Here is a 57671-nt window from a genome sequence, read left to right as displayed (position 1 = left end):
TGGCTTTGATCTCGGCCATGTCGCTGGAACTCAGCGGTCGCAGCGAGCGATAGCGCCAGCCTGGCTGATTGGCAATGAAGATGATCCCGCGCGCATCGCTGACCAGCAGCGTGTCGCTGCCCTGGCTCCATTCACGTTCCAGTTCGGGGAATTCCAGCTTGACCACCATCGCCCCGAGAAACTCGTCCTTGTCGCCCAGCACCGCGCTGGACAGGAAGTAACCGGGAATCCCGCTGGTCACGCCCACCGCATAAAAACGCCCGGTGCCCTGGGTGCGGGTCTGACTGAAATAGGGGCGGAAGCCGTAGTTGTGGCCGACGTAACTACTCGGCAGGCGCCAGTTGCTCGCGGCCACGGCGAGCCCCGTGCGATCGAGCAATTCAAGGGTCGAGGACTGCGCCGCACCGTTGATCTTTTCCAGCTTCAGATTCAGTGCTGCCTGCTCTTCGGCATCCACTGAACCTGCCAGCGCCGAGCGCAATTGCGGATCCAGCGCCAGCACGGCGGGCAAGGCGCGATAGCGGTCGATCAGGGTGTGCAACGAGTTGGCGTACAGCGCCAATTGCTGATTGGCACGCGCCGCATCTTCCTCCAGCGCCTGACGTTCGGCGTGGCGGATGGCAAGGGTCGCGGCAACGGCCGCCCCGGCGACGATCAGCAGGGAATACAACGACAGACGCAAGGTACGGGAAGTCGGCAGCATGCTGGGCAGATGGGTGGCAGGTCGGGCGGGCACGATAACATGGGCGGGGATGGCGGCCCATGAGTGCGCAGGTAATCGTGCCGTGACCTGGGGATTTCTTCAGTTACGCAAGGGAATCCATTGGGATTGAATTTTGGCGTGTGCCTATTTTGAAGAAACCTTTGAATTGTGCCCACCAGGAATAATCAGCTTGAGCGATGTCACCGGCTGCAGAAGCGGGGTCGTCAAGTGAGCCACTGATCGAGGATCTGGCTCCCTGACTTTCAGTATCCACAGGTTCGACCACGTCAGCAGTTCCACCGAGCATGGTTTTTTCAAAGTCTACGAACCGTTCGAGAAACGCTGTCACCGATTCACCTGCCGGCGTCCCGGTGGTGAATCGTAGTCGGTCAACCGCTGGCCAGTTTTCCATGGCAGCCGTCATTTCGTTCATGGCATTTTTCTCAACAGTGGCAAGCTGATTTTGTACGTCGATTGGAACAATACCTTGCGCCATCTCTGCAAGTCGTCTTTCCTCAACCGCCAGTTTGTGCGCGTACTGAGCCGCTGCCCGCAGAGCATTGCTTTTGAAGAATCTGTATCGAACATAAGCGTAGGCGTAGCCACCTGCAGAACTGCCGAGCAAGCCGAAGGCCGGGCCAATATAGGCAGACATATTCTCAATGGACACGGCTTCGCTCACGGCTACACCAATTGAAGTTCCTAATGTTCCGCCGAGGACGCCCCCTCTGGTCATTGCGCCAATGCCACTTTTTTTGGTCAGAAACTGCTTGAAGGTCGTGTTGTTTCGTTGCTCAGGTGTCATTGCATTGTCGTTATCTTCAAATTCTTCTAGAAACCGATTCGTCTCAGATTTAAACCCGGTAGCGATCGCCATCCATCCAGGGGATTTGGTCAACGCGCGCCCATCAAGGTCGATGTAGGTCAGCGGATTATTCGCCACCATCACATACAGATTCAGCCCATCCACATCCCCCGCCGGATCCGCGCTCACCCAGCGCTGCAACCAGGGTGCGTAATACCGCGCACCGTAGTAATACAGGCCGCTGACATCCATCTCCTTGCCTGAATAACGAATGGTTTTGTAATCCCCTGCGCTTTTGGAATGGGGCAGCCAAATCGCGGTGCCGCCGAACGGATAGTAGGTTTCCTGACTGAGCACTCGCGCCTGTTCATCAAGTTCGGTCGCGCTGGAACCCAAGTGATCGCCGAGGCTGTAACGCAGTTGATTGTTCGCGACGTCCGGCGGTGGCGCGCTACGCCAATGCAGGCAACGCACGTTGTCGGGCAGGATGATGACGTGCAGCTCTTCGCCGCTGTCGCGGGTGCGGATTTCCAGCCCCGGCAAGTAACGCACCTGTTGAAAATGTGATGCGCCGACGCTGTGGGTTTCATTGCGTTTGGAGACGCGTTCGCCCAGGCTGTAGAAGTACGTTTCCTGATCATCTGCTAAAGCATTATTGCGCTTGAGCAGGGTGATCTGGCGCAGTTGGTCCAGCGCGTTCCAGGCCAGTTGCGGGCCGTGGCGCAAGTTGAGCAGGTTGCCATGGGCATCGAAAGCAGTGGCGAAATCCGGTGGCGGATCGTCGGCTTGCCAAGGCAGCGCACGGTTGCTCGATGGCGCGACTTGCATCTGTCGCGTGTAGCCGCCCGTGGCGCGTTCGTGCACCTGTTTGATCAGGTTGCCGGCCACATCGTATTCAAAGTGCTGCGTGTAATTGCGCAGGTTGTTCGGATCACTGGGCGAGGGTCTGCCCGGAATCTCAGAGGCCGGGGCGGCGTCATGGCCGCTGGCCGTGAGCAACCGATCAAGCGAGTCATAGCTGAACGCTCGGTGGCCATCAATGTACTGGTTGGCGAAATACACCGGTGTAAATGTGGAATCGTCGATACGCAGTACGTTGCCGACAGCATCGTAGGAATATGCAAAGTTCTGCAGTAGCGGTTGCCCGGCAACGCCGGCTTGAGCGCTTAGCAGCCAATCATTGGCAGGATCGTAAAGCCATTGGCTGACGACGTTATTGGCCGCCAGCCGCTCGATGATCTGGCCGTGAGCGTTGTATTGCGCACCTTGCAAGATGCTTTGAGGTTCACTGCCCTGACGCTGTAAAGAAATCCGCGCGACCTGGCCGGCCACATCGTAAGAAGAAGTCTGTCGATGACCACCCGCGTCGGTTTGCGTCAGCAACTGATTTAGCGAGCCGAACGATTGCCGGCTGGTGTGAGATTGCGAATCTGCAAAGGTGCGGGTTTGTTCAAGCGGCTGACCGAGCAAGGCAAAGCTCTGGAAGGTCAGCAAGCCTGAGGTGTCTTTCAATGTGGTCATCTGGCCGCACAGATTGTGGCCTCTGTCGGCGGAGGCATCGGCGTAGTTGCGCGTTTCCAGGTGGCCAGAGTCGGCGGTTGCCTCACTCAATACGCGCAGTTGCTCATCAAAGCAGGTTTGCCAGTGGTTACCGCGCCCGTCCCAACGCTCCAGCGCTTGTCCGGCCATGCCCGGCAGGTTCAGTCGCCAACCGGCGTCGACGCTGTCGATCATCAGCGGGTGAGCGGACAGCGAGTAAACGGTCGCGACATTGGCAGGCGTGCTGGCGTCGAACAGGCGCGGATCTCGTTGTTCCACCCGATGACCGGCAGGATTATATTGCTGGCGAGTCACCAGCGGCTGCGCTTCAACCGACTCTGCGCTGCGCAAATAGCGCACCTCGCGCACCGTCAACTGACGGCTGTCCCGCACCTTCAGAGCAGGTGTCTGCCAATGGATCGAGCTACATTTTGTTCTCATGCGTCCACCAGTTGTACAGACGCGAGTGGACCTTGTTTTGCGGGTGGGCTTGCGCTCTTAAATAGCGGTTGTCGGTAGTGTTCATTTGCCTGTAGGCGGCAAGGCCTGCCAGGCCCTGGCTGATATTTGCCTGCACGGCTTGGGTTTGCTGGCGTAAGGATGCGAGGCTGATAGAGCCTTTGCCTATCCCGGACGATGCAAGGACATCAGTCCCGAGCGCTGTAAACGCCGCTTCGTAGTTGTCGGCATGTTCCCCGACAGCCTGTTGCCAATCGGTGTACATCGCTTCGATTTTGTTCATCTTGACCGGATCGAGGCCAACTTTAATGTCCTCGACTTCAATCGCACGCTGAAAGGTACTCAACGTAGCGGGAATGATTGAGAGCCAGGAGCTCATGACTCGATTCATCATGAAGTCAGGGTTGAGCACAGCGTTGAGTGCCGGGTTGATCACTTGCTCCGTAAAGTCGCTTACGCTTGTGATGTCTTTGGCCTGTTCCTTGATGCCCAATTTGCTGTTGATTTTGGCCACTGACATGGTTGACGTTTGCGGAATCAGGGGGCCGAGCGTGAGCCCTGTTTTACTCGCTGCAAAGTTTGCCAGCGGATCCAGTACTTCGTTGACCATGTCCCCGGCGAAGTTGCCGGCGATCAAGCCGCCAGTTCCCAGATAGGGCACGCCAGGCACACTGGGCGCTAATGAATCGAGCACTTGCGATGAGTAAAACCCGGCCACAGTTCCCGCGGCACCTTTGATCACCTCTACTCCCGTATTGGCCAACAAGTTTCGGACAAGGTGCTTTTGGTTGATAACGTTATGCATCACGCGATTGGTGTGATCGGCAAACTCGCCTACAGCAGAGATGAAGGCCGAAGACAGCCTGATATCCGCTTGCGCTTTACTGCCCCCGCCTGCATCCACATAGCGCAACGGATTGTTGCCCACGAACGCATACAGATTCAGCCCGTCCACTGCGCCCAACGGGTCGGCGCTGACCCAACGCTGTACCCACGGCGCGTAGTAGCGCGCACCGTAGTAATACAGACCGCTGACATCCATTTCCTTGCCCGAGTAACGAATGAATTTGTAGGCGACTTCGATCAGTGAGCGTGCCGTCATCCAGGCCGTGGCACCGAACGGGTAATAGCCTTCGTGGCTGATGGTCTGGCCCAGTTGATCCAGCTCCAACAGACACGAGCCCAAGTGATCTTCGAGGGTGTAGCGCAGTTGATTCTGAGGAATACCGGAGGGCGGTGAAGCTGCCCAATGCAGGCACCGTGCGTTGCCGACGCTGATCACGTGCAACTCTTCGCCATTGTCTTTGCGGCGGATTTCCAGCCCTGGCAGGTAACGCACTTCGTGGAAGTGTTTATTCGAATCGAAGTCGTGACGCTTGTAGACGCGCCCCCCTTGGCTATAGCGATAGTGCTCTTGATCATCGGGATCGTTATCGCGCTTCACCAGCGTGACGTCGGTCAGTTGATCGCGTGCGCTCCATGTCATTGGATGACTAGGTTGCAGCGTCAGCAGGTTGCCGTGGCGGTCGAACAGTGTGTCAAAGTCAGGCTGCGGATCGAGTTCATTGCTACGTACGGCGCGATTGCTGTTCGGGTCGATCGACATCCGTTGCGTCAGGTTGGCGTCAGCGCGCACATGGCGCAGTTCGATCAGGTTGCCGCCGCTGTCGTACGCATAGGTCTGCAAATAATTGCGCCGGTCAGCAGGGTTACCCGGTTCGGGTCGGCCCGGATGATCAGTGGGCGCGGCATCGTCGTAACCACTGGCACTGCTCAACCGGTACAGCGAGTCGTAACTGAACTCGCGGTGGCCATCAATCCGCTGGTTGGCGAAGTAACTGGGCGTAAAGACGTGGTCGAGGATTCGGGTGAGGTTGCCGACGCGATCGTATGCATACTCAAAGTCTTGCAGCGTTGCCGACTGCTGCGATGTCGCCGATTGCCGATGCAGGCGTCCGTTGGCCGAATCGTAGTGCCAGCGGCTGGTTACACCGTTGCCCGTTTGCTGCAGGATGATTTGCCCGGCAGCGTTGTACTGCGCCTCGATCAGCACAGGCTGCCAATCGGTTGCAGCATCGATTTTTAACGCTACGTGGCTGAGCTGGCCGGACAGATCGTAATGCGATTGTTGCCGGTGGCCACCGGCATCGGTTTGCTCCAGCACAGGCCCTAGAGGGCCGAACGTGCGAGCGCTGGAAAACGCCTGAGCATCGTGAAAGGTGCGCGTATCGTGCAGCGTCGAGCCCGCCAGTCCGTAGCTGTGCATCGCCAGACCGCCGGACTGATCCATGTGGCTGAGAAGACGGCCCCGCAAGTTCTGACCGGCATCGGCCAAGCCGTCGGCATAACTAAAGGTTTCAACATTCGGCTGGGCGTTTTCTTCTACAGCGACAACGCGCAACTGCTCATCGTATGTCGTGCGCCAAAGACTGCCGCGTTCATCGCGGCGTTCAAGGATTTCCCCGGCCAGCCCCGGCAGGTTCAAGCGCCAGCCAGCGTCGACGCTATCGACTTTCAGTGGCGCACCGGCCAACCCGTAAACACTAGTGAGATTGGGATGCGGCAGACGCGCATCCCATTGCTCGATGATCCGTCCGGCAACGTCGTGTTGCTGACGGCTGACCAGGGCGACAGGCGTTTCCTCGGCAACCGTGCGCAGGTAGGCGATCTGCCGAACCGGCCAGCCACAGCCATTGTTCACCGTCAGTGACGGTGTGCGCAGATGGACGTCACTGGCCATCAGTGCAGCGTCCGCGAGGGTTTTGCAGGCGCCGGTTCTGCGGTGTCATTGGCGTCTTCGCTGGTTTTATACCAAGGGTGATAAGTCTCGCGAGAGAAGTCACCGGTGGCATTGATCACTTTGATCAGCCGCCCAAGCTCGTCATAAAACAGTTGATCGTAAAAGCCGTATTCGCGCAGGGAGTGGTCGTTGACGTAACCGTGGACGTTGGCAAAAAACGCGCGGTATTGGCGGATCGGCAGCCCTTTGTTGTTGTAGTCGATGCGTTCGCTGATGCGCCAGCGCGGATCAGCCAACGCTTCAAGCAGTTGACCGTTTTCGATGACCAGCGAGCCGTCAGCCGCCACGACATACGCCAGACCGGGATCGACCCGTTGTTGAGTCTGCAAGGGCCGCCCGAAGCCGTCGATACAGGCTTTGACGATATGGATCTGCGCCGCCGTTGTGTCATCGGGGTAACGGTCGGCGCTGAGCATCACGCTGTGCACCGGATCGCGCGCGGCCGCAGCAACGGCGGCACTCAGCAGTTGTTGTGCGGGTGTCAGAACCTGCGAGCGAGCAAGCTGCAGACGCGCATTGGCACGTATATGGCCGCTGGGCAAAACATGGCGCTGGCCAATCCATTCGAGCAGTTGTTCGGTGCTGACATCAGGCAAGACATTGCCCATCCAGCTGAACAGATTCTTGCGCAATGTACTGGCGGCTTTTTGCACCGCTTCGGCCGGGTGTTCGATGGCCGCTGCCGGGTCTGGATCTGTCGGCAGCTGATACTCGCTTAGCGGCTTGAACCCCGCCGGCACACTGTTTTCAGTGCCGTAGAAACTCACCGTCAGCGGTTGACCCGAGGGCAGGTAAATCACTTCTTCGATGTTGTCGTTGGCATCGGTAATCTGCTCAGGGAGCTGATGCAAATAATCGTATCGAGCGTGGGTCGTGCAGCCATCAGGCAACACCACCCGAGTGACCGCCAAACGGTAAGCGTCGTATTCGGCCGTGGTCACGCCGTGGCTGGGCGTTTCGTTGAACGCCTGGACTTTGTAAAAACCTTCCGGCCCGGCATAACGGGCGAAGTTGTAGCGCGACGACCAGAGATTGCGAGCGCTGTCGTCTTCGGGCGTTTGCTTGAACAAAAACGGCATCGGGGTGTAACCGATGCGGGTCAGTTGCGCGCGAATATCGAAGTTCGCCAATTCGCTGTAAGCGTCCAGCGCGGTCTTGTCCATTTGCGCCAGTTCGAGAGGGCCCGGCAACGCTGCAAATTCGGCTTCACCGTCCGGCAGGGGAGACTGGTCGAGGGTCTTGAGATAACGCTGCACCGATTGTGTGGTCAGCACGCGTTCGGTCTGCCAATGCAGTGAGCCCTGATGTTCGATCAGGTGTTCGTACGACACTTGAGCGGGCGACAGGCCTTCGGGCAGAGAACCTTTAGGCAGTACCAAGGCATTACCGCGCTGCTGAAAAGTCAGGCCCAGCCGCCATTGTTGTGGATTCTGATTCAGGTCGATAAACCGCGCCCGGCTCTCTTTCAGGTAGTAAGACTGTTGCGCGGGATCATGAGCGTCGCGCCACCATTGCTGATGATCCGGATCGGTAAAGGGCGGCGGCGAGGCTTCAGTCAGGCGCCGGGCGTAGCTGACTGTCACGTCATGGGTTGGCAATCCGTACGCATTCCGGCACAGCGTAATGTCGTGAGTGCACAGTGGGTCGTCGATAAACCGGTCGTAGGCATAGTTGATCTGTTCCAGCGCCATCGGCAGCAATACCCGCGCCGCATCGTGTGCGCCTTTGGGGCGAACTTCGCGAATCAGATAGCGGGTTTCCTGCACCGCGAAGGGCGCAGCGACAGCCGGATCAGCGTCGGCAGCGTAGGTCTCGATGCGGGCAATGGAACCGGCCAGTGCTCTGGCTATTTCGTCGTGAGCATCTTCGGGTGGCGTCACCACGACATCGCATTCATCGCTGGGGTGATACTGGCTGAACACAGTGCTGCCCAGCGCAACGGCATCGGCGTCACGCTTGAAATAGCCCTCGCGTGAGCGATCCATTGATTGTCCGGTATGAAACCAGCTGCACACCCGCACTGGCGCAGTGAAGCTGGCGTCATCAGCCGGGCTGGCGCTCTCACTGTCGGTTTGTTCTACGAAGCCGAAGCCGCGAAACATGCGTTCCTTGCCATCGTAAAAACCTTCGGCGTACCGGAACAACTGGGTGGTGCAATTGCCGGTGATTTCATCCAGTTGGCTTTGCCGGCTGACCACCTGAATCGGGAACGGCAGGTAACAAGCCGGCGTCTGTGTCGGCTGCTCGGCAAGCCGTCGGGTTTTCTCGCCCAGCCATTCCTGCGCGCTGCTGCGGTAACTTACGCTCGCGCTACAGCCCATATTGTTATTGCTGGCTGTCAGCAGATAAGGTTTGGCCGAAACAAAGTCATAGCGCCAGTGCTGCGGTTTGCTGTGCGCTACGGTGAGGATCAGGCTCTCGCAGCCAAGACCTTGCAGATCGGCGACGGTGACCTGGCACAAAGGGTCATAACGCACGTCGTGCGGCCACGGCACGTGGATCGGCGTTTGCTCGAAACCGTTGCCGGCGCGGTTCAGGTAAATGTCGAAGCCTTCACTGTTCAGATAGAGCAGGGCGGGGGCGCCGGAACCGTCCAGATCGGCGATGCGCACCCGATCGGTATCGAACTGCCCGTAGGTGAAGGGCAGGCTGGAGATGACGCGGCCATGGGCAAATGTGCCGTGCCCGAGATTGGGCCAGCACTTGATTTGATCGTGACTGATGCTGAACAACTCCGGCATGTCGGTGCCGCGCAAGTTGCCCAGCATCACCAGTTGGCTGCGCGAAGGACCGAACAACGGTAACCGGTCGGGCGTGTGATCCACTTCCTCGGCTTTGGCGAAACCTTCCTCGCGGCGATTGGCATACAGGCGCACCGAGTGCGGCCCGATCAAGGCAATCGAGCTGAGGCCATCGCCGGACAGATCACCGAGTTGTGCGAGGGTGTGCAAATACTCCGCCGGGAAGGTGCGGAACGCGGTGAACGCCGTCCAGCGCCGATCGGCATTCAACGTGTTGTAACCGCTGATGCCTTGTTCAACCGTGATCCAGTCGAGCCGGCCGTCTCCGGTCTGATCGGTGAGGATCTGCCGCGCGTTCGGCTGGCTGTTGGCGACGGGGATTTTTTCCAGCAGTGTCCACGGTGTGTAGCCAATCGCATCCGGGCCGCTGCTTTCTCGGACAGGCTCACGGTAGTACCAGGCATTGTTGTATGAGCAGAGAAAACCGACAGCGCCTTCACCGTACAAATCCACGCAGCGATACGTCCCGGTATCGATCCCCGGCATGGCCTCGGATTCAAACAGGCGCGAAGGGCTTTTGTTGATGACGAACGGTGAGTAGTCAAACTCCACCGGAGGTGTGTTTTCCACGTAAGCGCTGCTGTCATACGCTTGGTAGTGCGCGGCCGACAGCAGGCTGTAGCCGCCGGTTTGCGGGTTGTTGCAGTACTCCAGCAGCAGCCGCCGAACCAGCACCGGGTCGGGCCCCGTTTCCAGCGGAAAATGATGGAACATCAATACCTGCTGGCACAGCCGCTGAGTGCCGACCTCAAAGCCTTGGCCGTAAGTGGAGAACGTGTCCTTGCGCAGCAGCCAGGGCTTGTCGCCGACGTAGGCAGGTTTGTCCGAGTAGACCGTGCTGCGCTCGCCATAGTCGAACAGCAGATGAAAATGCCAACTCATGTCCGCAGGGTTGGCGTTACTCCAGGCGTACAAGTCCGCGTTGGCCTCGGCATTGCCATACCAGACGCGTTGCAGGTATCGCTGGGCGCTGGGGTCATAGTCGCTGCCGGGGGCTTTTTCATCGGCCTTGTATTCGTAGCAGATGTGTTCGCCACGTGAATTCAGGCTTTCGCAGATTAGCCACGCGCTCACGCGCTGTGGATCATCCGGATCTGCAATGCGTGAAGACGGGGTCTTGCCGTACACCTGCAGCGAGCCATCGGCACTGTGGATCAGCCAGAACGCCGAGTGATCCGTGGCTGGCTTCCAGTATTCGCGCAGGGCAAAGTCGCTTTCGACCTCAGGCCAATAGCGCACCACCTCATGCAGGCCGATATCCACACCGTTGTACTGACTTTCCTGGCGCGATTTGATCGATCCATCGCTCTCAAACTCAGGTCTGCACACCTCGCCGTCATGGCCGACGATTTCGTCGAGATCGGTGTAGCGCGGCACGCCTTTGTGGGTACGGCGACTGATCTGCGCCAGGCCCACTCCCCAGCCAATCCCGAACGAACCATTGCCGGTCTGGCTGCTGTAAGACAGTGACAGTTGCGGATCCCAGCCACGTCCGGCAGAAGAGGGGATCGGCAACACAAAAGAAGCTGCGCCCGTCGGGCCGACCACGCCCCAGTCCTTGCCAATGGTGGCAATCGACGCGCTTCTGGAGATTGACGGGGTGACGATGCTGAGGTCTTGATCGGCCATGGTTCCATCCACTGCGCGAATGCGGGGCAGGTGGAGTGACGCTATCAAGAAGTGCAGGCGGCGTAACCTGTCAGATCTGACAGGTGCGCAAGATCATTTTGTATGCTTGTCCGGGGTTTTTATCGCGATGGTCACGCCCACAAAAAAGGCCGGTTCATCCTCGCAGATGAATCGGCCTTTTTCAGTACTGCAAAAACTTACTGCACTTCTACCGCCAGGCTTTCGCTGATCTTCTGTTGCCAGATCGCTGGGCCGGTGATGTGTACCGACTCACCTTTGCTGTCTACCGCAACGGTGACCGGCATGTCTTTGACTTCGAACTCGTAGATCGCTTCCATGCCCAGTTCGGCGAAGGCCAGCACTTGCGACTTCTTGATCGCCTGAGCAACCAGATAAGCAGCGCCGCCAACGGCCATCAAGTACACAGCTTTGTTGTCCTTGATCGCTTCGATGGCGGTCGGGCCGCGCTCGGATTTGCCGATCATGCCCAACAGACCGGTTTGCTCCAGGATCTGCCGGGTGAACTTGTCCATCCGCGTCGCGGTGGTCGGGCCAGCCGGGCCAACCACTTCGTCACCGACCGGATCAACCGGGCCAACGTAGTAGATGAAGCGACCTTTGAGGTCGACCGGCAGTGTTTCACCCTTGTTGAGCATCTCGACCATGCGCTTGTGCGCGGCGTCGCGCCCGGTGAGCATTTTGCCGTTGAGCAGGACGGTTTCGCCCGGCTTCCAGCTCTGCACGTCTTCCGGGGTCAGGGTGTCGAGGTTGACGCGGCGAGCCGACGGGCCGGCTTCCCAGACGATTTCCGGGTAAGCGTCCAGCGGTGGCGCTTCCAGCGAGGCTGGACCTGTACCGTCGAGCACGAAGTGCGCGTGACGGGTGGCAGCGCAGTTCGGGATCATGCACACCGGCAGCGAGGCGGCGTGGGTCGGGTAGTCCATGATTTTCACGTCGAGCACGGTGGTCAGGCCACCGAGGCCCTGGGCGCCGATGCCCAACTGGTTGACCTTCTCGAACAGCTCCAGACGCATTTCTTCGATGCGGTTCTGTGGGCCACGGGCTTTGAGCTCGTGGATGTCGATGGATTCCATCAACACTTCTTTGGCCATCACCGCAGCTTTCTCGGCGGTGCCGCCGATGCCAATACCGAGCATGCCCGGTGGGCACCAGCCGGCGCCCATGGTCGGAACGGTCTTCAGCACCCAGTCAACGATCGAGTCGGACGGGTTGAGCATGGCCATTTTCGACTTGTTCTCGGAACCGCCGCCCTTGGCCGCCACGTCCACTTCCACGGTATTACCCGGGACGATGGAGTAGTGAATCACGGCAGGGGTGTTGTCCTTGGTGTTTTTCCGAGCGCCCGCCGGGTCGGCGAGGATCGAGGCGCGCAGGACGTTTTCCGGCAGGTTGTAGGCGCGACGCACGCCCTCGTTGATCATGTCGTCCAGGCCCATGGTGGCGCCATCCCAACGCACGTCCATGCCGACGCGCACGAACACGGTGACGATACCGGTGTCCTGGCAGATCGGGCGGTGGCCGGTGGCGCACATGCGCGAGTTGATCAGGATCTGCGCCATCGAGTCACGGGCCGCTGGCGATTCTTCGCGCAGGTAGGCTTCGTGCATCGCCTGGATGAAATCCACGGGGTGGTAGTAGGAAATGAATTGCAGGGCGTCGGCAACGCTCTGAATCAGGTCGTCTTGCTTGATCACGGTCATGAGTCGCGCTCCTCTAAAAGACGGGAACATTTTAATAGGGCAGCTTTGAGCTTCGAGCTTTGAGCGACAAGTTACGACAGTACGCGGACTGCCTGCGCTTGCGGCCTGGAGCTTGCAACTTGAAGCTGGCCCTTTGGGCCGGGCACGCCGGGGCTGCTGGCGCGACGCTAAAAAGGCGCGGCAGTATACCGCGCATCAAAGGGGCATACACGCGCCGGCAGTCATTCGTTGGTCGCATACCGCACACTGACTGCCACCACCATACCCCTGTGGCGAGGGGATTTATCCCCGCTCGACTGCGCAGCAGTCGCTAAACCTGAACACTTGATTTAACTGGAACACCGCAGGGGGCCGCTTCGCAGCCCAACGGGGATAAATCCCCTCGCCACAGGGGGTCTCGCCGGGACGTAGATGCGAGGTCGGCAGGTCAGGCATTTGACGTCAATTTTCGGGCCCGAAAATCGGTGGTCATTTATCGACTACCCCTCTAAAGTGGCAGCCGGTCTGTAGAGTAGGACACTCAGTCAGCCTCCTATCGCACGGTGAGTCAACGATTGACCCATAACGCCATACAACGTCTTTTGCTCAAACGTTTTGCCCTTGCTGCAGCCACCTATGGATTGGCTCTGCTGCTACTGTGGCTGGCGTTTTTTACCGGGCATTACCAACAATCCCTCAATACTGTGGCCGTCGGCAGCGCCCTCGTGGTGATCAGTCAGGCAACCCTGTTCGTCTTGTTCTGGACCGGGCGCAACCAGCGCTTCGACGATCCGAGCATGACCGAAGTGCAGGTGCTGCTCGGCCTCGGCTGGCAAACCTGGCTGATCGCCCATCTGGATGAGGCGCGTGGCGCCTTTCTGGTTTTTTACGTGCTGATCCTGCTGTTCGGGCTGTTCCATCTCAGTCGACGCGCGTTCATTCGAACAGCGCTGCTGGTGTTCTTCAGTTTCTGCGCCATCACCTTGTGGGACGGTTACAACTTCCGCTTGGCCGAGCCCGCCCTGGCCGCGTTGCAAGTGTGCATTCTGGCGATGGTGCTGGCGTGGCTGGTGCTCTACGCACGCTTCGTTCAGGTCTCGCGACAACGCCAGCGTCAGCGCCGGTTTGCCTTGCAGGCGCACCAGGACACCCTGCGCGGGATGATGCGGCAGCTGGAAGATCTGGTCGCCACCGATGAGCTGACCGGGTTGTTCAACCGTCGTCACTTCCTGCGTCTGGCCTCGCGCGAGCTGAGTGAAATGGACGAAGACGTGGCGCACGGCCTGGCGCTGATCGACCTCGATCACTTCAAACGCATCAACGACATCCACGGCCATGCCGCCGGCGATCAAGTGTTGCAGGCGTTCGCCGGCGTTGCTCAAGCGTGCTTGCGCGACGGTGATGTGCTGGCGCGCTACGGGGGTGAAGAGTTTGTGGTGTTGCTGCCCAACTGCGATGCCGAACAGTTGACCGCGTGCTGCGAACGTCTGCGCGTTGCGTTCGCCGATGTCGAACTGGTGGGCCTGAATGTGCGCAACCTGAGTCTTTCGGTCGGTATGACGTTGTTGGAAATGGGCGATGATTTGGACGACGCGTTGCATCGCGCCGATCAAGCGCTCTATCGGGCCAAGCGCGACGGGCGTAATCGCTGTGCGGCGGCGTGGGAGAACGTCGATGCCTGAACTTCGCGTCGGTGAACGGCAGTGGTCGGTGGCGTCGGGTAGCAATCTGCTCGATGCCCTCAATCAGAATGGCGTTGCCGTGCCTTACAGCTGCCGCGCCGGCAGCTGCCATGCGTGTCTGGTGCAATGCGTACAAGGTTTGCCTACTGACAGTCGCCCGGATGCCTTGAGTGCCGAACAACGGCAAGAGGGCTGGCGACTGGCCTGCCAATGTCAGGTGACTGAAGACTTGCAGGTGCACACCTTTGACCCGATTGCCGACGGTCGCCCGGCGGTGGTCGAAGCGCTGGACTGGCTCAGCGACAGCGTGCTGCGTCTGCGCCTGACCCCGCAACGTCCATTGCGCTACAGCGCCGGGCAGCATCTGGTGCTGTGGATCAATCACATCGCCCGGCCGTATTCGCTGGCGAGCTTGCCGGAAGAAGACCGTTTTCTCGAATTCCACCTTGATTGCCGCCAGCCCGGCGAATTCAGCGACGCCGCCCGGCGTTTGCAGATTGGCGATGCGATCCGCCTCGGCGAACTGCGCGGCGGCGCTTTGCATTACGACGCCGACTGGCATGACCGGCCGCTTTGGCTGCTCGCGGCAGGCACTGGTTTAGGCCCGCTGTTCGGCGTGCTGCGTGAAGCGTTGCGCCAGGATCACCAAGGCGCAATCCGTGTCATTCACCTGGCCCATGACGATCGCGAACACTATCTGGCCAAACCCCTTGCGGCGCTTGCTGCCCAGCGTGAAAACCTCAGTGTCGAACTGTGGACGGCGGCCGAGTCAGCCGCCGCTTTGGCGCAACTGCGCCTTGTCTCCAGACAAACCCTGGCTTTAGTCTGCGGCTCGACTGCCAGTGTCGACGCCTTCGCCCGGCGCCTGTACCTGGCCGGACTGCCGCGCAATCAACTGCTGGCCGATGTGTTCCTGTCCCGCGGTTGAGCGCTAATGCTTATCGGGTTTCATAGGTTCTTTGTGGCCAAGTCTTTATGGTCAGGGGATTTTTTGTGGCAAGGGGATTTATGTGGCAAGGAGATTTTGTGGCCTGGGGAATATGTGGCGAGGGGATTTATCCCCGTTTGAGTGCGTAGCGCTCACAAGATTTTGGGGCCGCTGCGCAGCCCAGCGGGGATAAATCCCCTCGCCACATATTCCCCAGGCCACAAAAGCCCCCCTGGCCACAGAAAGTCCCCTAGCCACAGAAAGCACTATCCCCGCTTGAACTTCGCAAGCCCGACTATCGCCGAGACCCACCATGACCGAAGCCATCCTGCTGGAACGTGAACGCGGTTTGCTCACCCTGCGCCTCAACCGCCCGGACAAAAAAAACGCCCTCACTCGCGCGATGTACAGCCGCCTCGCCGAGGCCCTGAAGCATGCCGACAGCGACCCCGAAATCAACGCCGTGCTGATCACCGGCAGCGCCGAGTGCTTCACCGCCGGCAACGACATCGCCGACTTCATCCAGCAACCACCCAGCGACCTCGACAGCCCGGTGTTTCACTTCATGCTCAACCTGCTCGAATGCCGCAAACCGGTAATCGCCGCAGTGGCCGGCGCGGCGGTGGGCATCGGCACCACGTTGCTGCTGCATTGCGATCTGGTCTACGTGGCCCGCGATGCACGGTTGCGCATGCCATTCGTCAACCTCGGTTTGTGCCCGGAGTTCGGCTCCAGCCTGATCCTCCCGCGCTTGCTCGGGCAAGCCAAAGCGTCGGAATTGCTGTTGCTGGGCGAAGGCTTTACCGGTGAACAAGCGGCGCAATGGGGCATTGCCACCGAGGCGCTGGGCAATGGCGATGCGGCGTTGAGCAAAGCGCGGGAAATGGCGCTACGTTTCGATGATTTGCCGGCAGATGCGGTACGCATCAGCAAGCAACTGATGAAGGCGCCGGATCGTGAGTTGATCCGCAAAGTGATCGAAGAGGAGGGCGTGTTGTTCACCCAGCGCCTGAGGTCGCCAGAGGCATTGGCGGCGTTGACCGGGTTTATCAAACGGCATTGATTTTTGGGTGGCCGGATTGGCCCCATCGCGAGCAGGCTCACTCCTACAGTTGGAATGCGCTCCCCTGTGGGAGCGGGCTTGCTCGCGAATGCGTCGCCACCGTCAACACATCAATCAGCCCAGATAGCGACTCACAGCCGATCGCATGGCTTTTTTGCCAGCGATCAAAACCTGCCTGAGATCCCCGGTCGTAACGCTATTTGTGTAATTCAAAATACCCTCAGTCGGTGTTGCGGTGAGCCCATCGATACCGAACGTCGAATCCATTTTGCCTTGGGCGGTTATACGACCCGCCAGCGCCAGACCCCGAGTATTCAACTCACCCGCGACGACGATGGTCTGTTCACTGTCGAGTTCGGCACTGTTCAACTGCAAACTGACAAATGGCCGCTCGACGATAAGCGCCTGACCGGCATTGAAGTCCGGGTCGGGATGACCGTTCGGTGAAAGCCTGTTCACATAGCCTTTTACCGTTGACCCGGTGGTGGTAAACGAGCCGGCTACAGCAGGTTTGTCATCCGGTTGCAGGAGCAGTGAATTGAGTCTCAAGATCCCGCCAGTCAGGTTGAACAGGGTAAAACCATTTGTTCCAAACAACGGATTGATCGTTCCCGTCGCATCGAAATCAGCCACAAATCCTCGATTGCCGGAATTGCCGGCTACCAGAAAATGGCCGTTATCCCGGATGATCAATCCGACGGAGGCGGTACTTTGCTGTTCGATCTGAAAGAAGGCATAACCGATGTTATTGAACAGTGTGTCCAGATGGCCGTTTGGCGTCAGCTGAATCAATAACCCTTGATTGTTATACGGCCAGAGGCCACGGCTGTTGAAGGCCAGCAACAGCTTGTGACTGGCAGGAATAATCGCGCCAGCAAGGGCGGCTTCACCGATGTCCCCTGAGTCGATATCGGACGAGTGAAGACCGGTCGGTGAAGGCTCTCTGAAAACAAATACACCGTTTTTTCCAAACAGTAGATCGATGGTTCCCTCGCCATTGAATCGTGCAACTGCCGGGTAGTTTTGGGTCGCCGGACTGCCCTCCTGAAGGTATCCGGTCACCAAGAGTTTATCGGCACTCAGTTCACGAATGCCGGTAGGAATCGAAGTGCCCGCGGTTCTCAAAAATCCCCAGCGCGAGTAACCGTCAAGCCCGAAGGAAGTGTCGAGTGCGCCATTCTTGTACAAGCGAAACAGTTTGAAGTCGCTGCCGTCTCGCAGCACGCCGACAATCTTGCCCTGTTGCAAGCCAGGACTTTTCAGCACGGTGATGGCTTTCACCTCGCTGCCTTCAAGCAAGGTCACGCCGTCGAGACCAAAAGTCCTGTCCAGATCGCCTGCACGGCGGGCCGGTTGCGTCGTATTGATCAACATCCTGTCGCTCCAACTCTGATCGAATACCCAAGGCGGGTGATCGAGGAAAGCCATTCAATCGGAGAAGTCGAGCAGTGCCTACTGTCAGAAATTACAGGTCATATAATTTGCCCGACGCGTGTTGACCAGAAAACAAAAAGCCCCGCCATTCACATGGCGGGGCTTTCGTTTTTCAACAACCGGTCAATCAGACCTGTGGGTCGCCCACGTGCAGGATCTTCATGCCGTTGGTGCCGCCGGTGGTGTGGTAGCTGTCGCCCTTGGTCAGGATGACCCAGTCGCCTTTTTCCACAACGCCGCGTTTAACCAGCTCGTCGATCGCCTTCTGGCTGACTTCGTGCGGTTCCAGCGAAGCCGGATCGAACGGTACGGTGTACACGCCACGGAACATCGCGGCGCGCGCCTGAGTTTCGCGGTGCGGCGAGAACGCGTAGATCGGCACCGAGGAACGGATGCGCGACATGATCAGCGGGGTGTAGCCACTTTCGGTCAGCGCGATGATCGCTTTAACGCCCGGGAAGTGGTTGGCGGTGTACATGGTCGCCAGTGCGATGCTTTCGTCGCAACGGGTGAATTCCTTGCCGATACGGTGGCTGGAAGTCTTGCCGGTCGGGTGCTTTTCAGCGCCGACGCAGATGCGCGCCATCGCTTGAACCGCTTCCAGCGGATACAGACCTGCAGCGGATTCAGCAGACAACATCACGGCGTCGGTGTAGTCGAGCACGGCGTTGGCCACGTCGGACACTTCGGCGCGAGTCGGCATCGGGTTCTGGATCATCGACTCCATCATCTGGGTCGCGACGATCACAGCCTTGTTGTGGCGGCGTGCGTGCAGAATGATTTTCTTCTGAATGCCCACCAGCTCGGCGTCGCCGATTTCCACACCGAGGTCACCGCGGGCAACCATCACCGCATCGGAAGCCTTGATCAGGCCGTCGAGGGTTTCGTCGTCTGCGACGGCTTCAGCACGTTCGATCTTCGCCACCAGCCAAGCGGTGCCGCCGGCTTCGTCGCGCAGTTGACGGGCGTATTCCATGTCGGCAGCGTCACGCGGGAAGGATACCGCGAGGTAGTCGACTTCCATTTCAGCGGCGAGCTTGATGTCGGCCTTGTCTTTTTCAGTCAGAGCCGGAGCGGTCAGGCCGCCACCGCGACGGTTGATGCCTTTGTGGTCGGACAGCGGGCCGCCGATGGTCACGGTGCAATGCAATGCGTCGTCAGTTTGGGTATCAACGCGCATGACCACACGACCGTCGTCGAGCAGCAGCTCGTCGCCTACGCCGCAGTCTTTAACCAGATCCGGGTAGTCGATGCCGACCACTTGCTGGTTGCCTTCGGTCAACGGATGGCTGGTGGAGAAGGTGAACTTGTCACCGATCTTCAGCTCGATCTTCTTGTTGGCGAATTTGGCGATACGGATTTTCGGGCCTTGCAGGTCACCCAGCAGGGCGACGAAGCGGCCGTGCTTGGCGGCAATGTCACGCACCAGTTTCGCGCGAGCCTTGTGCTCGTCGGGGGTGCCGTGGGAGAAGTTCAGACGGGCAACGTCCAGGCCAGCCAGAATCAGCTGTTCGAGAACTTCCGGCGAGTTACTGGCCGGGCCAAGGGTAGCGACGATTTTGGTACGACGGACGGACATGCAAAGACTCCTGAGTTCAAGCGCAAGCGAAGGCTACTATGCTCTTGGGGTGTAGTCATTGTTCGAATGCACTACTTTTTGTGAAGGGCTTTGTTAATAGTTTCTTTATTGAACGCCATGAACGCGACAATCGGCACAAACCGTTCTGAAGATTTTCGACGCAAGGTCGATACAGAGCACAAGACAGGAGAACCCCCATGCGATTGTTGCCCATTGCCGCCCTTGCCCTCAGCGTCCTCGCCGTCACGGGCTGCACCCGTTGGTCGATGAACCACCATTTAAACAACGCCTACAGCGCCTACGATCGTGGCAATTGCGAGCAGGTCATGCTCGAACTGTCCAAGGTCGAACGCGCCAGCCGTGCCCGCCCGTACGTGTGGCCGGAAGTGTCGATGATGCGCGGTCAGTGCCTGGAACGGCAAAGTATGTTTGTCGATGCCGCGCAGACCTATCAGTTCATCATCGCCTCGTACCCCAACAGCGAATACGCCTACCGTGCCCGCGCCCGTTTGGAGACCCTACAAAGCCTGGGTCATTACCCAACGCGCAGCGCCGCAGCCGTGGTACGTCCAACGCGTTTCTGATGACAGTTGTCATACAAAATCTGGCTGTGCGCACAGGCTGAGCTATAGTCGAATGATCCGGATTTAGAGCGCTGTCTCTGATCCGGGGCAACACCTGCGACTGGCAAGTGGTCAAGTGACGGCGACGTAGCGACCGTCACACCGGAAGCGGGGAGAGCGGGCCTGCCGAACAGGTTCGTTCCGAAGCAAAGGTGCGGCTCTGTGACGGAGCCCTGCATGGCGAACTGCGCATGTTTACCGACCGCCGGATTGAACGGCACCAACTGCCGTACTTCTTGAGAGTGTTCAACAGCGTCACCGACAAACCGATTGGCTTTCTCGGCAACGTTTCAGAAGACGGGCTGATGCTTATCAGCCAGTTACCGATGATGATCGGAGTTGATTTCGCGCTACGTCTGAAAATCCCCATGGGTGATGGTTGCCACCAGGTCATCGACTTTTCGGCGTGCTGTTTGTGGTGTCACGAGGATGCAACCCCGCAACATTACGATGCTGGTTTCAGTTTGCACCGACCGCCTGCCGAGTATGGGCAACTGGTGCGAGCGTTGAAGCAGTACTTCAGTTTTCAGCCGTTGCCGGCGTCTGCCTGATAATGGGGAAATTCAGCCTGCGGTAGCTCAGGGCAGTGCGCATAAATGTGGCTGCCGCAGACTGCAAATTCTAAGTTTTATTAGCAATCGCTCGTTCACTATCCAATGTTTTTTCAGCTAGCAACAATCCCATCTCGCTCAATTGATATATTGCCATTGCCAAATGGCGGGGCTTATCTTCCAAACTGTCCGCTAGATCCAGCAAAAGAATACTCACAGACGAAAACGTTTCATAGGTCTGGATAGCGATAGCTTCGGAATTGATTTCTGGAGAAACCATAAACATTTGCATACCTCGGTCTACGGAGTTACGGGAAGGTATATCAGGTTTTAAATAGTGGTCTAAAGCGCGTTCAGCTGCTTCGTGGAGTTTTCTTGAGTCTTGTGAAGCATACGGGGAAGTATCAGTAGGATCTATTTCAGGTGGATTTGGTGTAATTTTAAACATTGCCTTGTTTCCTTGTTTGATGACACCACACGCTTCGCGACTAAGGGAAGGGTGGCGGCTATGCGCAGGTTAGTCGACCGGTGGAAACAAGGCTTTTCCGGCGCGCCCTAGGGCGCCCTGCACATAGCCACCATCAAGTGCGGGTATGAAAACCCTACGAGATGATGTGATGCACCTTGTTAATCCACCGGGCGACTAAACCCGATCGCTGGTCGTCAGCGACATGCATCAATTTAATGGGCGGCACCTAGCGTGTAAGTCAGTCAGTTCTGATGGGAGTGTAGGGAACGGCGCCAAGCGTTGTAGTCCGAATCCCCCGGCAAGACATGCTCCGAATCATGGAGAGCTATGCTTTTTTAAATCAGTTCGGAAGTTTTAGGGAGGGTGCCAAGTAGCTGTATAGCTACTTGGTATTAAATTATTAGCGGCAGGTCTTGTTTGGGTGTGACTTGAGTGATTTTAAAAACCTTTCATGCTTCTGTTGCAATAAGCGTTGTCATTTTTTTACTCTGAGTTTGGCGAAGCCCTGTTTAATGTAGCCGGCATTTTCACCAATTATACTCAGTGCACCTCGGATGTTTTCACCAACCTCATTTAAACCCTCCTTCTCTGCGTGCAGCGTCAATTCCATGATGGCGGCCTCTAGACCCAATTGATTCTGATACATCCTTTCCAATAAATCAGACAGCGAATATTCATCTGGCATTGGTTCGACTCCGTTCGAGAAAAGACAAGCATAGCAACGGTTTTCGGGTGCAGCGCTTTGAAAATTGTTTACGTCTTTCTATTGAACAGGCTGTAGATCGGATCAGTAGTCCGTTGAAAATGCTGCGTGGGAATAAACCACCTTCAAAACGTACCAGCCTTCTTCCAGCTCAAGTAACGCGTCACCAACTCAGTCCCTAACGACTGTGGCCGCACATCCAGCGTATGAACGCCATGTGCGGTCAACCTTTCATGGCATTCATTGCGCGCATTCAGATAGTCCACGGTGCCGCAATAGGTCAACGCTTCATCCAGTGTCTGAACGGTGCTCTGCGGCACTTGATCAAGTACGCCTTCACGCAGGCTCGCCACCAACACTCGATGCTGCTGGCTCAAGCGTTTGACGGCGGTGAGCAGTTCCTCGTCGTCGTCATCGCGCAGGTTGGTGACCAGTATCACCAGCGCCCGACGCTTTTGCCGCGACAGCAGTTGGCTGACGGCCGCTTGATAGTCCGCCGTGCGCTGAGTGCTTTGCAGGTCGTAGACACTGTTGAGAACGATATTGAGCTGACCCGCACCTTTAACCGGTGCGAGGTAATGCGGCTGGGCATTGGCCAGGGTACACAAACCCACCGCATCGCCCTGACGCAGGGCCACGTAGCTGAGCAGTAAACAAGCATTCAGCGCATGGTCGAAGTGCGAGAGTTCGTCGTCCTGGCTACGCATGCGGCGGCCACAATCGAGCATGAAGATGATCTGCTGATCGCGTTCGTCCTGATATTCACGGGCAATCGGTGTGCGCTGGCGGGCGGTGGCTTTCCAGTCGATCTGGCGCAGGCTGTCGCCTTCGCGAAATTCGCGCAGTTGATGAAATTCCAGACCCTGACCACGGCGCTGCTTTTGCCGCACGCCGAGCTGACTGAGCCAGTTGTCCACGGCCAGCAGTTCACCGCCGTAGAGGCGGGCGAAGTCCGGGTAGACGCGGGTGTGATCGGTGACGTCGAGCAGGCGTTTGCCTGTCCATAAACCCAGCGGGCTGGGCAGGTTGATTTCGCAGCGTTCAAAGCTGAAATGACCGCGCTGGAGGGGGCGCAGGCGGTAGCCGACTTGGCTGATTTTGCCGGGCTGCAGTTCGACGCTGAGCGGCAGGTTTTCGAAGCTCAAGCCTTCCGGGACATGATCGAAGATGTGCAGGTGCAGTGGCTCGCTGAAGGGGTGTTCAACGTCCAGGCGGATTTCGCTCCAGCGACCAAGTGCGAGGCTGCCGGGCATGTGCCGTTTGACGCGGATGGCGGGCAGGCGTTTCAGGCGCAGGGCATCGATGGCGGCCAGGGCCAGCAGGGCGAGGAGCAAGCCCCAATTGATCGCCGGCAGGCTTGGCGGGAGGGCGATTTGCAGTGCCTGCAAGGTGCCCAGGGCGATGCCGATGGCCATGAGCAGTGTTAGCCAGATTAGTAAGAGTTTTGATGGTTTCATGGCTTGGCACCGGGCTGTCTGTTGAAAAGATCGCAGCCTTCGGCAGCTCCTGCATGAGTGATGTGTAGGAGCTGCCGGAGGCTGCGATCTTTTCTGCCCAAAACGGATTTCACAGGCGCGGCGCCGGGATCTGGTCGAGCAGTTGTTGCAATACCTGGTCGACTTGCAGGCCTTCGATGTCCAGTTCCGGAGCGATGCGTACGCGGTGGCGCAGCACGGCCAGCGCGCAGCCTTTGATGTCGTCGGGGATGACGAATTCGCCGCCGCGCAACAGGGCGCGGGCGCGGGCGCAGCGCACCAGGGCAATCGAGGCGCGAGGCCCGGCGCCGAGGGTCAGCCCCGGCCAACTGCGCGTGCTGCGCGCCAGTCGTACGGCGTAATCGAGGACTTGATCGTCCAGCGGCAAATCACTGGCAATGCGTTGCAGCGCTTGCACGTCTTTGGCTTGCAGCACGGTGCGCAACGGTTGCACATCAAGCATGTCGGCGCGGGTCGAGCGACTGACCTGACGCACCATGTTCAACTCCTGATCGGCGTCGGGGTAATCCATGCGCACCTTGAGCATGAAGCGGTCGAGTTCGGCTTCGGGCAGCGGGTAAGTGCCTTCCTGTTCAATCGGGTTTTGCGTGGCCAGCACCATGAACGGCTGAGCGATGGGCAGGGCGCGGCCTTCGAGGGTGACTTGCCTTTCTTGCATCGCTTCGAGCAGCGCCGCCTGGGTTTTCGCCGGGGCGCGGTTGATCTCGTCGGCCAGCAGCAAATTGGTGAACAGCGGGCCTTTGCGCAATTTGAACTGCTCGGTTTGCAGGTCATAGACGGCATGACCGGTGACGTCGCTGGGCATCAGATCCGGGGTGAACTGGATACGCGCGAACTCGCCACCGAAGCAGCGCGCCAATGCACGCACCAGCAAGGTTTTACCCAGCCCCGGCACACCTTCGAGCAGCACGTGGCCACCGGCGATCAGCGCGGTCAGCACGTCGTCGATTACCTGATTCTGGCCAATCAAAGCTTTTTGCAATTCGCTGCGAACCGCTTGCGCCAGTTGGCTGGCGCGCTGGCGTTGCTGGGCGGCGTGGCTGGCGCTGCCGGGCTCGGTCTGTTCACTCAAAGCTTCCGGAGCCTTGCTAACAGTTACATGTTTTTTATCTTCCATAAATCAATCGCTTACCTGATCTAACGGTTTTTTCTGACCTACTGGCCAATACGCATTACTGGTACAGATGCCCAATTGAATGAGCAGGAGATATATTCTTTATTAGACGTTGGCGGATCGAATAGTGCTGGATCATGGCCGAACCAATCTCCAACGAATAATCTCGAACCAGTGATGGTAGATGACCGGTGTCCTTCTGCATCGTACCTCCATCCTAATCCATCTCGCTGGCGTCTTTGGCCCATCGTGGGCCTGCGCGCTCCGCTTGCGCTCGATCTACATGTCAAAGATGTCTAAGCCCCACCCCAGTGAGTATGTTCATGGCTGATATCGCCGTGGCTTACCTACCTCGTGAAGCTGCGGCCACTGCTAGAGTTCAGGCTGATTCATCTTTAAGAGGGATCCACTTTGGCTTCGCTACTCGCGGGCCAAAAACGAACCGTCCCATTGAGACTGTCTCGGCGCCAAGTTCCAGTGATAAGTGGTCGAAAACCGGCGACAGCGCGCTATGCGCCTGAATAACTTCCTCCTGACCTGGTTTTTGGGCAATGACAGCTCCATAGCCGAAGCGACATGTTTGGGTGTTTACATAATGTACCCATTCCACGCTTGGTATCTCACCATGCATAAGCCCTTCCTTGCAGTATTGCTCTCGGTATTCTTTAACTCCAAATAACATCATATGTGGGCTGATGGGGAACTGGATTGCTATCGGCCCATCCGGGGAAATGGCATAGGGATTCTGGCTTTCGATTGGAATCGATGGGTCGTACCAAACCACTGGATTGTCGCTTGTGAGAAACGGCACGTTTGACGTGTTATGGATGATGGCCAAGCCAACAGTATCGAAAAGCTCGCCGATCTTCTTGATAAGACCAGGCATCGCATGAATGCTTTGATGAGGGTCGATAGACACTTCGACCTTGTCGAGAATGTCTTCAAAACCTAGGGGTGGTGGTGAGAGCTTTCCGTTCCTCACCAGCGCTTTCAACGTGTCCTTAACGGTTGCCGCCAACCCCGCCTCGAACGCATCTCGGGCCGCAGGCACACGAGCTCGCTGAAGCGCCACAAACTGGATGAAGGGCTCAATGTCGTCGTTTATGGAGTCTTTCCGAGCCAGCCTTTCAACAAGGGCTGGCCATGCGGACTCTACCTCACAGAAGATGTCTTCGAGGGTGTTATTGTCCTGACCACCTTCGGGTAGCGGTTGCGAGTAGTAATAGCGCTCGAACTGCGTTGTATCTGGTCTGGCAGGGAGTGCCCGTCCAGGGTTGTCTTTACGGTAAACGAGGACTTGGCCTCCCTGATTCGCGAACGCTTTGAGATACGCTTTGGGGACAAAGTGATGGCGTTTTTTTTGCTGAATAGAGTTCACTCCTCATCTGAATTTCAATAACAAACATGCACCGAGCTGATCATCCCGACTGCTCAATAGCATGGAATCAGAGTTCTTCGTCTTCACCACGAACCCAGTGATGATCATGAACGACCAGGGTTCCAATCATGCCATTCGTTTGCTTTCTCAGGATTTCTTCGTGCTGAGAAATTGCCAGTGCGAGCATCTGGATCGCAGACCTCGCGACTCGCAGGGCACCGAGGGCCTCAGCGATAAAATCTGAGTGGTTGAGATGTTCGATTTCAGGAGCTTGCCTCGCTCGCAAAGGATCTCCAAAGTCATGAAGCACTACGAATCGGTGCGTACCCGAATTCCGCAGATCCTTTTGTGAGCGGAGAATCCCTTCGCTGCTATCGTAGTCATCAGCCAGTTCGGCCAAGCCGTACATCGCGTACACGCCTGCACGAATCAGTACCTCTACTTTTTTTGTAAGCGCAGTACCTGTTTTCTTGTCTGCGGAATCTCTCCATACCCTCCCAAAACTTACTTTGTTGGGAGCTAATCCCAGCTCGAAATAGTGGTTTGCCATTACGGCTACTTTGTCGAGCAGGTCAAGGGCAGTTCGATGCGCAAGTATGAGCGCCGAGGTATCAGGGCCGTACAGTGCATAGTCCAGAGTGTCTGCAAATTGTCCTGTCTTTGGCCATACGCTTTCGTCACTTGCACGCCATGCTAAATCTCGTGCAAGGGCAAAATCGCTCTTCAGCATATTGAACATGGCGAACAATGGCGGCGGCATGCTGCCCACTTCTGGTTCACGCTCGAGAATTCCTGGAAGGGTAAGCCAATCGAGCTTACCCAAGGATGTATCGACGAGTTCTACCGCAGGGGCAAGCGTAAGACGTTCCTCTTCAACCCACTTGATAAATGGATTGAGGTGCTGAGAGCGCGAAGGAGGATCGCTCAGCTCACTGGCGAGCGCTTCAACCTGAGCCGCGACCCTTTCACCGGCATACTGAACAATTCGCTCCCTATTCCGAAGCGCTTGCCTGGCTAACATCACGGCTTCCATGTGCGTTAGCTCTGAGCAGTCTCCACGCCTATAAAGCCACATTAGATCCAATGCTGCGCAGAATGCGGCGACGCCGTTTGTTGGATCAACCTTTAGCGCGGAAAGGCGGGCATCATGAGCCTCGGAGAGTCGGTAGGTTTTTGCAAACAAATTAGCGAGGTTCGTCCAAGCTTGTGTGCGTAACTCCACATCGGTATCTACGTCTTGCACCACCCTCCAATAGCATCGTCGGGCTTCGGCTCTGTATGCTCGAGCGTGTTCCTGCTGATCTAACCATTTCGAATCAGCACTCCCACAGTTTGCTGATTCGACTAGCCCGTTTGCCAAGTTGTAAGTGATCTCTACCGTCGGATAGAAGTTGTGAAGTTCGCGGTACAGTTCAACGCCCTCATCAATCGCATCCTTATGACCAAGCGAGGCGCCGGCATTGACCAGAGTGGCCGCACGCAGGGACATCATATTTAAACGATCCCGCCCATCTAGAACGAGGTCACGGGCTTCTTGTATCGCAAGGTTGGGGTCGGCATCCACCAGGTAATTGAGGTGTGATGAGAGCTCCGAAAATTTGCTCAACATACAAATCATCTACCTTCGTAATGGGCGTTATAGCTGAGACCCCTTGATAGACATCTAGAGGATCTAAGTCGTCCCTGCGCCCCAAGCCCAATCACCGCCTACAACAACGAAGATCTCAGATTTGAAAAGTCGTGCTCGAAAGGCAGCTTGTACCGCGTTACGTACATCGTTCCGTACAGCCGCCACGCTGGTGCCGTTAAAGAATCCCATCGTAGAGGTGGTAGGAATGACCACATGCTGCCCTTCGTCTCCCTTGACGACCTTCGCTAGGCCGATGCGTTGAAGATCCGCATACGCATTTTCATAATCCTTGGAAGACGCGTTTTTCAGATCAAAAGTGCAATAAACCAAATAGCTCATCACTCAAACTCCTAGAAACCTCATCACCAACTAAATGGGGGCCAGCCCGATTATGTGGCTGGCTCCCTACCAGAGACCTAACGTCCAGCCTCTATCTATTGGGTGTGGCACACCGAGGAACACGTCCGGCAACCGTTCGATTGCCGGTAGGTGTTACGAGCCTGCCGAACAGCAGTCGCACAGGTCGTGTGGTAGCCAAGATCAAGGCGATTGTGAGCTGCCGGCAAATAGATGCACGTACTGGTATGCACTTCGTGGTCACCGTTGGTCTGTGCGTTGCGGTTCACATAATACTGAGCCATTTTTACTTACCCCGTTCTTTATTGGATTGGGCGAGTACCGAGGCCGCGAGGGTCTTGGTGGTGGCGTTGTACTTGTTGCTGTCGAGGACGTGGCTGGCCTTCGTCTCCATTTCCGCACCGGTTTGCTTACCACTAGAGGCCTGAGCCATTGCCGAGCCTGCCAGTTCTTTCTGAATGGCCGAGGAGCTTTCGCTACGCAAGGTTTTGGAAGCCAGGCTGGCGACCGCAGTCGAGGTTTGTTTAGGGTTTTTAGGCACGATTAGGTGCTCCCGTAACTATATGAACATCAAGTAGGCAGGAACGACCCTTGAGCGGAAACCCGAGCTGAATGGTTGACATCCAAAGTCGGTTTTTCTCTAATGCGCGTCCCACCAGTGTTTGCATTGGTTCAGGGATAGGCGGGTATGTGTGCTCGGCGACCAAACTTTGCACGCATATCCGCTGTGTTCACTGAAACCTCAGCCCCTCGCCAAAAAGCACAACATGTAGTGCTGGTGTCGAGATGACCTACAAGATAATGGGGTGAAAATGACATTGCAAGGCAACAGGCCTGTGGATAACTTGTCAGCAAATCATTGGTTGGATCCATTTAATCCCTGTATGTATGCCCAGCCCTTCTAAATCGCGGGTTACGATGGGTTGTCCATGAAACATTCTGAAACACACTCCTTTCGCATGTCCGTGTTCCCCTCTAAAACAGTCATCCTCAGCGTTTAAAAGTGACAATCCAGTGGCGTCACTTCTTCGTCAAATCTAGCTTGTTTAGCAGTCAGTTGCTGTTCCTGTACTCTGTCCACGGTCAGTGGGTGACGCAAAAAAAACATCCATTCAAAACGTGGGCGCGGGGTATTGCGGCGCTATTTACTCTGACCTATGATTCCAGCCAGGCGGTGATGGTCGCCTGGCGCCTGTTTCGCGAAGCAATAGCCCATCGTAGATACACCCTCTCGTTTTACATCGGCATGTCCCTAACTAGACGCTGCCCGGTGAACAGGCAATCGGTCACCTAAGCGTCGTAGATTTAGGAGCTATTGCCATGTCTGATTTTTCCCCGCTAAACATCTTCAAATCTCAAGCTAAACAGCTTGCTCGTGATCAGGGCCTGAAGCTTTCTGTCGCCCAAGAAGCCCTAGTGCAAAAAGCAGGCTTCGCTGATTACCATGAGTTTTCTGTAGTCGCCCAAAGGAACCCAAAGGATCCGCGCCTGATGGTGGCTGTGTTTGGGATCAAAGACTTTCCCCAAGCGATCAATGAGGATGATGTCTACGCCGACCTGGATCTAGAGTTGGAGGATCAGCTCTCCGGCGCTATTGCGGATACCAATGCAAGTGGATTCACGATTGATACTCTTGAAGTGGAAGCCGCCGACTACAGCGATACAACCGGCAAGCTTACGTTAGAAGTCTCCTTGACCTACCAAGGGCAGCAAGATCAGGAGAGGATGTATCACGGTTCGGCGTTCTATCTTAAAGCCACGGTCGAATTGCTACGCCGTGATGGTATATGGCTGCTTGCTGAGGAAGGCGTGGTCATCTCCAGCAGTGAGTCTGATGCTGATCGCGACCGTATGTCTGAATGGGAGCACTGGGCCCAAGTCGAAGAAGCTGAGCGCGGCAACCGCATAACCATGGCCCAAGCCTTGGCGAGCGAATTGGGCATATCTGTCGAAGATGCAGAGCTTCTGTCCGATGCGGAAGTCACGGCTAATGAATCGGATGAGGGGCTCGTATACAGCTACTGGATCAATCTTGAACCTGTAGCAGAGGGTAAGGTGAGAGCAGACCTCCTAGCGCGATTCGGCTCTCTGGAGTACGAGCTAGACCCAAACTTTTTCGATGATGTTGATCACGAGTTCTGAGATTGATGAGGTGGTGGCCAGCTTTACGCTGGCCATTCAAAAGGCTTCGAGATACCTAGACTTCCCAACATAGGCTGCTAGTCCATATTTCCCTCCCTTTGGCTTTAACCTGATACTCCACTAAGGCAGAAACGCAGGGTAGCGAAATGACAACAATCTACTTCGACGAATCAGGTAACACAGGACGTCAGCTGGCCGATCTCGACCAACCATTGTTTATCCTCGGCTCGTGTGACTTCAGCGCTGAAGAGTGCGAGCAGCTTCTCCACCCACTGCGCTCCAGGCAGGCGGCTGAAATCCACTTTAAAAAACTTCGAAAGTCTGGGCGAGGACAAGATCGGATCATTGAGCTATTCCAGTCCGACTTGGTGACGCCTGAGCGTTTCAAAGCACAGGTGTTTCACAAGCGGTTTATGCTGCTGACCAAGGTGATTGATGACCTACTGGAGCCCCTACTTTACTACCACTTCGACTTCAACCTCTATGAGAACGGCCAAAACATCGCTCTGAGCAACATGCTCTTCGCTTGTCTTCCCCTGGCAGTGGGGGATGCCTGCTTCGATCAATTCCTCTCCGTCTACTACGACATGTGTGGCGAAAAGAGCGAGGAAGCAATCACGGCGTTCTACGAGCATTTGGAGGTGATGAAAGAAGCTGCCGCACAGAGCACGCTGCCGATGGAATGGGAGCTCGAAGTGCTGTCCATGACCTCGGAGATTGTCCGGGATGCCCTCGAAGATTTGCCCAAGAGTACCTTCAACCCTGCGATACCGGCTTTCTTTTCGCTGTGTGTTGAGTGGGGAAGGCAGCACGCCCGGTTCGACGCGATATGCGATGACTCGGAGCCACTGGAGCGGCAGGCCGATTTTTTTACCGCAATCGCCGAGCTCGAAGAACAGGCTGAAGAGCAACAAGTGATTGGATTCGGAAACGCCCAGATTGAGTTGCCCCTGAGGCTGAATACTTTGGCCTTCAGTGCCTCACACGATTCTGATGGTATCCAACTTACCGACGTTCTCACCAGCGCGCTTTCGTACTACTACACCAAACGGCAGAAGGGCGAAACGAATGATGAGTTCTTCATGAAGCTAGACGGCCTAGGCTTTCTACATGATTTTGTCAGCGGTTGTGTCTGGCCCACGACAGATGTCACCCCAGAAGCACTTGGGAGGGGGGGGGATGAAGGTGGGCACAATCCTGCGAATGCCTTCGCTGACTTTTTAATGGAGCGAAACAGGTAAGCCTAAAGCGCCGAACGCTCAATGCGTCCGACTGAACCGTTTTCCAATGTCAGTGCTAATGCCTACCTTGGTATGTGCAGTATGAACTGAAATCTCGCTCTTCGATCTCAGTGGTTTAATCGCCCAGACCATCTGTTAGCGTGGAGCATTCAGCGCCAAATCCCTGAGCTAGGGCGCGAGTCAAATGACGCTTTCGTGCCCGTGCAGCAGCAATTGCCATTGGTCGGTGCAATCTGTCTCTCATCGTAATGTGCCCGAATGGGAACATTAAGCCTAAAAATGATGGTTAATGTGCCTTATTGGGGACATTAAATGTAACCGTCCGGGCAACACACCTTCCTGATGCCGTCGCTTAAGGCGATGGTGTCCACCTAAATTTAAGTGGACACCATTTTTAGCCTTTTTAAGCGGACGCCCATGCCACAAGAACGCCGTTCCTATTCCAAGTCCTTTAAGGCCCAGGTCATCGCCGAGTGCGCACAGGCTGACACCTCGATTGCCAATGTCGCCTTGACCCACAACCTCAATGCAAACCTTGTCCATAAATGGATACGGGTGCATGCGCAGAAAAACCTGGCACTGCAAACTGCCTTTATTCCGGTCAAGGCATTGTCTTCGACAGCGGCTCCTCAAGTTCTTCAGGCCACGATTCGAATCGAAGTGCCTCATTCAAAAGGTGTAGTCGTGGTGAGTTGGCCGGCAGAAAATGCGGCGGCATGTTCCGCTTTCCTGCGAGAGCTGCTGCGATGATTCGCATCGACACCATCTGGCTCGCCATCGAGCCCATGGACATGCGAGCCGGCACTGAAACCGCGCTGGCACGAGTTGTCGCGGTGTTCGGTGCGGCGAAGCCGCACTGTGCTTATCTGTTCGCCAACCGCCGTGCCAATCGTATGAAAGTGTTGGTGCATGATGGCGTGGGAATTTGGCTTGCTGCCCGGCGCTTGAATCAAGGACATTTCTTTTGGCCTAGCGTGCGGCACGGCTCTGAAGTCGAGCTGGATGCAGAGCAACTTCAAGCCTTGGTGCTCGGCTTACCTTGGCAACGCGTCGGTTCCGGAGGAGCCATCACGGTGCTCTAACTCGCCTGTCATGGCCTGCTTGCCAGCGCAATTGGCCCATCAGTCTATCGCCGCCCATAGCCCTCTCTGGCAAAATCGGCGGTATGACTTCTCATCCAAATCTCGATCAATTAAACCCTGAAGAACTGCGTGCTTTGGCGGCGCAGTTGATCCAGCGCGTCGAGTCGATGGACAAGCAGATCAATCATCAAAAGTCGGTCAACGAGAAGTTGGCCCACGAGATCGCGCTGCTCAAGCGCTTCAAGTTTGCCAAACGCAGCGAGCAACTTAGTCCAGATCAGGCCAGCTTGCTCGACGACTTGATCGATACTGATATTGCCGCTATCGAAGCCCAGCTTGAGGCGCTGCAACCGACACCAGTCGAAGCCAAAGTGCGCCAGCAACCTAAGCGCGCAGCGCTGCCGCTGCAATTTCCTCGCACGCTGATCCATCACGAACCGGACAACAGCCATTGCCAGTGCGGCTGTACTCTCAAGCGCATCGGCGAAGATGCCAGTGAAAAACTCGACTACACGCCCGGCGTGTTCACCGTCGAGCGTCACATCCGTGGGAAATGGGCCTGCGAGCAGTGCGAAACGCTAATCCAGGCGCCGGTACCGGCGCACGTCATCGACAAAGGCATACCGACCGCAGGTCTGTTGGCCCATGTCATGGTGGCCAAGTTCGCTGATCATTTACCGCTGTATCGTCAGGAAAAAATCTTCGGTCGCGCCGGGCTGCCCATCGCCCGTTCGACCTTGGCGCAGTGGGTGGGCAACTGCGGCGTGCAACTTCAACCGCTGGTTGATGCGCTGCGCGAAGCCGTGCTGATGCACGGCGTCGTCCACGCTGACGAAACGCCGGTACAGATGCTGACGCCTGGCGCGAAGAAAACTCATCGCGCTTACGTCTGGGCCTATGCCACCAGTCAGTTCTCCAATCTGGCGGCGGTCGTTTACGACTTCAGCCCGAGCCGTGCCGGCGAACATGCTCGAAATTTCCTCGGCCCCTGGAACGGGAAGCTGGTCTGCGATGACTTCGCTGGCTACAAGGCAGGCTTTGAACTGGGCGTTACAGAAATCGGCTGCATGGCCCATGCACGCCGAAAGTTCTTCGACTTGCACGCGACCAACAAGAGCCAGATCGCCGAAAAAGCGCTGCACTACATCACCGCCTTGTATGAAGTTGAACGAGAGGCACGCGAGCTGGAACCGAGTGTCCGGCAGCGAATACGGCAGGAAAAGGCAGCGCCGCTCATCGACGCACTTCATACCTGGATGATCGCCCAGAGGCAGCTTGTGCCAGAGGGATCGGCCATCGCCAAGGCGTTGGATTACAGCCTAAAACGCTGGATAGCGCTGACGCGCTATCTCGATGACGGTGCTGTACCCATTGATAACAACTGGTGCGAGAATCAAATCCGACCGTGGGCTCTTGGGCGCTCGAACTGGCTGTTCGCTGGCTCGCTACGTAGCGGTAAACGTGCGGCGGCGATCATGAGTTTGATCCAGTCGGCGCGGCTCAACGGGCATGATCCGTATGCTTATTTGAAGGACGTGCTCACGCGCCTGCCGTCGCAGCGGGCGAGTGAGATTGCCGATCTGCTGCCACATAATTGGGCGGCCATCTGACCGCGCATATTTCCATGCGGAAATTTGCGGCGTAACTCCAAGTAGCCTAATGCTACGCGATTTTGATTACTACCTTACCAAAGGCGCCGCTGGCCAAATGTTCGTACGCTTCGCGTGCTTGATCGAATGGATACACGTGATCGATTACCGGGCGAATCTTGTGCTCATTCAAGAATTCGTTCATTCGGTCAAATGACGAACGTGGAGCAACGGCTATGCCGCGAATCGTTGTTTGTCGGAAAATCATAGGCATCAGGTTCAGGGTAGAGGCTTGGCCTGTCAGAAAGCCGATCTGTGCGATACGTCCACCTACCTTTGTTGCAGCAATCGATTGATTGATGCCGTCACCGCCGGCCACATCCAGCAGAAGATCCACTCCCTTGCCTTCAGTGAGCTTCAGAACTTCCTCTGCCCATTCAGGGGTGGTGCGATAATTCACACCAGCAACAGCGCCCAGTTTTTTTACAGCTTCCAGATTGTCATCACGGCTGGACGTGACGATAACCTTGGCTCCCAAAGCCGTAGCAATCTGTGCTGCAAAAACAGAAACACCTCCAGATCCCTGAACCAAAACGGTTTGGCCGGTCTCGATCTGGCCATAATCGACGAGCGCATACCACGCCGTCAGAGCAGCAATTGGAAGGGTCGCTGCTTCCTCATCTGACATGTTGTCGGGGGCACCTACCGCGCTGTCTTCATGGATGATCATGTATTCCGCCAGACCACCAGGCAATGGCGATCCAAAGCAGTAGTTAGGCTCATCTGGCCCAGGCATGCCGTCCAACCAACGTGAGTAGAGGTGTGAGTTGACCCGGTCTCCGATAGCGAAGCGGCTGACACCATCGCCAACTGCAACGACAGTCCCCGCCGCATCGCTGACGGGGATCAGTGGCTTGGGCACCATGTGAGGTTCATAGATGCCGTCAACGATGGCCTTGTCCCGGAAATTGAGTGATACAGCGCCTACTTTAACCAGCAGTTCACCAGCTTGGGGCACGGGGGTTTCCGTTTCGCCCTGTACCAGATTATCCAAGCCGAAATCTTTCAGAAGCCACGCTTTCATTTTTTGTCTCCAACAATTTTGAATGTGTAGGTGAGGAAAGCTCCTCCCTTACGCTGAGGACATTGTTGAGATTTCCCGGCTATAGATAAATGTGCAGAAACGAACAGGATTGTTATCCTAATCAGCAACAATCACCCAGTTAACACGCTTCCCGAGAAGAGACTTATGGAGCTTCTACAGTCGATGCAAGTATTCGCCAAGCTAGCGGAGTTGGGGAGCTTCACCAAAGTCGCAGAGGCAATGCAGGCCGGACGCCCGCACGTCACACGCACCATTCAGGATTTGGAAGCCTCGCTGGGTGTCCGTCTGTTCCAGCGTACTACGCGTAAGGTAAAACTGACGGCTGAGGGCGAGCGGTTTTATGAACGCGTCAAAGAGATTTTAGCCACCATCGCAGAAACCACTTCCATGTTCGACCGTAGCGGATCGACGCTGCGAGGCAGGCTTCGAATTGACATCCCCACTGCATTTTCCCAGCGTAGCTTCATGGAAAACCTTAGGAGATTTAGCGAGGCATTTCCCGAAATCGAGCTTGCGCTAGGCGTGACCGACCGTACGGTAGATCTCGTCGCCGAGGGCATCGACTGTGTATTGCGAATTGGTGACCTCCCGGATTCAAGTATGGTGGCCAGAGAAATTGGCACCGCCACCATGGTGACCTGTGCGTCTCCAAGTTATCTCCAAGCCCGCAGCGCACTCATAACCCTACAAGATCTAGCAGACCACCAATGTGTAAGCTTCCTTTCCGGTCAAAATAACAGACCGCTGCCTTGGCACTTCTCGGTAGACGGCGAAGATCGTCCACACACGCCTCATGGTGGAATCACTGTTAATGAGTCGAATGCCTACGTTCAGTGCGGTGTTGCAGGCTTCGGCATTGTTCAAGCTCCTGGAATTGCCGTTGAGACATTCCTCGCAAGCGGAGAACTGGTTGAAGTGCTCAGCGCATTTCGTCCTAAGCCTCGTCTGGTATCCGTGCTTTATCCAAGCAGAACGCATCTTGCGCCTCAGGTCGACGCATTTGTGGATTGGCTGAAGGAACATTTTCCTGTGCTACACCCCAGCTGGTTCACAGCGCATTAACCTTCGCTCGTATGCTTACTCCGCACTCAGACGGGCTGGTGCAAGATGTGTTTGGCAGACGCTTACCATTAAATATGTATCTCAGAACGACGTACCAATAGCGCTCGATTCTAGGAGGGAAGTAGATTCTCTGATTCGCTGGGCGAATGGCGAGCCCAGCGCAACGTAGCTATCGACATGAATTGCCTAATCGCCAGCGCTCCCCGCTCATTTCTGGCTTTCGAGCCAGGCAGGGTCAGTGCTGCCTCTACCTTGGCACGACTCGCTTCGTACATTGCAAATGCGTTGAACTCAGAATCAAGCAGCACCAAGAGCACAGTATCGAAGGGTTGTCGTAGATCAATTGCACCCATACGGCCCTTAATCTTTTGCGGGTTCAGGATACATCGCCCCTTGATCTGGATTCTCGCGACGCCATCTTCCAGCATCTCTGTAGCGTCGTAACCTGCCTGCCTTGCAGGATGCAGTAACAGGCCGAGTCGAGTAGCAGCTTCGTACTCTGCCACCTCGCCGGTCACGCCCAGCGGCTTGCCGGTCAAGCGATAGAATCTACGCGCAAGCACCTTGGCTTCTTTCAAGATCTCTAGGATTTCATCCTGGATCATTGCAGCCTGCTGAGGTTCATGGGCATGACTGAGTTCAGTCATCTGCAAATGCCTCGAGCGCAGCGAGCAGCTTGGCTAGCTCAGTCAGGTTGGCTGCAGTCACGATGTCATATTCTCCTCGACTACTCAGCCGATATACCTCTCGAGCCTTTTTGACCCGTTCCAGTAGAGGAACAACAATGCCTGACGCTCTTTCAAGAAATTCGTTAATGTCTGCCCGTGTTTGAGGGATCTTGTAGCCTTTGGCCGCGCTTGTGATGATGACGTCCGCATCCCGAAGCTTGGCAATGCCACTGGATCGGATTCTCTGGCCGTTGACCTCTCCCAATCCGCTGTCTTTTAGATGGGCCATGATCTCCGTAGTCAGCACGTAATCCTTGGTGACGAATTCACTTTGAAATCTTAAGAACCGCAGGATACTCAATTGCAGGCGCTCATCCTCATCAGGGTGTTCACCAGCCCGCTCGCTAAAACGATCAGCCTGGCGGAGAGCTTCTTGATGTACCTGGTAGTCTGCATACCCAGATTCATCCGTCGGCGGTGGCAGAAGAGACTGGTACTTGGATGGCCACTCAAGCATTCCGAGAGTCAGGCTGCGTAGGATCTTTTTGTAGGCAAGAACTGCTTGTTCCGATGCTTTCTCTTCGTAGATCTGAGCGACTGAGCCAGCAAAAAAATCTGCAACCTGAACCAAAACGTTGTCCTTACTGGCCATCGTCTGGAAGGCATCCTTATCGCCAAATAGGTCGTCCACGAATCGTTCTGCAACGTAGCTTTTGAGGCTTTCCTGAAATTCCTGGCCACCATGCTCGTCTACGATCATCTGGAGGTCAGGGTATGCGCGGAACAAACGTTCATAGAGCAACCCGTTCACGTATTTTATGAACGAGGTCTTGATACGGAGGCCGCCGTCTTTGTGAATTCGGGACTTATCAACGACGGTGAAATAGAGCTTGAATGGCAGCTCGGCTAGCTCATTTAGGATCCGGGCGCGACGATCTGAATCCTTGGGCTTCAGATTGCTGGATTTGATCTCGCCCGTTTGGAAATGGCGCATGCGGAGTGCTTCAGCTTGGGCATAAGCAGCTTCCAGGTCTTTCTCTGCCACCAGAATGGAGCACACGATGAAGAAGCCCGAGCTTCCTCCCTTTGACGTATCAAGGTCGGAATTCCCGGACTCATCCACGAAGGCATAGGTTCTGTCCATGAGCTTGCTCCATCAACAACGTGCTGAGCGCAGTGGGTCGCCCAATGGCAAGGTGGCGAACTTAGTTCGTCGCAGTGGTAGTGCCTGGAGCGGGGCCTTCGCTGAATGTGTAGTTGATGACCACGTCATTTCGAATCAAGACGTCGAGGGTCTTCTGAGTGCCAGTAGTCGTCACCTTCATAGTGACCACGTAGCTTTGGGCATGGGCTGAGCCATTGGTGTAGGTGTAGATCCACTTTTCGTCAGTCTCGCTGACAGCACTCTTGGCGTAGGGCTCACCAAACAACGACTTCAACTCAGCAGTCGTGGTTTTACCCTTGGTGATGCTCGCCACACTGGCCGAAGGGAAGTCTCGGCCTGCGGTGTAGTGCGAAGTAGCGCAACCGCCAAGTGCGGCACATATCCCCATGACTGCGATGAGCTTTTTCATATCCTTCCTTGATCGTAGAAAGCTCCAAATCTAGCTGGCATCGAGGCCAAAAGCCATCACCAAGGTGATTAGCTACTTTCACGCACTCGCAGATAATGCCTTGCACATGTAGCAACGGGACAAGCAACTTTCTTAGTTAGCTATGATCTAGCCCTAATGGCTCTAGAACGAAAATGGCGTTAGCATTCCGCCCACTCGGCTTAAACAGCCTGTTTTTCAGATCAGGGTCGCATTGTGGAAAAGCTAAAACGCCTCGAAAGTGGAATCGAAGGGCTTGACGCTCTGCTCAAGGGCGGACTGGTAGCAGGCTCTTCATACATAATCCAAGGGCGCCCAGGGTCTGGAAAAACGATCCTAGCGAACCAGCTTGGGTTCCATCATGCGAGCAGTGGAGGCCGGGTTCTGGTCGCCACGCTGCTGGCCGAATCGCACGACCGCCTCTTTCAGTTTCTTTCTACCCTGAGCTTTTTCGACTCTTCCAAGGTTGGCGCCGAAATTCAGTTTGTCAGCGCGTTCGACACCCTGGAAAACGAAGGATTGGACGAGGTGGTGAAGCTGCTTCGCCGCGAGATAAGCCGTCAAAAAGCCACAGTGATGGTGGTAGATGGCTTGCTCAATGCGCGCTCGAAAGCCGATTCGCACATCGACACCAAGAAATTCATTTCCGAGTTGCAAGGGCACGCCGCTTTTGCTGGTTGCACGGTGCTGTTTCTTACCAGCTCCCGCCTCGACGACGGCAGCCCTGAGCACACCATGGTTGATGGCGTGATTGAGATGGGTGAAGAGCTATATGGCACTCGCTCAGTGCGTCGAATTCAGCTACGTAAAACTCGCGGCAGCGGAGCCATGACCGGTCTTCACGAGTGTGAAATTACCGACAATGGCTTGGTGGTTTATCCGCGACTCGAAAGTCTCTACAGCCACCCATCCGCTCCCGACAGCGCGGATATGACGCGTATCCCCAGTGGCATTGAATCACTGGACGATATCTTAGGGGGGGGGCTGCACAGTTCCAGTGTGACTCTCGTAATAGGCCCCTCAGGGATTGGTAAGACGACTCTGGGCCTCAAATTTCTGGCTGAGTCGACTATGGAAGCTCCTGGCCTGCATTTTGGTTTCTACGAAAGCCCACAACGGTTGCGACTCAAAGGCCAATCGCTGGGTATCGATATCAAAGGCATGGAAGACAGCGGCGCTCTGAACATTGCCTGGCAGCCTACTACTGAAGGCTTGCTGGATGGGCTGGGCGCACGACTTCTGAGTCTCGTTGAAGAAAAGGGCATCAAACGGCTGTTCATCGATAGCTTGAGTGGTATGACGCGAGTCTCCACAAACCCGGCCCGGATTACTGACTTCTTCAGTGCTCTGATGAACGAACTGCGATCCAGGGGGGTAACGGTATTTGCCTCTTGGGAGATGCGCGATCTGTTCGGTTCAGAGGTAAGCGCGCCGAACTCTGACCTATCCAGCATCGTCGACAACCTGATGCTGATGCGATTCTATGAGAATCACTCTGAACTAAGCAGGACGCTTTCCATTCTTAAAGTGAGAGACAGCTCCTACGATCCTTCGCGATTTGAGGTCGTGATCCGTGATCAAGACGTTTTCCTGAAAAAGGCTTCAAGACATGAACCTTCAGTCCCCACTGAGACATCGCCTGGTTCAAAATCTTAAGCCTTTGTGCGGGTTGAATTAAAATGACCACCATCTTGGTCGTCGACGACGAGTATTTGATCGCTGACATTCTCAGTTTCGCACTGGAGGATGAGGGGTTCATGGTGGTGACGGCCAGCAACGGTCAGAAAGGGCTTGAGGTGCTCGATAGAGAGCGGCCAGCCTTGATCATTACTGACTTTATGATGCCGGTGATGGACGGCCTAGAATTCGCTACAGCCGTCCGAGCGCTTCCATCCGCCCAGCATTTGCCGATCATCTTGATGAGCGGTGCTCAGGCCCATATCGGCATGGAAAGATCGGATCTGTTTGATGCAGTTTTGGCAAAGCCATTCAACATCGACTTGATCATTGCCGAAGTTAAAAAACTACTAGCCTCTGATTAGAAGTGCCCCACGTGCATACCCAGAGCAACCTCAATCCGGGCTCCCCTCTAGTCCGGCGGCAGCTTAGCGACTGGGATGAGCGCAATAGCTCATCTGCAACATAAGTGGCGTGACTGTGATGGTGCGACCGTCAAACGATTTAGATACGCGCAGCGTTGAAGCCACTTATAAGAGCCTTGGAGGGAGAGCGAACCTGGGCGTGGCTACATCGACTTTACCGAGACGACGTCCACATACTTGTACTTCTTCCTAGCGGCTTTCACGGCCTCTTGCTCAGCAAGCAACGAGCTCAACGTGTCAGCCTCGTGAATCAACTCGTGCATTTTTCCCTCAAATTCGTTTCCAACCCTGAGAGTGACCTTCAGCCTAGGCGTAAAAGCTTTTGCCGCTTTCTTCTTCACCTGGGGAGCTGCTGGCTTTGTAGGCAATACTTCTGGCACATGCTCCTGGACTTGAGGAGCAGACACATGCTCTTCGGGCTGAGGCGTACCGAATAGAGCACGACGCATTTCTTCTTCAGTTAATTTAGAGTTCATAGAACATCTCAAAGGGACGCATTTCGCTGGGCAAGTTCTAATAGGATTGTTGCTGACCGGTGTTCGGGGAGCCTGCGGGGACGTCAAATCCCCAATTCGATTTCAATACAAGAGCCTCGCAAGGCTCGCGAAAGCTGCGCCTTTGGCAGCAGTGTAATGAGCCCATCAACTAAGTTGCTAGCGTGACGAGCGTATAGCGTTACTGTGCCTGCATCAGGCGTTCGACCTGGCACGATGGCACCTACCCGCTGCTGGGCAATTTTCAGTATGCTCAAGACGTCCTGACTCACCTGATTGATGGACAGGTGCTCAACCAATGGTCTGGGCGGAGGCGCGGCGCGGCTCCACATTTCGATGACCGCTTGGAGGAGTCCGTCTGAGCCAAGATGCTCGAGGGCCATTTCCCATAGCTGACCTTCCTGCGCCATATCCAGGCGAGCCCTAGCCATTGCGGAGTTCTGACAATATGAGGCTCTTTCTTGATTGCGAGTTCAGCCAACTCTCAGCCACAGCGAAGCTGATATCACTCGCACTGGTAGCTGAGAATGGACGCGAATTCTACGTGGAATTGCTCGACACATGGCGAGAAGAAGACTGCAGTGATTTCGTAAAGGAAATCGTGCTTCCGCAGCTCTGGGGTGGTGACAACGCACAACCCATCATAGGGGCAAGATTTGCACTACTCGATTTCTTCGCCTCGTTCGACGAAGTCCTGGAGATTGTCACAGACGCTCCACAGTACGACTGGGAGCTTTTCTGCGAACTCGCTTATGACGATGGTAAATGGCCAAGGAACGTCCGGAATTACCCCACTGACGCAACCATTCTGGATGCCACAAGTGACGGGGTTCCGCTTCCGCATCACGCTCTTCTTGACGCCCGTATCATCGCTAGCATGTTCACCACAAGCAATCCAAAGAAAGGGCTACCCTGAGAAGGCGCATGAATCAGTAGTCTGTATGTGTCATTCAAGGGGAGCGAAGTATGAAATGGAAAGCGCGCACGACCGAGCAAGTCGCCGAGCTGATCTGTGGTGACAACACAGACGGCTATTTCCGCTACCTGACCGGCCCAAACCTGACGCGGTTTTTTAGAGATGTCGAGACAGAGTTTGTCCATGACGGCTCAACGCGCCGATTATGGGTCGCGGATGTTCTGCAGAAGATTCTGGATCTCCCAAGCTCAAATCCACTGATGCCGCCTGACGCCATGCTGCGCGTGATTCGCCTCCTGATGGATAGTGAGGATGTCTTTAACGAAAAGTCACCTCGATTGAATGCGCTCAAGGCGCTGAACGGAGCGATCAAGCGTGAGGGTTTTGAAGCATTTTTTGCAGATGACGATCAGTGTTATCTCCGTCACTCCCGCACCGGCGCGGTAGGAAATGAATCAACGAGCCCCCATCGCCCTCTTTCTCCCGTAGAAATAGAGAAGAGAAACCAACTGATCTCTTACCTTGATCAGTGCTCAGAAGATGATCTGATTGAGCATGTTCTACTACCTCTATTCAGGCAGCTCGGATTCACGCGAATTACTTCTGCCGGGCACAAGGACAAAGCCTTGGAATACGGAAAGGACATCTGGATGAAGTTCACGCTTCCTACCCAGCATGTCATCTACTTTGGCATTCAGGTGAAGAAGGGGAAACTCGACTCTTCGGGAGTGACGAAGGGAGGACAAGCCAACGTCGCCGAGATCCATAATCAGGTGCTGATGATGCTAGGCCACGAAATCTTCGACTCAGAGCTCAGTCGGCGCGTACTGGTCGGCCACGCTTTCATCGTGGCAGGGGGGGAAATCACCAAGGCCGCACCCAACTGGATTGGTGGCAAACTCGACCAGTCCAAACGCAGCCAGATCCTCTTCATGGACAGGGAGGACATCGTAAACCTCTTTGTGGTGTCGCCTATAACTCCGCCGCAAGTGCCCATACAGCCTCCCTTTCAGTTCGACGATTCGATCCCGTTCTGATTGTGAGTCTTTCAGGGAGCGGCAGGTGAAATCCTGCGTTTGGGTTTAAGCTCCCGGAACAAATACGAAAGCACCGTTAAGTGTTTTTTGATTACGTTACCTTCACAATAGTACAGGGAAGAATAGATGCTAAAGCCTATCCAAAAAGAGCCAAGCGTTAACGAAAGCGAAAGGATTCTTTCATCAATCGCCACAAACACTTTCTTTAGTTTATGGTGCTACCCCAGCCTTTTCAGGTCAGTGGGAAAAGGAAAAGAACTCACCGACCTTACAGTGTATTTTAATAACACTTTAATTCTTTTTTCTGATAAAGGGCACGTGAAGTTCCAGGCGCACAATGAAATTGATCTCGCATGGAGCCGATGGTACAGGGGAGCGGTAAAAGAGTCTGCCAAGCAACTTCACGGCGCTGAGAGCTTTGTAAGAAACCACCCTGAAAAGATCTTCCTCAATAGTAAACTGAAAGATCCATTCCCATTCGACCTGACCAATCCACACTTGAAGATTCACTTAGTCGCGATCACCCGTGGGATCGGCGAGCATGCAAAACGATTCTTCGACTCTATTCAGCCGGGCAGCCGTGGCACATTGGCATACTACTATCAGGTTCCTGAGAAATTACTTCTTGAAAAACCTTTTTTTGTAGGAGACGTAGACCAAGAAAAAACATTTGTTCACGTTCTTGATGAAAGCGGCATAACCCTTTTGCTCGAAGAATTGGCGACACCAGCAGATTTTATTCATTATCTGGAAGTGAAAGAGAAGGCCATCCGAGAGCAAAAATTATTGTTTAGTGCTGGTGAAGAGGAGACTTTGGGATATTATTTACAAGAGGACGGTGGTCACGGCTTTGGAGATATCCAAAACCCACCTGAAAATAAAGGCAATTTCTTTGCCATTTCTGAAGGCGAATGGAGGGATTACAGGCAGACGGTGATTTACGCGCTTCGCCATCAGCATAAGGTAAAAGCAAGACTTTGGAATGAAATCACAGCTCGTTTTGCTGACTGCATTACTGACGCGCGCGTCGGTGAGAGAAATGATCTACCATTTCTAACTCACTCAAACGCCGTTCAAGTCCTGGCTTCCGAGAACGTCCACTCAAGTAGTGTCCTAGCGGCTACGCTTTTCGAAAAATTTGATAGCGTGCCGAAAGGTATTCGCTCTTCTCGGTCAATGCAGTCTTTGAGTAATCCCGGTCGAATGTATGTATTCGTGTTCTTTCCATGGACTGACCAATATAAATCTTACGAAGAGTACAGGCAAGATCGAACAGCATGCATGCAGTTATATGCCCATGTGGCCCGCTATAAATTCCAAAAGGCGAAAGAGATATTGATATTAGGCGCTGATACTAAGGGCAGGCCTGGCGGATCGGAAACCATACTAGCTATTGACGCGTCAGTTGCACTTAAAAGCGAAGAGCGGGTGGCAGCGCAGAAAATAATGAAGACCTACAAGATCTTGGATAGCGTTTCGGAGAAGCGAGTAAAAGCTTCAGGTCAGCCAAAAAATATAGGCCGAAACGATCCATGCCCTTGCGGCTCTAACAGAAAATACAAAAAATGCTGTTTGACATCAGGAATGCACTGAGTATGGGACACTATTGTCGGCTTAACTTAGTCAGGAAGGGATGAGCATTAGGCACTGAGTTTCGTCACGTCCTACCTCCAAGCCTTAGCGTTCTGCCTACACTCAGCGAAGTCACCTAATTGTTTCGATAACCGCGAACTTCCTAAGGACTAAATCCGATGCCCATGACTCCTGAAGCTTTGTATGTCCAGCTCGGCCAAATCATCACCGAGATGCCAGACCTGCGAAATCATGGCTGGAACAGTCCAACGGGACAGCAGTGGCTAGGCCGGGCCTCGGCGTTGGTGGAAGCCGCTGGCGATATGGCAGATGCGATAAACTTCAAAACTACGGCCCAAGGGCTGTCTAGCAATGCTTACGTGCCAGGGCATGATTCTGCAGTGCAACGCATGACGGCAATTCTGTATCAAGCGCTTGCCCGCGCTGAAATGCGGGCTCCCGCCACGTCAAGAAATGGGTTTATACCCACAGGTGAGCCGTACACTGCCCTGAGCGCAGTAGCTCGGGCTTTCGGGGACGCGAGTCAGTCCATTTTCATCATCGATCCATATGCGGACGTAAATCTTTTGGATGAGTACGTGCTTCAGGCGCGAGAGGGAATATCGATACAAATCCTAGCTGACGCTCAGGGAGTGAAACCGGGGCTTGCGCCGGCGATGCAGCGATGGGTTGCCCAGTTCTCGACCAATCGGCCACTTGAAATCCGCCTTGCCCCAGCACGGACGTTGCATGACCGACTAATTATTGTAGATGGCGTCACTGTGTGGAGCATCGGACAATCATTCAACGCCCTCGCTGTCCGATCCCCAACCGCCTTGGTCAGGGTTGACCAGGAAACAGCAGCCTTGAAAGTCGCAGCTTACGACCAACTATGGTTTGCCGCACCAGCACTCACTTAGGTCACCAATCCTGATGGCAGCAATCTGGTCTGCAAGGGCCGGATGTGGTGCTTGATATAGTTCAAGTTCGCTGTTGATAGCTGAGCGCGTCAGCCCGAGGCCAGAAATTCCTCACCTGAGAGGAGCAAGCGCAAATCACAATGATGCAAGCATCATTGGAGCCGACCTGGCGTCCGGATATACCGATCACCCGCAATACGCATGAACTCTCGCAAGCTATGGCGCCCGACGTCCCGCCTGAACGTCGCAACGACGTACTTCGAGTTGACCGTGTTGATCACCCAAAACCTACCTTCCTTCGTAACGGACTGAATGTCCGATGTCCGAATCAGCCTTCCATCTGCAAATCGTTGGTACGGCCCAGGGCAAATGTGACCGAACACCACACCAACAGCACTGCACGCATGAATATGGACATTCACCATTTAGGCCGTGACCAGCCCTTCGTAGTCTTGACTCACTGCTTTGGCGATGCGAAGGAGATCGAAGTCCGAATAGCGCTTTTCGCGTAAATCGACCGCGACGGTATTGATGTCATCCATGGCTACACCGCATCCGACGCTGAGGATACGCCGGCGGTTGCAGCACTGCGCCGATATAGCTCCCTGATCCCAATCAAGGCATCAACATTCAGGTCGCGTTGATGGGTATTGACGTACACATCACCACTCTCGACCTGCAGGACACAGATCGGCACTTCTGCCTGGTTGAACCCCATGGACAGTGATTCCAACTTTTCCATCTTCCAGCCTGACCCTTTGTTCATCCATGCCGGGGTGACGACCTGGACGTCTTGAATGACCAAGCTCTCGTCCTGGGAGATCAGCAGCTCCACCAAGCGAGGCTCATCGTTCAGCATCTCTTCATAAGCTACGAACCGTCCCTCATGCCGGCGCTTGAGGCTCACGTGATACCAATGGGTCGCGAGGGTTCGTGACATCGCGTGAAAATGAGCGAGGCCGTCGCCGAACATTCCAACAGGGCCAGCTTGGTCTTGCATGCAAATCCGGAACATCATTTATCTCGTATGGAGCAAGCCCGCATAGCGCACCTGCGATTAACATAAGCCGAATATTGTCTTCAGTGACGCAGTCATTTCGCGTCCCTGACCCACCAGTACGTAGACCGTATTTCGCGTCTCGAACAGGCAAACGCCATCGAATGATTTGCATAGGGTCGAGCGCACCCAGCCTCCTGGCGGAAACCGTCCATGCCCGTCATAGATAACGCAGTGGGCATACATGAACATTGGCTCAAGGCCTGTTGCTCGCACTCGGGCAAGCGATTCAGCCGGTTCGTCCACGTGGAGGATGAGCCAATCCTCTACGGTGCAATACGCCTTGCCAGGGAAGCGCTCGGCCACTAATGCCTCTACCTCGGCGTGAGATAGCGACGTGCCTGCGGAGGATATCCGGCCTTCCTGGAGCAACTCATGCTCAGGACAATTACCCATAAATTGATGATCCTCACATGGCGCTAACAAAAGTTTCGGGTGCGCCGAACGCATTAATTATTCGATGATACAGCCAAAAATCCCACGACAATGACTATATACATTTGAATGGGATCGATCAAACCCTGCATACCGTCTTCTTTTTGGAGAGGACTGCCTGGATGTCTTTGCGCAAGGCATACGCAGCAACATTGCAGTGGCTAAGAATGAGGCGGGGCTTATCGCAAGCAGAGCTTCAAACCCAGACCGACCAAGCTCACATCAGCAGATTGGAAGCATCAAGTAGATCTGCCAGCGTCGACCTCAGTGCCGACCTCGCTCAGGCTCTGGGCGTAAAGCCATTGTCGTTTTTCACACTGGTGGCTGCCGCCCATGAAGGAAAGACTGCGCGCGCAGCATTGAATGAAACGCTCGCAGAATTGGAGCGACTGGGAGTTTTAGACGATGAGCTCCCAGGCGAACCTCAACAGCTCATTCCGCCAAGAAAACTTGCAGCGGACGAAAAGCTGAAGGCGATACGCAAGCTGAGGGAGAAGGGGCTTACTCAAAAGGAAGTTTCCCGACAGTTGGAATTGCCGACAAGCACTGTTGGGCGACTTTGGCACCTTGATGATTGATCAGAACGTACGCGGGCTCGTTATGACATGGGCCCGGTCTAGAACACTCGCCGGTAGCTACGCGATCAATAAGGGTGGGACACTAGATTCAGATCCCACCTAATCCGAAAAGTCAGGCCGTCATAGCCCGATTGGAGGCAACAATTTGCTCGTGAGTAAACTGACTCCCGGGAGTCATGAACGTAGCGATCAGTGCGTCGCGGTTTTGAGGCGCACGTGCCTTGTCTGCCGCTTTCAATGCCAATTTGAGTTCCGGCAAGGTCAGCTCAGTGCAGTAAGCAGGTGTACCTGGTTGCTGGCGCCACGAGTCTTCAAGGGGGCCTGAGGCAAGCGCTATAAAGCCCGTATCCTCAACAAGATCCTGCGCGATTGTTTCAGCCCTGGTATCTCCCCCAGCTACGGGAATGGCTATGCGTGCTAAAGAACCGGCTGGTTGACCTTTGTCGGCAAGGGTCGCAGCAAGGACTGCATTCCATGCCTTTACGACCGGGTGGCCGATCTGCCCGACGACCCAGACGCTCTCAGGCATCCCGTCGTCAACTTCCTTGATTGCCCCGTCGCGTCCCGGATAGTAATTGGACGTGTCAATGATGACGGTTGTCTCCGGCACATTGCTCAAGGTCTGTTTGAGATCAGGGTAGCTTGCGAAGGGGATCGAGAGGATAACTACGTCTACCTCCGACACCGCCTCTTCTTTAGTAACCGCTCTTGCGCCAATTTCATTGGCAAGGTTCTGAATGCTTTGCGGGCCCTTCGAGTTTGCTAGTTTAACTTCGTGGCCGCACGCCGCGAGCTTGCGGGCAAGGGTAGCGCCAATGTTACCTGCGCCGATAATTCCGATGTTCATAGAGATTCCTCATTTTTGGAGCTTAGGTGTGCATGACATGTGGATCAGCGCGGGGAGCTTCACGGCAAGGCGTTCCCCTTCGCTAACTCTTCTACAAGCGCATCGCGGCTCTGTGTGCTTGTGTCTAATCTGCAACTGCCAATCCGCTGATAAAGCTATGTCTTTGCTAGCCGCTTCTGGTGGAGGTACTAGGTGGTAGGCGGTCGCGCCAAGCCCTCAAGCGTGCACCGAAGCTCCTCAAGATCTTCCGTCGTGAGCTTGCACGCAGTTCTGATCTTGTCGGTGATGCTGCGAAGCTCATCCTCCATGGCACGGCTGCGCTCTGTGAGATCAATAAGCACTCGTCGTTCATCGGAGGAATCACGTGTGCGTGTAATCACTCCAGCAGCTTCAAGCCTCTTCAGTAGTGGCGTAAGCGTGCCGGTCTCCATGTCGAGGCGATCACATAAATCGCTCACAGAAAGAGGCGAACCGTTCAAAAGCTCCAGCGTGACCAGGTACTGCGAGAAGGTGAGGCCAAGCGGTTCGAGAAACGGTTTGTGTAATCGAACCATCCGGTTCGCAGCTGCGTTGAGCGCAAAGGACAGTTCTGTAGCCACGCTGCGTGATGCCGAATCCATATGTGTAGTCTACTATTGTATAGTGTGCTACATAAAGTATGTGTAGAGCCCCCTTGTGTCAACCTCTACCGAGGCTAGTAGTAGTTTTCGGATGAGGTACCACTACGCGGGAGATTGATAAATGATTTCCAGAAAAGACAAATCTGTGCGACGACCGCGCGGCCAGCGTCCTTGGCGTCACTGCGTCCATCTGTGTCCTAGCTCGTGAGTATTCACGAGGTCTCTCGGTTGCCGTCCTTCGAGACCCGTAAGCAAATTTTCCAGTGCACGCAGTGCCATCGCATTGCGTGTATCGCTTGTTGCAGAGCCGATATGAGGCACAGTGACAACATTCTTCAATTTGAAAAGACCTGAACTCACAAGCGGTTCTTTCACATAAACATCTAAACCCGCTGCTCGTATCGTTTTCTCCTCAAGCGCTTGAAGGAGTGCGTCCTGATCAACCACAGGGCCGCGAGAAACGTTAATCAAAATACTCTCCGGGCCCATCAACGCTAGCTCCTTACGTCCGATGAGGTTTCTCGTGCCGTCCGTCAACGGCACGACCGGACAGACAAAATGAGACTCGCTTAAAAGCTTCTCCTGCGGGACGAACTGCGCACCGAGTTCTTTCTCAAGTTGCGGTTTACGATTGTTGCCGCTGTAGAGGATGTTCATACCAAAACCGAAACGCCCTCTGCGTGCGATGGCCTCTCCAATTTTGCCTAAACCAATAATGCCCAAGGTCTTTCCATGCACATCGCATCCAAAGTGGGATGCTTCGATGGTCTTTGTCCAATCGCCGGCTTTCGTCCAAGCATCAAGCTCAGGGATGCGTCTCGCTGTGGCCAGGATCAGGGCGAAAGCCAGATCAGCGGTGGTTTCATTCAAGACATCTGGCGTGTTGGTCAACATGATCCCTCGGCCATTGAGATAGCTGAGGTCATAGTTGTCGTAGCCAACCGATATGCTCGAAATGATCTCAAGGTTTTTAGCCGATGAGAGCTCAGCTTCACCTAGGCGCCGATTCCCGCCGATCAATCCATGAGCGCTGGGAATGGCATCTTCGAACTGAGCATCCATGTCACCAAGCTCTGGACGCATGACGATGATGTTGTACGTATCTTTGTAAGGCTCAAGCAGCGTGGGTGAGACGCGGCTGAAGGCCAGGATTGTCTTTTTCATGACGCTTTATGGCACCTTTTTCAAACTCAATTCGAATCGTGTTCAGACTTCAAATAGGTCTTTGCCCACTCTCGGTAATTGTCCGAGAGCGTGTATTTAGAAAGCAGCTCAGGGAGGGATAACTCGCTCCCCTCTGTGCCGCTCTGTTCGCGCAGCGCCTCGTAAGTCGCTTTGATTGCGGACAGATAGGGTGCATGCCCATTGACCACAATCCGCACGTTGGCTGCACTCAGTTTCCCAACATCGCTCAGAGCAGGATTTCCATAATTGATCAGCATGATCGGCACGCTGAGGTGTGCTGTGAGTGCTTCCAAGTGTTGGAAATCTTTTACTCCGACGAGGCAAATCGCGTCGGCCCCGGCTTTTTCATAGGACGTAGTGCGTGCAATGGAATCTTCCAAGGTAGTAACGGCCACATTCGTTCGGGCGATGATGCTGAGCGCATCATCTGAACGGGCAAACCGCGCAGCGTAAATCTTGCTCGCGGCTTCTTCCCTCTCGATAAGCACATGCGACTGCTCGTCGTACTTGGCCGGGAGGTGGGTGTCTTCTAGGGTTAGGGCAGCGACACCGGCTTTCTGCAGCTCGGTCACTGTTCGCATTACATTCAGCGCGTTTCCGAATCCATGGTCAGCGTCACCAATGATTGGGATTTGGCTGGCCCGTCCGACTCTGGAAACCTGCTCGACATACTCATCCAGCGTAAGCAGTGCGATGTCCGGCGCCCCGAGTACCTGAAGCGAGGCGACGGAACCACCTTGAATGGCGACCTCAAAGCCAAGGTCGGAAGCCATACGAACCGAGATCGGGTCGAATACAGAAGCAGCAAATTTGCAGACGGTTCCCTGGAGTAAATCACCAAACGCCTTGCGCAGTTCATGATGTGATCGCTCAATCATTTTTGGCTCCATCAAATTCTTACAAGTAATTTGTTGGTCTCATTCGATTTGAACGAAACCTGGAAGGCACTACCGGTCACAACCTTTTCTAAGGCGAGATGACCGGCTCCCTTTGCAGATTATTTCTGCGCGAGCAATGCCTTCCTGGCCGCTTTTTCGTGTTTCATAGCGGCGATTTCACGCTCGCAGGCCTCGACATCGAACGAGTTGTCCCACTTGGCAATGGCGATGGTGCCGATGCCGTTACCAATCAGGTTGGTCACGGCCCGTGCTTCGTTCAGGAATCGGTCAATGCCCAGTAGCAAGACGAGGCCCACCAGAGGAATGGAGTGGATGGTTGTTAGCGTTGCCGCAAGGGTTATGAACCCGGCACCTGCGACGCCAGCGGAGCCTTTTGAGGTCAGCAGGAAGACGCCCAACAGAATCATCTGATCCATAAACGTCAGTGGCGTATTGGTTGCCTGTGCGATAAAAATCGCCGCCATGGTGAGGTAAATGCAGGTGCCATCTGCATTGAAGGCATATCCAGTGGGTAGCACCATGCCTACCACTGACTTCTTGCACCCCAGCTTTTCAAGTTTCACCATCATTCGCGGAAGCACGGCTTCGGTTGAGCAGGTGCCAAGCGTGATGAGAATTTCATCTTTGAAATAACGAAGAAATTGCATCAGCGGCATGCCCGACCATCTGGCAACCGTACCCAGCACTACCACGATGAAAATCAAGGTGGTGATGTAGAGCGCGACCAGCAACTGGCCGAGCGACAGCAAGGTACCAATGCCGTACTTGCCTATAGTGAAAGCCATCCCGGCGCCGGCACCAAGGGGAGCAAGGCGCATCACCATTGCCACGATCTTGAAAAGCCCTTGCAGAAACAAGTCGATGGTATTGATCAGCGGTTTGCTGGTTTCGCCCATCTGGACAAGGGCAACGCCCATCAATACCGAAATCAGAATGACCTGAAGCATGACGCCATTCGAGAATGCGCCAATGAAGGTGCTCGGGATGATGTTGAGAAAGAAATCGATAGTGCCGCCCTGTTCCGTGGCGGCTTGGCTGTACTTGGCGATAGCGCTGGAATCAAGCGTGGTAGCGTTGATATTCATCCCGGCGCCTGGCTTTGCGATGTTGACCACAATAAGGCCGATGACTAGCGCAATGGTTGAAAGGATTTCAAAGTAGAGCAGCGCCTTGACACCGATCCGCCCAACCTCCTTGATGCTGCCCATCTTGGCGATACCAACCACGACGGTACCGAAAATAATGGGCGCCAAGAGCATTTTGATGAGTTTGATAAAGCCATCGGCAAAAGGTTGAAGCTTGGCTCCAAATTGTGGTTCAAAGTGACCAATCGCAGCGCCGATGACGATGCCGATCAGCACCTGCACATATAGCTGGCTGTACCAGCGGGACTTGGAAATTTCCACGGAAGCACCTCATTTTATTTTTGTGATGGGCATGTGGTTTGGCGTCAACGGATGACGCCTGAGTCTGCGGTCTCTTTAAAAGAAACCGCAGATCGAGGTTGATCAGCCTTCGCCTAGCTCGCGCATAACTGCGTACAAGGCGGACTTGGCTTCGAAGCCAACACCTGGAATATCTGGCAGGCCGACATAACCATTTTCCACCTTGATTCCGTCGGCGAAGCCGCCGAAAGGCTGGAACACGTCAGGGTAAGATTCGTTGCCGCCGAGGTGCAGACCGGCTGCGATGTTCAGGGACATCTGGTGACCGCCGTGCGGTACTACGCGGCGGGAAGACCAGCCCATCTCTTCCATCACTTTCAAGGTGCGCATGTACTCCACGAGCCCGTACGACAGCGCACAGTCGAACTGGAGGAAGTCGCGATCCGGACGCATGCCGCCGTGACGCAGCAAGTTACGAGCGTCCTGGTGGGAAAACAGGTTTTCCCCGGTCGCCATGGGCAGTTCATAGTGATTGGCAAGCTCAGCCTGAAGTGCGTAATCGAGCGGGTCGCCGATCTCCTCGTACCAGAAGAGGTTGTACTTCTTGATGGCTTCCGCGTAAGCAATACCGGTCTGAAGATCGAAGCGTCCGTTGGCATCGACCGCCAGTCGACGACCGTCCCCAACTACTTCGAGCACTGCTTCGATGCGACGGATATCTTCGTCCAGTGGCACCGCACCGATCTTCATTTTGACAACGTCGTAGCCACGATCCAGGTAGCTCTGCATTTCTGCCTTGAGTTTGGTCTGGTCTTTACCTGGGTAGTAGTAGCCACCTGCTGCATAGACCCAGACTTTGTCATCGGCCACGCCGTTACGGTAACGATCAGCCAGCAGACGATAGAGAGGTTTGCCTTCGATCTTGGCGACGGCATCCCATACAGCCATGTCGATAGTGCCAACTGCTACTGAACGCTCACCGTGACCACCAGGTTTTTCGTTGGTCATCAGGGCTTTCCAGATGGCAAACGGATCCAGATTGTTGTTTTCGTGGTCGACGAGCGTATCTGGATCAGCTTCGGTGATACGCGCCAGGAAGCGATCACGCATCAGAGCGCCTTGACCATAACGACCGTTGGAGTTGAAACCGTAGCCGATGACAGGTTTACCATCGCGAATCACGTCCGTGATAACGGCTACGACCGAGCAGGTCATTTTGGAGAAATCGATATAGGCGTTGGCAATTGGGGAGGCAATAGAAACAGTTTTTTCACGGATGTCTACGATACGCATGACGGGTTCCTCTTGTTGTTTGTGGCCCCACGTTATGCTTTGCGTGGAAACCCGCCCAATGCTATTAATGCCGCGCCCTATGCACAGGAGGCATTGCCCTTGGAACTCGTTTGGCTTGAGGATTTTTCAGCGCTTGCGGAATACGGCAGCTTTGTTCGGGCGGCTGAAGCACGCCACGTAACTCAGCCTGCCTTCAGTCGCAGAGTCCGTTCTTTGGAGAATTGGATGGGGGTCGAATTGTTCGTACGCACCCCACAAGGAGCGACCTTAACCGAGGCTGGAAGACAGATTTTGCCAAGCGCTCAAGAGGCCGCCAGACGTTTGTACCGGATGCGGTCTGATGCTCAGGAAGTGGCAGGGATGGCCGCAAAAACACTGCAATTTGCAGCCACTCATTCCTTATCATTCACCTTCTTCCCAAGATGGTTGAGAAGCGCGGAAAATGGCGCACCGATAGATGCGGTACGTCTGCATTCCGACAGCATGGCTGTTTGCGAACAGATGCTAATTCATGGTCAGGTTGAGTTTCTGCTTTGCCACCGGCACCCAGATGTGCCGCCTTTGCTAGCCCCTGATCAGTTCACTGGAAAGAAGATTGGTGAGGATGTACTCGTTCCACTGGCGAGCCCCTCTGCCAATTTCGGCACATCCCCTGAAACACTGCCTTACTTGGCCTACACGCACGAATCGGGCCTTGGCCGAATAGTCGCTCACCGACTCCATGGCAAAGAAGACTATCTTCATCTCAAGCCTCTTTTCAGCAGCCATCTTGCTGCCGTTCTGATGTCTATGGCATTGGAGAGCAAGGGGGTCGCCTGGTTACCTAAGAGCCTGACGGAGCAGGAGATGACTGATGGACGTCTGGTTCGGGCGCTCGACGAAAGTTGGGATATTCCTCTAGAAATTCACCTCACTCGTCCAACTGCCCCCATTAGCCCGTCAGCTGAAGAATTCTGGGCCCGAGTAGGAAACGATAAGCCGCGTTCCTTATGACACGTTGCGTTGATACGCCCGGCGAGGCAAATAGCGGGTGCAATTAATTCATCCATGTAAATTCAGGGTATGATTTTGACATAACCTTCTCATACAAATCACATCGAGAATTTCATGTCCAAACTTGCCGAATTCCGCCAACTCGAAAAACATCTCGCCGAACAACTTCAAGCACTTGAAGCCCTCAAGGGCGACGCTGGCCTTAAGAAAGAAATCGAATTCGAAACTAAGCTGCGCGATTTGCTCGCAAAATACGGCTATAGCCTTAAGGACGTGGTCAATCTTCTTGATCCGCAAGCAGGTCGTCGCGCTCCAGCCGCCGAGTCCAAAACCGGTAGTCGCAAGCCTCGCCAGTTGAAGGTTTATAAAAATCCGCATACCGGCGAAGTCGTAGAAACCAAAGGTGGCAACCACAAGACGTTGAAAGATTGGAAAGCAGAGCACGGCTCCGCGACCGTTGAGTCCTGGCTGGCCAAGTGATTTTGCTTTGAATACAAAAGGGCCCTTCGAGGGCCCTTTTTTGGTTAGAGAATAGAGTATCTCTTGGCTGCGGACTGCGATCAAAATGCAGCTAATGACAAGGAAGTAGTCTATCGGTCATCGAAAGTGGGTCGCACCGCTGAAGTTAATCCAGGAGGCGTTTGTGAGGGTGTTACGCATCAAAAGGGTTTCTTCCAATGTCGCTCAATTGCTGTTTAGAAGGACGTGAACAAGTAGCTTGCGATCAAGCGTGTCTCGTCAATATCTCTGGCGGCGTCACTTCGATAGGTTGCGTTCCGTAGTCGCACAGAAAACCCCCTCAACGACCCCTGGAAGGCGTAGTTTACGTCCACATCACGCTCCCACTCTTTCTCGGCACCGACCGTCTTCAGACCATCCCCCCGGATATACGCAGTGAAAAAGCTCAAACCTGGAATACCCATGGCTGCGAAGTCGTAACCATACCGTAGCTGCCAGCTACGTTCGCCTGCGCTTCCGAAGTCGTGGTATTGAACGTAGTTGGGTAGGTAGGGGTTATTGATGTAAGGAAAACCCGTAGCACCGCCCATGACTTGGTAGGTCGCCATGACGCTATGCCCATTGTCCAAGACGTAGCCGAGCGCGGCAGCATAGGCGCGGTTATCAACTTCTCCTGCTTTGGCTGCGCCGACGTCACGACTTGAAAAGGTGCGCAGATCAGTGGTCAACATGCCTTTGCCGATACGCGTGTTGTGTATCAATCCAGCGAACTGCTGACGGTATACGTCATCAAGCTCGCCATAGAAGTACGTTGCACTCAACTGTGACGTTAGCTTGTATGTCCCACCGCCATATCGGTAGTTGTCGCCGACGCCCGTTGCACGGTAGCGACCGTCTTTCACTGCCAGGGAGATGTCCTGAAGGTCGGTAGAGTCCGGTGTAATCGTCTTGTCGAATTGAGCCAAGTTCAGAGTCAGGCGATCCACGTCGGTAGAGTTGATCTGCCAACCTTGGAACGTCTGAGGAAGCAATCGGCTGTTGTTGTACTGAAGCACTGGAACCTTTGGCAATGACATACCATAGCGCAGTGATGTGTGAGATATCCTGAGTTTGGCGCCATATCCCGCTTTTGAGTATTCATCAGCGGCCTCTCCGGAAGCCCGCTTTGGAAGCAGGCCACTTCCGGAACGATCCGGGCTCGAATCCAGTTTGTAACCTGCAAACACCATCGCGTCGGCGCCGAAGCCGATGATTCCCGGTGTGTATCCCGACTCGTAGTTGAGCAAAAAGCTTTGGGCCCATTCTTCCCTTTTGGATACGCCTGTCCCTTGGCGGAAATCTCCGTTGTAATAGAAGTTTCGGGCTTCCAGACGAATTTTACTGTCCGTTATAAACCCATCGGCCATGGACATGTCGATGGACATAAACACTGACGCGAGCAGAGCAATATATGAGGCGCGGTTCATTTTTATTATTTCCTGACGCAGGAAGCCGCTGTTCGGTACAACACCGAACAGAGACTTTTTAGATATATTGTGATGGGTGGAGCTGGGGTGTTACTGCTTGGTGCCAAGTTCCAGGGCGAGCTTGTCGCGATCCAGTTCTTTTTCCCACGCGGACACGACTAGCGCGGCGACACCGTTGCCCACTAGGTTAGTCATGGCAAGTCCGGTACCCATGAAGCGGTGGATGCCTAGAATCAGTACCATGCCAGCCACAGGTACAAGCGGCACCACCATTAAGGTGCTGGTCAACATGACAAAGGCTGCACCGGACACGCCGCTCGCGCCTTTAGAAGTGAGCATGGCCACGATGACTAATGTGAGTTGCTGCGAAAGTGACAGATCGATGTTTAGGGCTTGAGCGATGAATAGCACCGACATGGTCAGATAGATGTTGGTACCGTCGAGGTTGAAGGAATAGCCCGTGGGAATTACCAGCCCGACGACGGGTTTTGAGCAGCCCAGTCGTTCCATTTTTTCCATGATCTGAGGCAGTACCACCTCCGACGAACTGGTACCTAGTACGACCAACAACTCCTCTTTGATATAAGAGATAAAGCGCAGGATGCTGAATCCGCAAATTTTCGCGACTCCACCCAGCACCACAATCACGAACAACGCACACAGGATGTAGAAGCTGCCTACCAGTTTCATGAGAGGGAGGAGTGCGCCTACACCGTAAGTACCGACGGTGAAAGCGATGGCGCCGAATGCACCGATGGCGGAGAGCTTGGCGATGATGTGCACGATGCGAAAGAACACGCCGGATAGACCTTCGATCATGTCGTAAACCGGTTTGCCTTTTTCTCCCATGGCTGACAGGGCGCACCCGAAGAGCACGGAGACCAGCAATATGCAAAGCACGTTACCTTCGGCAAAGGCCTGCACAAACGTCGAGGGAATGATCCCCATCAGAAATTCGACCATGTGCATGTGCTGAGCCTTCTCAGCGAACCCGGTGACCGCAGACGCGTCCAGCGTATTGACGTCAATGTTGAAGCCCGCTCCTGGATTGAACAGGTGACCGCCGATAAGACCAATCAGCAGAGAAACGGTCGAAATGACTTCGAAGTAGAGCAGCGCTTTCCCACCGACTCGCCCCACCTTTTTCAGATCGCGCATCCCTGCGATGCCAGTGACGACGGTGCAAAAAACCACGGGCCCGATGATCATCTTGATCAGCTTGATGAAGGCATCGCCCAGTGGTTTGAGATCGGCGGCAAAGGTGGGCCAGAAGTGGCCGACGGCGACGCCTGCGATAATTCCCAGGAGCACTTGAAAGTACATTGCGCGATAGAAGGGTGGCTTGGTCTTCACCTTGATGGGAATGGATACTTCGACCTGAGCAGGTGCAGGACTGGAGTTCATAGCGGTCACTCACTGAAAGTCTTATTTTTGGAGGCGCAGCAAAGGTTGTAGCGGCTAGCGTCCGTAAAGCTTCATCGGGTTATCG

General features: G+C 55.1%; 51 protein-coding genes and 1 pseudogene (2 of these 52 only partly in view). 20 read left to right on the top strand and 32 right to left on the bottom strand.

Annotated features, from left to right (window positions below; translation table 11 throughout):
• From AD669_RS21090 to AD669_RS21070, 5 genes are all read right to left on the bottom strand, one after another.
• Window positions 1–703 carry the 5' end (the start) of an ATP-binding protein gene (locus AD669_RS21090; RefSeq protein WP_053123273.1) on the bottom strand. It extends 1058 nt beyond the left edge of the window, so only the first 703 of its 1761 coding nucleotides appear in the window; the start codon lies at window positions 701–703; its stop codon lies off the left edge, out of view.
• Between the two features lie 103 nt (window positions 704–806).
• Window positions 807–3488, bottom strand: coding sequence for an RHS repeat domain-containing protein (locus tag AD669_RS21085; protein WP_082341484.1), 2682 nt, complete (start codon window positions 3486–3488; stop codon window positions 807–809).
• The gene (locus tag AD669_RS21080) at window positions 3472–6246 is read right to left on the bottom strand and encodes an RHS repeat domain-containing protein (RefSeq protein WP_053123269.1); all 2775 of its coding nucleotides are present in this window, start codon (window positions 6244–6246) and stop codon (window positions 3472–3474) included. Before AD669_RS21080 ends, AD669_RS21085 begins: the two co-directional genes overlap by 17 nt.
• Window positions 6246–10736, bottom strand: a complete 4491-nt coding sequence (locus AD669_RS21075) for a SpvB/TcaC N-terminal domain-containing protein (RefSeq protein ID WP_053123267.1) — start codon at window positions 10734–10736, stop codon at window positions 6246–6248. Before AD669_RS21075 ends, AD669_RS21080 begins: the two co-directional genes overlap by 1 nt.
• Window positions 10737–10933: 197 nt before the next feature.
• The gene (locus AD669_RS21070) at window positions 10934–12457 is read right to left on the bottom strand and encodes a fumarate hydratase (protein WP_008080438.1); all 1524 of its coding nucleotides are present in this window, start codon (window positions 12455–12457) and stop codon (window positions 10934–10936) included.
• A gap of 554 nt (window positions 12458–13011) precedes the next feature.
• Here AD669_RS21070 and AD669_RS21065 point away from each other — a divergent pair.
• From AD669_RS21065 to AD669_RS21055, 3 genes are all read left to right on the top strand, one after another.
• Window positions 13012–14118 carry a diguanylate cyclase gene (locus AD669_RS21065; RefSeq protein ID WP_053123265.1) on the top strand — a complete coding sequence of 369 codons (1107 nt, stop codon included), beginning with the start codon at window positions 13012–13014 and terminating at the stop codon, window positions 14116–14118.
• Entirely contained in the window at window positions 14111–15046 is a 936-nt protein-coding gene (locus AD669_RS21060; protein ID WP_053123263.1) for an iron-sulfur-binding ferredoxin reductase, read from the top strand. Before AD669_RS21065 ends, AD669_RS21060 begins: the two co-directional genes overlap by 8 nt.
• Before the next feature lie 313 nt (window positions 15047–15359).
• The gene (locus tag AD669_RS21055; RefSeq protein WP_053123261.1) at window positions 15360–16109 is read left to right on the top strand and encodes an enoyl-CoA hydratase-related protein; all 750 of its coding nucleotides are present in this window, start codon (window positions 15360–15362) and stop codon (window positions 16107–16109) included.
• A 114-nt stretch (window positions 16110–16223) separates the two neighbouring features.
• Here the strand turns inward: AD669_RS21055 and AD669_RS21050 are convergent, their stop codons facing one another.
• Both AD669_RS21050 and pyk read right to left on the bottom strand, forming a co-directional pair.
• Complete coding sequence (locus AD669_RS21050; RefSeq protein WP_053123259.1) at window positions 16224–17483, bottom strand: delta-60 repeat domain-containing protein; 1260 nt, start codon at window positions 17481–17483, stop codon at window positions 16224–16226.
• A 187-nt stretch (window positions 17484–17670) separates the two neighbouring features.
• Window positions 17671–19122, bottom strand: a complete 1452-nt coding sequence (gene pyk, locus AD669_RS21045) for a pyruvate kinase (protein ID WP_008080434.1) — start codon at window positions 19120–19122, stop codon at window positions 17671–17673.
• A gap of 197 nt (window positions 19123–19319) precedes the next feature.
• Between pyk and AD669_RS21040 the strand changes: the two genes are divergently transcribed.
• Both AD669_RS21040 and AD669_RS21035 read left to right on the top strand, forming a co-directional pair.
• Window positions 19320–19706: a tol-pal system YbgF family protein gene (locus AD669_RS21040; RefSeq protein ID WP_053123257.1), complete on the top strand. Its 387-nt coding sequence runs from the start codon at window positions 19320–19322 to the stop codon at window positions 19704–19706.
• A 230-nt stretch (window positions 19707–19936) separates the two neighbouring features.
• On the top strand, window positions 19937–20296 hold the full coding sequence (locus AD669_RS21035; RefSeq protein WP_053123255.1) for a PilZ domain-containing protein: 360 nt from the start codon (window positions 19937–19939) through the stop codon (window positions 20294–20296).
• Between the two features lie 70 nt (window positions 20297–20366).
• On the opposite strand, the gene AD669_RS21030 is transcribed toward AD669_RS21035, so the two are convergent.
• From AD669_RS21030 to AD669_RS20995, 8 genes are all read right to left on the bottom strand, one after another.
• Complete coding sequence (locus tag AD669_RS21030; protein WP_053123253.1) at window positions 20367–20744, bottom strand: DUF6124 family protein; 378 nt, start codon at window positions 20742–20744, stop codon at window positions 20367–20369.
• Between the two features lie 496 nt (window positions 20745–21240).
• Window positions 21241–21450 (bottom strand): hypothetical protein, encoded by a 210-nt coding sequence (locus tag AD669_RS21025; RefSeq protein ID WP_053123251.1) that lies wholly within the window; start codon window positions 21448–21450, stop codon window positions 21241–21243.
• Window positions 21451–21593: 143 nt separating this feature from the next.
• Entirely contained in the window at window positions 21594–22925 is a 1332-nt protein-coding gene (locus tag AD669_RS21020; protein ID WP_053123250.1) for a DUF58 domain-containing protein, read from the bottom strand.
• Between the two features lie 109 nt (window positions 22926–23034).
• Entirely contained in the window at window positions 23035–24036 is a 1002-nt protein-coding gene (locus tag AD669_RS21015; RefSeq protein WP_053123333.1) for a MoxR family ATPase, read from the bottom strand.
• A 421-nt stretch (window positions 24037–24457) separates the two neighbouring features.
• Window positions 24458–25456, bottom strand: coding sequence for a DUF4238 domain-containing protein (locus AD669_RS21010; protein WP_218187439.1), 999 nt, complete (start codon window positions 25454–25456; stop codon window positions 24458–24460).
• Window positions 25457–25523: 67 nt separating this feature from the next.
• Complete coding sequence (locus tag AD669_RS21005) at window positions 25524–27065, bottom strand: LA2681 family HEPN domain-containing protein (protein WP_218187438.1); 1542 nt, start codon at window positions 27063–27065, stop codon at window positions 25524–25526.
• 63 nt (window positions 27066–27128) lie between these two features.
• On the bottom strand, window positions 27129–27425 hold the full coding sequence (locus AD669_RS21000; RefSeq protein WP_053123246.1) for a hypothetical protein: 297 nt from the start codon (window positions 27423–27425) through the stop codon (window positions 27129–27131).
• A gap of 304 nt (window positions 27426–27729) precedes the next feature.
• Entirely contained in the window at window positions 27730–27984 is a 255-nt protein-coding gene (locus AD669_RS20995; RefSeq protein ID WP_053123244.1) for a hypothetical protein, read from the bottom strand.
• A gap of 779 nt (window positions 27985–28763) precedes the next feature.
• Here AD669_RS20995 and AD669_RS20990 point away from each other — a divergent pair.
• The 5 genes from AD669_RS20990 (at window position 28764) to AD669_RS20970 (ending at window position 33518) form a co-directional block, all read left to right on the top strand.
• Window positions 28764–29585, top strand: coding sequence for a hypothetical protein (locus tag AD669_RS20990; protein ID WP_053123242.1), 822 nt, complete (start codon window positions 28764–28766; stop codon window positions 29583–29585).
• Window positions 29586–29731: 146 nt separating this feature from the next.
• Window positions 29732–30826 carry a DUF3800 domain-containing protein gene (locus AD669_RS20985; protein ID WP_053123240.1) on the top strand — a complete coding sequence of 365 codons (1095 nt, stop codon included), beginning with the start codon at window positions 29732–29734 and terminating at the stop codon, window positions 30824–30826.
• A gap of 417 nt (window positions 30827–31243) precedes the next feature.
• Window positions 31244–31576 carry a transposase gene (locus AD669_RS20980; RefSeq protein WP_053123329.1) on the top strand — a complete coding sequence of 111 codons (333 nt, stop codon included), beginning with the start codon at window positions 31244–31246 and terminating at the stop codon, window positions 31574–31576.
• Window positions 31573–31908: an IS66 family insertion sequence element accessory protein TnpB gene (gene tnpB / locus AD669_RS28850; protein ID WP_053123238.1), complete on the top strand. Its 336-nt coding sequence runs from the start codon at window positions 31573–31575 to the stop codon at window positions 31906–31908. The genes AD669_RS20980 and tnpB overlap by 4 nt, the downstream gene beginning before the upstream one ends.
• Window positions 31909–31991: 83 nt before the next feature.
• Entirely contained in the window at window positions 31992–33518 is a 1527-nt protein-coding gene (locus AD669_RS20970) for an IS66 family transposase (protein ID WP_053123236.1), read from the top strand.
• Window positions 33519–33570: 52 nt separating this feature from the next.
• Here the strand turns inward: AD669_RS20970 and AD669_RS20965 are convergent, their stop codons facing one another.
• Entirely contained in the window at window positions 33571–34581 is a 1011-nt protein-coding gene (locus tag AD669_RS20965) for an NAD(P)-dependent alcohol dehydrogenase (RefSeq protein ID WP_053123234.1), read from the bottom strand.
• Window positions 34582–34764: 183 nt separating this feature from the next.
• On the opposite strand from AD669_RS20965, the gene AD669_RS20960 reads away from it, so the two are divergent.
• On the top strand, window positions 34765–35664 hold the full coding sequence (locus AD669_RS20960; RefSeq protein ID WP_053123327.1) for a LysR family transcriptional regulator: 900 nt from the start codon (window positions 34765–34767) through the stop codon (window positions 35662–35664).
• A gap of 110 nt (window positions 35665–35774) precedes the next feature.
• Here the strand turns inward: AD669_RS20960 and AD669_RS20955 are convergent, their stop codons facing one another.
• From AD669_RS20955 to AD669_RS20945, 3 genes are all read right to left on the bottom strand, one after another.
• Window positions 35775–36311 carry a hypothetical protein gene (locus AD669_RS20955; RefSeq protein ID WP_053123232.1) on the bottom strand — a complete coding sequence of 179 codons (537 nt, stop codon included), beginning with the start codon at window positions 36309–36311 and terminating at the stop codon, window positions 35775–35777.
• Complete coding sequence (locus tag AD669_RS20950; RefSeq protein WP_053123231.1) at window positions 36304–37476, bottom strand: DUF3800 domain-containing protein; 1173 nt, start codon at window positions 37474–37476, stop codon at window positions 36304–36306. Before AD669_RS20950 ends, AD669_RS20955 begins: the two co-directional genes overlap by 8 nt.
• Before the next feature lie 61 nt (window positions 37477–37537).
• A complete protein-coding gene (locus AD669_RS20945; protein WP_053123229.1) occupies window positions 37538–37906 on the bottom strand; it encodes a hypothetical protein in 369 nt (122 codons plus the stop codon).
• Between the two features lie 231 nt (window positions 37907–38137).
• On the opposite strand from AD669_RS20945, the gene AD669_RS20940 reads away from it, so the two are divergent.
• Complete coding sequence (locus tag AD669_RS20940) at window positions 38138–39580, top strand: ATPase domain-containing protein (RefSeq protein ID WP_172680151.1); 1443 nt, start codon at window positions 38138–38140, stop codon at window positions 39578–39580.
• Between the two features lie 23 nt (window positions 39581–39603).
• Window positions 39604–39966 (top strand): response regulator, encoded by a 363-nt coding sequence (locus AD669_RS20935; RefSeq protein WP_053123225.1) that lies wholly within the window; start codon window positions 39604–39606, stop codon window positions 39964–39966.
• A gap of 203 nt (window positions 39967–40169) precedes the next feature.
• On the opposite strand, the gene AD669_RS20930 is transcribed toward AD669_RS20935, so the two are convergent.
• Window positions 40170–40502 carry a hypothetical protein gene (locus AD669_RS20930; protein ID WP_053123221.1) on the bottom strand — a complete coding sequence of 111 codons (333 nt, stop codon included), beginning with the start codon at window positions 40500–40502 and terminating at the stop codon, window positions 40170–40172.
• A gap of 466 nt (window positions 40503–40968) precedes the next feature.
• On the opposite strand from AD669_RS20930, the gene AD669_RS20920 reads away from it, so the two are divergent.
• From AD669_RS20920 to AD669_RS20905, 4 genes are all read left to right on the top strand, one after another.
• A complete protein-coding gene (locus AD669_RS20920; protein WP_053123218.1) occupies window positions 40969–41436 on the top strand; it encodes a 3'-5' exoribonuclease in 468 nt (155 codons plus the stop codon).
• A 50-nt stretch (window positions 41437–41486) separates the two neighbouring features.
• Entirely contained in the window at window positions 41487–42473 is a 987-nt protein-coding gene (locus AD669_RS20915; RefSeq protein ID WP_053123216.1) for a hypothetical protein, read from the top strand.
• A gap of 126 nt (window positions 42474–42599) precedes the next feature.
• Complete coding sequence (locus tag AD669_RS28910; RefSeq protein ID WP_053123214.1) at window positions 42600–44066, top strand: YecA family protein; 1467 nt, start codon at window positions 42600–42602, stop codon at window positions 44064–44066.
• A 158-nt stretch (window positions 44067–44224) separates the two neighbouring features.
• The gene (locus AD669_RS20905; RefSeq protein WP_053123212.1) at window positions 44225–44965 is read left to right on the top strand and encodes a phosphatidylserine/phosphatidylglycerophosphate/cardiolipin synthase family protein; all 741 of its coding nucleotides are present in this window, start codon (window positions 44225–44227) and stop codon (window positions 44963–44965) included.
• A 152-nt stretch (window positions 44966–45117) separates the two neighbouring features.
• On the opposite strand, the pseudogene AD669_RS20900 reads toward AD669_RS20905, so the two are convergent.
• The 3 genes and pseudogenes from AD669_RS20900 to AD669_RS29090 all read right to left on the bottom strand — a co-directional run bounded on the left by AD669_RS20900 (window position 45118) and on the right by AD669_RS29090 (window position 46418).
• Window positions 45118–45507: pseudogene (locus tag AD669_RS20900) on the bottom strand (hypothetical protein).
• 2 nt (window positions 45508–45509) lie between these two features.
• Complete coding sequence (locus AD669_RS20895) at window positions 45510–45980, bottom strand: hypothetical protein (RefSeq protein ID WP_053123210.1); 471 nt, start codon at window positions 45978–45980, stop codon at window positions 45510–45512.
• Window positions 45981–46022: 42 nt separating this feature from the next.
• The gene (locus tag AD669_RS29090; protein WP_053123208.1) at window positions 46023–46418 is read right to left on the bottom strand and encodes a hypothetical protein; all 396 of its coding nucleotides are present in this window, start codon (window positions 46416–46418) and stop codon (window positions 46023–46025) included.
• Window positions 46419–46579: 161 nt separating this feature from the next.
• Between AD669_RS29090 and AD669_RS20885 the strand changes: the two genes are divergently transcribed.
• Window positions 46580–47035, top strand: coding sequence for a helix-turn-helix domain-containing protein (locus AD669_RS20885; RefSeq protein WP_053123324.1), 456 nt, complete (start codon window positions 46580–46582; stop codon window positions 47033–47035).
• Between the two features lie 112 nt (window positions 47036–47147).
• Here the strand turns inward: AD669_RS20885 and AD669_RS20880 are convergent, their stop codons facing one another.
• The 6 genes from AD669_RS20880 to AD669_RS20855 form a co-directional block, all read right to left on the bottom strand.
• The gene (locus tag AD669_RS20880) at window positions 47148–47882 is read right to left on the bottom strand and encodes an NADPH-dependent F420 reductase (protein ID WP_053123207.1); all 735 of its coding nucleotides are present in this window, start codon (window positions 47880–47882) and stop codon (window positions 47148–47150) included.
• Window positions 47883–48070: 188 nt separating this feature from the next.
• Window positions 48071–48502, bottom strand: coding sequence for a MarR family winged helix-turn-helix transcriptional regulator (locus AD669_RS20875; protein WP_053123205.1), 432 nt, complete (start codon window positions 48500–48502; stop codon window positions 48071–48073).
• A gap of 177 nt (window positions 48503–48679) precedes the next feature.
• Window positions 48680–49666, bottom strand: a complete 987-nt coding sequence (locus tag AD669_RS20870; RefSeq protein WP_053123203.1) for a D-glycerate dehydrogenase — start codon at window positions 49664–49666, stop codon at window positions 48680–48682.
• A gap of 26 nt (window positions 49667–49692) precedes the next feature.
• Window positions 49693–50565, bottom strand: a complete 873-nt coding sequence (locus tag AD669_RS20865) for an oxaloacetate decarboxylase (RefSeq protein WP_053123201.1) — start codon at window positions 50563–50565, stop codon at window positions 49693–49695.
• Window positions 50566–50684: 119 nt separating this feature from the next.
• Window positions 50685–51992: a C4-dicarboxylate transporter DctA gene (gene dctA / locus AD669_RS20860; RefSeq protein ID WP_053123199.1), complete on the bottom strand. Its 1308-nt coding sequence runs from the start codon at window positions 51990–51992 to the stop codon at window positions 50685–50687.
• 102 nt (window positions 51993–52094) lie between these two features.
• Entirely contained in the window at window positions 52095–53264 is a 1170-nt protein-coding gene (locus AD669_RS20855) for a mandelate racemase/muconate lactonizing enzyme family protein (protein WP_053123197.1), read from the bottom strand.
• Between the two features lie 99 nt (window positions 53265–53363).
• Between AD669_RS20855 and AD669_RS20850 the strand changes: the two genes are divergently transcribed.
• Entirely contained in the window at window positions 53364–54257 is an 894-nt protein-coding gene (locus tag AD669_RS20850) for a LysR family transcriptional regulator (RefSeq protein WP_053123195.1), read from the top strand.
• Between the two features lie 114 nt (window positions 54258–54371).
• Window positions 54372–54737, top strand: coding sequence for a histone-like nucleoid-structuring protein, MvaT/MvaU family (locus AD669_RS20845; protein ID WP_053123193.1), 366 nt, complete (start codon window positions 54372–54374; stop codon window positions 54735–54737).
• A 215-nt stretch (window positions 54738–54952) separates the two neighbouring features.
• Here the strand turns inward: AD669_RS20845 and AD669_RS20840 are convergent, their stop codons facing one another.
• The 3 genes from AD669_RS20840 to AD669_RS20830 form a co-directional block, all read right to left on the bottom strand.
• On the bottom strand, window positions 54953–56182 hold the full coding sequence (locus tag AD669_RS20840; RefSeq protein ID WP_053123191.1) for an OprD family porin: 1230 nt from the start codon (window positions 56180–56182) through the stop codon (window positions 54953–54955).
• Window positions 56183–56272: 90 nt separating this feature from the next.
• Window positions 56273–57586, bottom strand: a complete 1314-nt coding sequence (locus AD669_RS20835) for a dicarboxylate/amino acid:cation symporter (RefSeq protein ID WP_053123190.1) — start codon at window positions 57584–57586, stop codon at window positions 56273–56275.
• Between the two features lie 54 nt (window positions 57587–57640).
• Window positions 57641–57671 carry the 3' end of an amidohydrolase gene (locus tag AD669_RS20830; RefSeq protein WP_053123188.1) on the bottom strand. It continues 833 nt past the right edge of the window, so only the last 31 of its 864 coding nucleotides appear in the window; its start codon lies beyond the right edge, outside the window — the gene reads right to left on this strand; the stop codon is at window positions 57641–57643.

Origin of the sequence: Pseudomonas sp. P1.31 (assembly GCF_001269815.1) — a bacterium.
In the GTDB taxonomy this organism is placed as follows: Bacteria; Pseudomonadota; Gammaproteobacteria; order Pseudomonadales; family Pseudomonadaceae; genus Aquipseudomonas; species Aquipseudomonas rustica.
Note: the sequence above shows the minus strand (reverse complement) of the source record. Positions and strands in the feature narration are given on the sequence as shown.

Bases quoted from the DNA above. Each gene is read 5' to 3' on its own strand.
- AD669_RS20980 (WP_053123329.1), top strand. From the start codon at position 31,244: ATGCCACAAGAACGCCGTTCCTATTCCAAGTCCTTTAAGGCCCAGGTC.
- AD669_RS20840 (WP_053123191.1), bottom strand. From the start codon at position 56,182: ATGAACCGCGCCTCATATATTGCTCTGCTCGCGTCAGTGTTTATGTCC.
- AD669_RS21035 (WP_053123255.1), top strand. From the start codon at position 19,937: ATGTTTACCGACCGCCGGATTGAACGGCACCAACTGCCGTACTTCTTG.
- AD669_RS20955 (WP_053123232.1), bottom strand. From the start codon at position 36,311: ATGACTGAACTCAGTCATGCCCATGAACCTCAGCAGGCTGCAATGATC.
- AD669_RS21060 (WP_053123263.1), top strand. From the start codon at position 14,111: ATGCCTGAACTTCGCGTCGGTGAACGGCAGTGGTCGGTGGCGTCGGGT.
- AD669_RS20965 (WP_053123234.1), bottom strand. From the start codon at position 34,581: ATGAAAGCGTGGCTTCTGAAAGATTTCGGCTTGGATAATCTGGTACAG.
- AD669_RS20950 (WP_053123231.1), bottom strand. From the start codon at position 37,476: ATGGACAGAACCTATGCCTTCGTGGATGAGTCCGGGAATTCCGACCTT.
- pyk (WP_008080434.1), bottom strand. From the start codon at position 19,122: ATGTCCGTCCGTCGTACCAAAATCGTCGCTACCCTTGGCCCGGCCAGT.
- AD669_RS20935 (WP_053123225.1), top strand. From the start codon at position 39,604: ATGACCACCATCTTGGTCGTCGACGACGAGTATTTGATCGCTGACATT.
- AD669_RS21030 (WP_053123253.1), bottom strand. From the start codon at position 20,744: ATGTTTAAAATTACACCAAATCCACCTGAAATAGATCCTACTGATACT.
- tnpB (WP_053123238.1), top strand. From the start codon at position 31,573: ATGATTCGCATCGACACCATCTGGCTCGCCATCGAGCCCATGGACATG.
- AD669_RS20990 (WP_053123242.1), top strand. From the start codon at position 28,764: ATGTCTGATTTTTCCCCGCTAAACATCTTCAAATCTCAAGCTAAACAG.
- AD669_RS21075 (WP_053123267.1), bottom strand. From the start codon at position 10,736: ATGGCCGATCAAGACCTCAGCATCGTCACCCCGTCAATCTCCAGAAGC.
- AD669_RS20865 (WP_053123201.1), bottom strand. From the start codon at position 50,565: ATGATTGAGCGATCACATCATGAACTGCGCAAGGCGTTTGGTGATTTA.
- AD669_RS20885 (WP_053123324.1), top strand. From the start codon at position 46,580: ATGTCTTTGCGCAAGGCATACGCAGCAACATTGCAGTGGCTAAGAATG.
- AD669_RS20970 (WP_053123236.1), top strand. From the start codon at position 31,992: ATGACTTCTCATCCAAATCTCGATCAATTAAACCCTGAAGAACTGCGT.
- AD669_RS29090 (WP_053123208.1), bottom strand. From the start codon at position 46,418: ATGGGTAATTGTCCTGAGCATGAGTTGCTCCAGGAAGGCCGGATATCC.
- AD669_RS21050 (WP_053123259.1), bottom strand. From the start codon at position 17,483: ATGTTGATCAATACGACGCAACCGGCCCGCCGTGCAGGCGATCTGGAC.
- AD669_RS21000 (WP_053123246.1), bottom strand. From the start codon at position 27,425: ATGAGCTATTTGGTTTATTGCACTTTTGATCTGAAAAACGCGTCTTCC.
- AD669_RS21070 (WP_008080438.1), bottom strand. From the start codon at position 12,457: ATGACCGTGATCAAGCAAGACGACCTGATTCAGAGCGTTGCCGACGCC.
- AD669_RS20945 (WP_053123229.1), bottom strand. From the start codon at position 37,906: ATGAAAAAGCTCATCGCAGTCATGGGGATATGTGCCGCACTTGGCGGT.
- AD669_RS20895 (WP_053123210.1), bottom strand. From the start codon at position 45,980: ATGTTCCGGATTTGCATGCAAGACCAAGCTGGCCCTGTTGGAATGTTC.
- AD669_RS21055 (WP_053123261.1), top strand. From the start codon at position 15,360: ATGACCGAAGCCATCCTGCTGGAACGTGAACGCGGTTTGCTCACCCTG.
- AD669_RS20875 (WP_053123205.1), bottom strand. From the start codon at position 48,502: ATGGATTCGGCATCACGCAGCGTGGCTACAGAACTGTCCTTTGCGCTC.
- AD669_RS20845 (WP_053123193.1), top strand. From the start codon at position 54,372: ATGTCCAAACTTGCCGAATTCCGCCAACTCGAAAAACATCTCGCCGAA.
- AD669_RS20915 (WP_053123216.1), top strand. From the start codon at position 41,487: ATGAAATGGAAAGCGCGCACGACCGAGCAAGTCGCCGAGCTGATCTGT.
- AD669_RS21085 (WP_082341484.1), bottom strand. From the start codon at position 3,488: ATGAGAACAAAATGTAGCTCGATCCATTGGCAGACACCTGCTCTGAAG.
- AD669_RS20855 (WP_053123197.1), bottom strand. From the start codon at position 53,264: ATGCGTATCGTAGACATCCGTGAAAAAACTGTTTCTATTGCCTCCCCA.
- AD669_RS20905 (WP_053123212.1), top strand. From the start codon at position 44,225: ATGCCCATGACTCCTGAAGCTTTGTATGTCCAGCTCGGCCAAATCATC.
- AD669_RS28910 (WP_053123214.1), top strand. From the start codon at position 42,600: ATGCTAAAGCCTATCCAAAAAGAGCCAAGCGTTAACGAAAGCGAAAGG.
- AD669_RS21025 (WP_053123251.1), bottom strand. From the start codon at position 21,450: ATGCCAGATGAATATTCGCTGTCTGATTTATTGGAAAGGATGTATCAG.
- AD669_RS20920 (WP_053123218.1), top strand. From the start codon at position 40,969: ATGAGGCTCTTTCTTGATTGCGAGTTCAGCCAACTCTCAGCCACAGCG.
- AD669_RS21005 (WP_218187438.1), bottom strand. From the start codon at position 27,065: ATGTTGAGCAAATTTTCGGAGCTCTCATCACACCTCAATTACCTGGTG.
- AD669_RS20930 (WP_053123221.1), bottom strand. From the start codon at position 40,502: ATGAACTCTAAATTAACTGAAGAAGAAATGCGTCGTGCTCTATTCGGT.
- AD669_RS20835 (WP_053123190.1), bottom strand. From the start codon at position 57,586: ATGAACTCCAGTCCTGCACCTGCTCAGGTCGAAGTATCCATTCCCATC.
- AD669_RS21080 (WP_053123269.1), bottom strand. From the start codon at position 6,246: ATGGCCAGTGACGTCCATCTGCGCACACCGTCACTGACGGTGAACAAT.
- AD669_RS21040 (WP_053123257.1), top strand. From the start codon at position 19,320: ATGCGATTGTTGCCCATTGCCGCCCTTGCCCTCAGCGTCCTCGCCGTC.
- AD669_RS20880 (WP_053123207.1), bottom strand. From the start codon at position 47,882: ATGAACATCGGAATTATCGGCGCAGGTAACATTGGCGCTACCCTTGCC.
- AD669_RS20960 (WP_053123327.1), top strand. From the start codon at position 34,765: ATGCAAGTATTCGCCAAGCTAGCGGAGTTGGGGAGCTTCACCAAAGTC.
- AD669_RS20985 (WP_053123240.1), top strand. From the start codon at position 29,732: ATGACAACAATCTACTTCGACGAATCAGGTAACACAGGACGTCAGCTG.
- AD669_RS20870 (WP_053123203.1), bottom strand. From the start codon at position 49,666: ATGAAAAAGACAATCCTGGCCTTCAGCCGCGTCTCACCCACGCTGCTT.
- AD669_RS21020 (WP_053123250.1), bottom strand. From the start codon at position 22,925: ATGAAACCATCAAAACTCTTACTAATCTGGCTAACACTGCTCATGGCC.